Consider the following 55,905-nt stretch of genomic DNA (forward strand, 5'->3'; position numbering starts at 1 on the left):
GCTGGAAGGACGTGCTCGGCCTGGACCGGAACACCTGGGTCAGGTCCGGGTACGGCGACTGGGGCCCGTTCTCCTATGTGAAGGACGACCCGAGCTTCTCCACCTCCGGGTTCGCCGCCACGATCGCCACCTACTATTCGGCGGCGGGAAAGACACAGGGACTCACGACGCAGGACATCGACGCGAACAAGAAAGTCGACGACTTCGTCCGGAAAGTCGAAGCGAACGTGTCCTACTACCCGCCCGACATCATGAATTTCCTAGGTGAGATGGGCGGTCCGGGCGAGAAGAGAAAATTCAGCGCGGTGGTCATGCAGGAAATGCTCGCCTACCTGCACAACCAGGGAAATCCTGACGGCAGGCCCCGCCCGGCCGGTTCGAAGCCGTCTGACCCGCAGCTGGTGGCGATCCACCCGGCTGACGGAACACTCATGCTCGACCACCCTTACGTCATCCTGCCCGGCGTCGAGGAGGACGAGCGGGAGGCGGCCGAGGCCTTCATGGAATTCCTGCTGGAGCCGACCCGGCGCGCCGAGTTCACCGCCCTCGGCTTCCGGTACGGCGACGGACTTCCAACGCCGAATCTCGCCAGTTCACTGGGCTTTTCCGAGGGGCAGAAATCCACCTTGATGGCCGTGCCGGGACCGGAGGTCATCACCAGAATCCGCGAGCGCTGGCAGGAGCTCAGCAAGCGGGCCAGCCTCCTCATCCTGGTCGACCGGTCCGGCTCCATGGCAGAAGACTCGACCACCCCCGGAAAGGACCGGATGGAAGCGGCCAAGGAAGCGCTGACGAACAACGCCACCTTCCTGAACACCAAGGACCAGGTGGAGATCTGGGGATTCGCCTCCGATCCGAATGCCCTGCATCCGGACGTACTCGCGAAGAGCGAGTTCGGCGACGGGGTCGCATTCGGCGGAGCGGTCGGCAAACTTGCGACAGCGACCGGACAGTACGATGACACGGCGTTGTGCGTCACCGTCCGCGACGCGCACAAGCACATGTTGGAAAACCTTGACCGATCGAGAATAAATGCGATCGTCATACTCACCGATGGAAAGAACGACTACCACGACGACCCGTGTTCCATGAGGACTCTGGGCGCGAAACTCGCCGAGGACGACCCGAACGGTGACGTCAAGATGTTCGGCATCGGAATCGGCTCCGAGAAAGAGGGGGCGAACATCCCCGCGCTGCGCGGTATGACCAGACGCACCGGCATCACCTTCGACGCCGTCAAGGACCCGGAGAAGCTTGACACCGCGTTCGCCGACATCTTCAGGACGGTGTCCCCCGGACAGGGGTTGTGAATCGCCCCGGCCTTCGTCCCGCGGAGCGGGAACGTCGACGAGCGGTGGTTCTCGGATCGGAGGAGCCCGGTCACGGGTGTGACCGGGCTCCTGTCGTGGATCAGCGGATGTTCCGGGTCAGCGGACGGTGAGGGGCCGGTAGGCCCGGAACTGGGTGCCGGTGGTGAGGCCGTGCTTGACGACGCGGTGGTCGGTGCCGTAGCCGGAGCGCTGCTGGTAGGCCCAGTAGGAGGTGCGCTTGGCGTCGGCCCAGCGGTCGAAGACGACGACCTGTCGTGCGGTGTTGCCACCGACCGGGTCGATGACCAGGTCTCCTTGGAGGAGTTCGGTCATCTTGATCGGGCGGGTGTGGGCGCCGGTGGCCAGGACGGTGGTGATGGGTCCGGGCTTGGCCAGTCCTAGAGTCATGGAGACGTATCCCGAGCCGTCGGCCCGGTAGCCGCCGTACTGTTTGGTCTGGCTGTAGGGGACGCGTTGCGCGGTGGCGGGCTTCCAGGTCTTGGCCCGGGCGATCACCTGGGCGCGGGGCACGCCGTCGGCGGGCCACAGCGCCGAGACGATCATCTGTCCGTCCGCCGCCTGCGGCTGGTACCGCTCCGGGTACTTCGACACCTGCACGCGCTGGCAGACGTCACCCACCACCGCCGTCCGCCAGGACCCGTCGGGATACTTGCGGAGCATCTTGTCCAGGAACGCACTGGTCGCCCAGGCCACGTCCAGCCGCTGGGCGGGGCTGCCCCAGGTGGCCCGCTGCTGGAAAACCCCCAGGCTGTCGTGGTCCACCTCCCGGTTGATGTTCCGCACGCCCGTCTCGACGATGGCCGTGGTGATCGCGACCACCGCGGCCTCCCGGGGGAGCCCGCGAGCGCGGACCGCCGCGACCACCGTCCGGGCGCAGGAGACGCGGTAGCCGTCCAGGTAACCGCGCATCTTCATCGTGAGCAGGCCGTTGAGCGTGACGGCCAGCTCCGTGTCGCCCGCCGTCACACCCCCGTCGCCGCAGGGAGCCGTCGGCAGGGGGGCGGCCACGGCCGCGGGGGTGCCGAGGAGGCTCATCCCCATGGCCGTCGCGAGAAGCAGCGCTCCCGCGATCCTGCTCGATCCGCTCAGACCGCTCGATCCGCTCAGACCGCTCGGGCTGGTTAGACCAGTCAGAACGGTCAGACCGATCAGGCTGCCCGGGCCGTTCAGACTGTCCGGGCCGCTCAGTCCGTCCGGGCCGGCTGGACCGCTCGATCCGTCAGGAGCGATCGGGCCGCTCAGTCCGTCCGGGCCGTCTGGAACCCCGGGACCCCCGGGGCCCTCCGGACCGTCCGGGCCTGACCGTCCGCCGCGGGATCGTGGCCGGTGCACTAGCGAATCCTCACCGGACGGTAGGCCCGGAACTGGGTGCCGGTGGTGAGGCCGTGCTTGACGACGCGGTGGTCGGTGCCGTAGCCGGAGCGCTGCTGGTAGGCCCAGTAGGAGGTGCGCTTGGCGTCGGCCCAGCGGTCGAAGATGACGACCTGTCGTGCGGTGTTGCCACCGACCGGGTCGATGACCAGGTCACCCTGGAGCAGTTCGGTCATCTTGATGGGCTTGGTGTGGGTTTTGGTGGCCAGGGCGGTGGTGATGGGTCCGGGCTTGGCGAGACCGAGGGTCATGGAGACGTATCCCGAGCCGTCGGCCCGGTAGCCGCCGTACTGCTTGGTCTGGCTGTAGGGGACGCGTTGCGCGGTGGCGGGCTTCCAGGTCTTGGCCCGTGCGATCACCTGGGCGCGGGTGACCGTGGTGGGCGCCGGTGGCGCGTCCTCGCGGATGTTCAGCGCCCGGTACGCCTTGTACTCGCTCTTCGCCGCGAGTCCGTAGTTGCGCGTCCGGTGGTCCGTCCCGTAGCCGCCGCGCTGCTCGTAGGCCCAGTACGAGGTACGCGCGGAGTTGGCCCACCGTTCGAAGATGACGACGTGCCGGGTGGTGTTGCTGCCGATGGCGTCGATGACCAGATCGCCCTTGAGCAGCTGGGACATCTTGATGGGACGGCTGAAGGCGCTCTTGGCCAGCCCGACGGTGATCTGTCCGGGCTTGCCGAGGCCGAGTGCCATGGAGGCGTAACCGGAGCAGTCGGTCCGGTAGCCGCCGTGCTGCTTGGTCTGGCTGTAGGGGATGCGCTGCGCGGTGCCGGGCTTCCAGGTCTTGGCCCGGGCGATCATCTGCGAGCGGGTGACCGGTGCCGCGGCGGCCAGCGTCTGCGCCTGCTCCTCGTCCGGTTCCGGGGACGTCTCGGTCTCGTCCTCCTGCGCGGGCGGCGGCGTCGTGGAAGTGGGCGTAGGGGTGGGGGTGGGGGTGGGTGCCGGCGTCGTGGTCGCCTGCGCCAGCGGGTCGGTGTGAGTGCTCGCAGCCTGTGCGGACGCCGTCGGCGCCAGGCCGCCTCCGCAGGCGAGCACCGTGATGAGTGCCAGGTTTCCCGCCGTGATCCAGGAGCTTCGGTTCGAGGTCATGTGCTCTCCTTGTCCCTGCCGTTGATCGTTCGGTTGGCGGGACACACGCTGGCAGGAAATTCCTGAAACACATCGTGAAATTGGGGAAGTTGGGACAATAGTTCCCAGTGTGACGATATGACCTGCGATGACTCAGGCCGCTGAGACAAGGTTGGGACGAATCACCGTGGTGAATGGGATCGAGAACACGAGCCGGAGCCGACGACAGCGCCCGCTGCCCGACGATCTGCCCGAGCCGACCCGCGTTCTCCTGCGGGAGCTGAGGGCTCTCAAGGAACGGGCGGGGCTCGATCTGCGAGCACTGGAACAGGCCACCCACGCGAGCCGGTCGTCCTGGGGGCGATGGCTCGCCGGGGACACCTGGATTCCCCTCGACGCCGTGGAAGGGCTCGCCCGGCTGTGCCGGGAGGACGAGAACCGGTTCCGCGAGCTGTGGGAGGCGGCCGAGCAGGCGCGGCGGATGGCAGGCTTCCCGGAGCCGGGTGAACGTATCCGGGAGGTGCCCGCCGAGGTCTCCGAGAGGGAGACGACCGTGGGGATCTCGGGAGGACTCTCGAAGGGGGAGGGGAGCCTTTCGGAGGAAGAGGGGAACCTCTCAAGGGGAGAGGGGAACAGGGGCGGGGACGAGCCCGGGGGCGAGGGCGAGCCCGGCGCGCACGTGCCGCGCCGGTTGACGAGCCGACTGACGAACCGGTTGACGAGCCGCCCGCGGAGGCGGTTCCTGATCGGGACCGCGCTGGGCCTGTCCGTCGGCGTGGCCGCCGGTGTCGTGCTCGGCGGATCGGCTCTCGAAAGCCGGGCGGGCGAGGGCGCCGGACCGGCGGCGACGGTCTCCGGCGGTGTCACGAGCGGTGCCACCGGGGCGGCGAAACCGGCGGTCGACCGGGCCGGGATGATCGGCCGTGCCAGGAGCTGGCATCCGGCCACCGCGCGGCGCGTGCCCTACAGCCAGTTCAAGACGTACGGCGGCTACCGGACAGACGGCTCCGGCTACGTCTCCATGACGCTCGGACTCCCGAAGCCGGGTCCCAACACGATCAACCTCGCCTCACCGAACTTCAGCAGGCGTATCGAGATGACCGAGCTGCTCCAGGGGGATCTCGTCATCGACCCGGTGGGCGGCAACACCGCCCGCGCTGTGGTCATCTTCGACCGCTGGGCCGACGCCGGGCGCACCTCGTACTGGGCCTACCAGCAGCGCTCCGGCTACGGCACCGACCACCGCGTCGTCGAACACGGCCTGAAGCCGGGCGACCAGTTCCGGGCCCACCGGCCGGTCAACCTCAAGAACGGCGTTCCCGCCTCGGACACCCCCGCTTCGGACACCCCCGCGTCGGACTGACCGGTCGGCGCGTCGTCCCCGGGGCGGAGCACATCGCCGGTCCGGGGTCCGGGGTCCGGGGTCCGGGGTCCGGGGTCCGGGTTCTTCCCCGTCGCGCTCCGGGAGCGCGGTGCGAGGGGTATCGGCCCCCGGTGAGGCGTGGTCCGGAGCGGCGCGGACAGGCGTGCCGCACACCGGCCGCACATCGGCCGAACTCCGCCGATTCGGCGATCATGGAGAGAGCGCTCCCCGGCAAGGGGTGATTGCGTTCACGTTTCCTGTCGACGTCGGATCCGGTTCAGCCCGCCGACGGACCCGGCGAAGCCGGGAAAGCGCTTCCTCCACGACGCTCCGATTCGGCCAGGTCAGCGGCGATTGGCACGGTGCAAAAGGCGGTAAGGGAGCGTTCCCCAAGATGCACCGGTGTCCGTCCCCGATGTGCGAGCTGTTTCGGTCAGGTTAAACAGCCTCTTGACAAGGATTGTCGAGCAAGAGCAATCTCGGGTTGGGAGAGCGCTCCCTCAGCTTTTTCCGGCGTCCCCCTCCAGAGGCGCCGGACCACCGTCCCGAGACCTTTGACCACCGGTCCACCCCCCACAGAGACCTGGAGTCCTTCCCATGGCCTCGCTCCGCCGATGGTTACCACCCCTCACCGCTCTCCTCACCCTCACCGCCCTCCTGTATCCGCTCCCGGCCACCGCCACCGCCACAACCACGGCGAAAGCCGCCACCGTGGCCGCCCCGCCCGTCGATCCCACCAAGTTCCAGCAGGTCACGCTGGCCAAGGGGGTCGCCGAGGTGGGAGAGCCGATGACGATGGCGGTGCTGCCCGACCGCTCCGTCCTGCACACCGCCCGTGACGGCACGGTCCGGATCACCGACGCCGCCGGGAACACCAAGGTGTCGGGCAAGCTCTCCGTCTACTTCAACGACGAGGAGGGCATGCAGGGCGTCGGTATCGACCCCGGCTTCGCCACCAACCGGTTCGTCTACCTCTACTACGCGCCGCCGCTGTCCACGCCCCCGGGCAACGCCCCGCTCGACGGCACCGCGGCCGACATCGCCCGCTTCGACGGCGTCAACCGGCTGTCGCGCTTCCGGCTGAACACCGACGGCACGCTCGACATCGCGAGCGAGAAGGCCGTCCTGGACGTGAGAACGAGCCGGGGCTTCTGCTGCCACGTCGGCGGCGACATCGACTTCGACGCCGCGGGCAACCTCTACCTCACCACCGGTGACGACTCCGAGCCCGGTTTCAACGACGGCTACGCCCCCCTCGACGACCGGGCGGGCCGCAACCCCGCGCTCGACGCGCAGCGGGGCGCCGCCAACACCAACGACCTGCGCGGCAAGGTCCTGCGTATCAAGGTCAACGCCGACGGGTCGTACTCGATCCCGGCCGGGAACATGTTCCCGCCGGGGACGGCGAACACCCGCCCGGAGATCTACGCGATGGGCTTCCGCAACCCGTTCCGGATGAGCGTCGACAAGGCCACCGGCGTGGTCTACCTCGGCGACTACGGCCCCGACGCGGGCACCGCGGGCCCCCGCGGGCCGGGCGGCCAGGTCGAGTTCGACCGGATCACCGGTCCCGGCTTCTACGGGTGGCCGTACTGCACGGGCAACAACACCCCCGCCGAGACGTACGCCCGCTACAACTACGCCACCGCGACGGTCGGCGCGAAGTACGACTGCGCGGGCGGGGCGGAGAACACCTCCCGCAACAACACGGGCCAGGTCAAGCTGCCCCCGGCCAAGCCCGCCTGGATCACCTACGACGGCTGCAACTTCCAGCCGTTCGGCTGCGGCGCGGAGTCGCCGATGGGCGGCGTCGTCTACCGCTACTCCGCCGCGCTGAACTCACCGGTCAAGTTCCCGCAGTCGCTCGACGGGCACTTCCTCGCCGGTGAGCTCCAGCGTCAGTGGATCAAGGACATCGAGGTGAACGCCGACGGCAGCCGGGGCACCATCCAGCCCTTCCCCTGGACGGGCAAGCTCGTGATGGACATGGCGTTCGGCCCCGACGGCGCCCTCTACGTGCTCGACTACGGCACCGGCTGGTTCAACGGCAACCAGGACTCGGCGCTGTACCGCATCGAGCACATCGGCACCGGCGGGCGGGCGCCCATCGCGAAGGCGGCCGCCGACAAGGTCTCCGGGAAGGCGCCGCTGACCGTGGCGTTCTCCTCGGCGGGCACCTCCGACCCGGACGGCGACGCGCTCACCTACTCCTGGGCGTTCGGCGACGGCGGCACGTCCACGGCGGCCAACCCCACCCACACCTACACCACCGACGGCAGGCGGGTCGTCACGCTGACCGTCAGGGACAGCACCGGCAACACCGCGACGGCGAACGTCGAGATCAACGTCGGCAACACCGCGCCCGTCGTGCGGATCGACCTCCCGCTCAACGGGCAGGTGTTCAGTTTCAGCGACGCCGTGCCCTACCGCATCACGGTCACCGACGCGGAGGACACGACGATCGACTGCGCGAGGGTGAAGATGAACTACATCCTCGGGCACGACACCCACGGGCACCCGATGGCCACCGCCAACGGCTGCTCGGGCACCATCCAGACGCCCGGCAACGGTGAGCACGACGGGGCCGCCAACCTGTTCGGGGTCTGGGACGCCGAGTACACCGACGCGGGCGGGCTCACCACGCACACCCAGCACGTCACCCAGCCGAGGAACCGGCAGGCAGAGCACTACACCACCTCCCAGGGGGTGGCCCAGTACGACAAGCCGACCGCGCACGGGGCGAAGACCGTGGGCAGCATCGAGAACGGCGACTGGATCTCCTTCGACCCCTACGTCCTGAGCGGCGCCACCAGGCTCACCGCCCGGGTCTCCTCGGGAGGAGTCGGCGGGACGATCCAGGTCAGGGCGGGCTCGGCGACCGGGACCCTGCTGGGTACCGCCACCGTGGCACCGACCGGCGGGTGGGAGACGTTCGTCGACGTCTCCGCGACCCTGACGAACGCCCCGGTCGGGACCACCAAGCTCTTCCTGGTCTTCGCCGGAGGAGCGGGCTCGCTGTTCGACGTGGACGACTTCACCCTCACCACCGGAACGGGCCCGCCGCCCACCGGCACGCTGCTGTCGGCGGGGCGCCCGGTCACCGCGTCCTCGGCGGAGAACGCCGCCTCGGCGGGGTCCAACGCGGTGGACGGCAACCTCGGTACGCGCTGGTCGTCGACGTTCTCCGACCCGCAGTGGATCTCGGTCGACCTGGGCTCCGCCCGCCAGGTGAACCGGGTGAAGCTGCAGTGGGAGGCCGCCTACGGCACGGCGTACCGGATCGAGACCTCGACCAACGGCACGACCTGGTCGCAGGTACACGCCACGACCGCCGGTGACGGCGGCGTGGACGACGTGAGCTTCACCGCGACGAGCGCCCGCTACGTGCGGGTGTACGGCACACAACGTGCCACTCAGTACGGCTACTCCCTGTGGGAAATGGAGGTCTACGGTGCGTAATGTCATCGCGGTCGTCACCGCGTTCTTCGTCGTCATGATTGGTCTGGTGGCTCCGGCCATGGCCGCGGATCCGGCGTACAAGGTCCTGGTCTTCTCCAAGACGGCCGGGTTCCGGCACGACGCCATCCCCGCGGGCATCACCGCGCTGCGCGGGCTGGCGACCGAGAACGGCTTCACCGTCGACGCCACCGAGGACGCCGGTGCCTTCACCACGGCCAATCTGGCCCAGTACCGGGCGGTCGTCTTCCTGCTGACCACCGGTGACGTGCTCAACGCCGCGCAGCAGACGGCGTTCGAGTCCTACATCGGGACCGGCGGCGGATACGTGGGCGTCCACGCCGCCGCCGACACCGAGTACGACTGGCCCTGGTACGGCAACCTCGTCGGCGCCTACTTCGCCTCCCACCCGGCCATCCAGCAGGTGACCGTACGGGTGGAGGACCGCACGCACCCCTCGACGACCCACCTCCCGGCGGCCTGGGTGCGCACCGACGAGCTGTACAACTACCGCACCAACCCCCGCTCCACCGCCCGCGTGCTCGCCACGCTGGACGAGTCGACCTACTCCGGCGGGTCGATGGGGGCCGACCACCCGATCTCCTGGTGCAAGGCGTACTCGGGCGGCCGTTCCTGGTACACCGGCCTCGGCCACACCATCGCCTCCTACACCGAGGCCAACTTCCGGGCGCACCTGTACGGCGGTCTCCGCTACGCGGCCGGGGTCGTCGCGGGCAACTGCGGGACCACCCCGAACCCGACGCCCACCCCGACGCCCACTCCCACCCCGAGCCCGGGCGTCGTGCTGCTGTCGTCCGGACGTCCGGTGACGACCTCCTCCACGGAGAACGGCGCCTTCGTCGGGAGCAACGCGGTGGACGGCAACGGCGGCACCCGCTGGTCCTCGGCGTTCTCCGACCCGCAGTGGATCTCGGTGGACCTGGGTTCGGCCAAGCAGGTCAGCCGGGTCCGGCTGAACTGGGAGGCCGCGTACGGCAGGGCGTACCGGATCGAGACCTCGGCCAACGGCACGACCTGGACGCAGGCGTACGCCACGACCACCGGTGACGGCGGCGTGGACGACGTGAGCTTCACCGCGACGAGCGCCCGCTACGTGCGGGTGTACGGCACCCAGCGGGCGACCCCGTACGGCTACTCGCTGTGGGAGCTGGAGGTCTACGGCAGGTAGGCCACCGGGGCCGCGACGGCTGGCCCCGGAGGTTCGGCGGTTCTCAGTGACGAGAATCCCGGTCCGGTTCGCCGGGCCGGGATTCTCGGCGTTTCCGAGCGGCCGCCGCCGGAGCGCGGCCCGGGGTTTTCCGGTGCGCCGCCGGAGCGCGGCCTGGAGTTTTCCGGTGCGTCGCCAACCGGCCGGGGATCGGGCACGGGCAGCGCCCTCGGCGGGGCCGGTCACGCCGGCGGTGGCACCGGATCTCTCATGACGGGCCCGCGAACACGTCGCCGGCGTCGCGCAGGGCTTCGCCGGCGTCACGCAGAAGGGGCGGGCCGTGGCCGAGGCCGGCGATCCGCGGATCGAGCGCGGCGAGCCGCCTCAGCGCCCTTCGGGCCCGATCCCTGTCGACGTTGAACGGTCCCAGGGTGGTTCGCCCACCGGGGCCGCTGATCGCGACATCGCCGGTCAGCACCGCCGCGCAGTGCGGCAGATGCAGGGCGACGCTGCCCCGGGTGTGCCCCGCGACAGCATGAACGATCATGGATTCCCCGGCGTCGACGGCGTCGCCGTGTTCAAGCTCCACCGAGACCTCGCACCGGGGTGGCCTCATGTTCTCCGGATGGGCGGCGGCGATGCTCTCGTAGACCGGCCGTTCCGCCGCGGTGAGGTCCGGCGACGGCGCGGGGCTTTCGCCACGCAGCACGGCCGCGTCGCGAAAGCCGGCACACACCTGAGCGCCCGTCGCCGCGGCGAGCGCGGACGCGGCGCCGGCGTGGTCGCTGTGGAAATGCGTGAGCACGATGAACTCCACATCGTGAGCCGTGCCGCCGAGCTCGGCGATCGCGCCAAGAACCGTCGTCTCGTCGCCGTACAGCCCCGGATCGACGACGACGAGGCTGCCGGTGGCCGTGCGCCACAGGTACGCGTTGCTGGCCGAGGTGGGCAGATACCAAAGGTCACGGGCGATCGCCCGCGCGCCGGTCACGCTCTGTTCCCTTCGATGGTGCCGGCGGTCCCGGGCCGGCTACCGGCGGGAAGGAAGTCGGGGAGGGTGATCTTGTCGGCCGGCGGGGAGATCATCTTGTCTGCCAGGGCGAATCGCTGGGCCAGCGGACTGCCCGCCGCCTTCGCGAGGGTACGCAGGGTCCTGATCCCGGCCCGGGTCCGGGGATGGGCGATGCCCGGCGTGCCCGGCGGAAGTTTTTGCGCACCGGCGACATAGGGCCGCATCCTTCGCTCGAAGCGGTCGAAAGCCTGTGCGTGGTCCGGCGCCGTCGCCAGTTCTGCGGCGAGCACGTAAGCGCCGACCAGGGCGAGGCTTGTTCCCATGCCGCTCAGGGGGGCCGCGCAGTAGGCGGCGTCGCCGACCAGCCCGATACGGCCCCTGCTCCAGCGGGGGATCCGGATCTGCCCGACGGTGTCGAAGTAGTAGGGCGCGTCGTCGAGGCCGTCGAGAATGCGCGGGGCCGCCCAGCCGGCGTCGGCGAAGGTCTTGCGCAGAATGGCGGTTTGGTCCCGTTGATCGAGATCCTCAAGGCCGCGGACGTTCGACATGAAGGCCAGGGTGGCTCGGATCGTGCCGAAGTTGTCCGGCCGGACGGTCACGGAGCGCCGGCCGGGCAGGTTGCACCAGCGCCACCAGTCGCTGTCCTCGGCGGTCCGGGGGATCGTCAGATACGCCAGGTAGAGGTCCAGGTGGCTGATGCGCGCGTCGGGCATGACCAGGGAGCGCGTCCGTGACGTCAGGCCTTCGGCGATGACGACGATGTCGAAGGAGCGCGGCGCGGCGTGCCGGAAGGTCACCTCGACGCGGTCGCCCCGGTCGTCGAGTCCGGTGATCTGGTCACCGAAGACGTACTCCGTGGCGGGCAGCGTGCTCTCGCAGATCACGCGGGAGAGTTCGCCGCGCAGGATTTCGAGTTCGGCGGTGGCGCCGTCGACGGCGGTGGCGTTTTTCGGGAAGGACGCGACGGTTCGCCCTCGGTCGTCGACGATCTCGGTGCCCTCCTCACCGGTGGCGGTGGCGAACAGGGCGTCCTCGATGCCCATGCGGCGCACGACCTCGCGTGACGCTCCTCGAATGTCGATGTTCTGGCCGGCGTCGCGCGGACCGTCGAAACGCTCGACGACGGTCGTGCTCCAACCGGCCGCGTTGAGCCAGTAGGCCAGGGCGGGGCCCGAGATGCTGGCTCCGGAGATGAGGATGCTGGGTGTGGGCATCGTCGGATACACGTCCTTTGGGCGGTTGGGGGGTCACCGGGGACGGAGTTTCCCCGGTGACCACACTTGACGGAGGGGCGGGTGACACTCGACCCACAATATATAGTTTTATCTAGTAACTAGACATTGGAGAGTAAAAGTTCATGGGCGACCAGCACCAGGAGCTGCCGGAACTCACGGAGGCCACGATCGCGGTACAACACCTGATCGGCGCCGCGCGCGAACTCTCGGCCCGCGCCGCACGCGAACTCGGCGTCAACGCCACCGACATGGGCGCCCTGTCACTGCTGGAGCAGCATGGGCCGATGGGGCCCGCCGAACTCGCGTCGCGACTCGGGATCCGGTCGGCGTCGGTGACCGTGCTGATCGACCGCCTCGAACGTGCCGGCCACGTAGAGCGCTCCAGCCATCCCCGCGATCGCCGCCGCGTCACCGTCGCCGCCACCCCGTCGGCACACCGGGCCACCCTTGAGTTCCTGCGCCCCGCGATCATGGCCATCGACGGCATCAGCAGGACGCTCGACGCCGACGCCCAGCACACCGTCACCGATTACCTCAAGCGGGCGACACGTGCCATGCGGCCGTGAACGACCCCGCCGTGACCCCGCCGTGATCTCGGCATGACAGTCGGTGACCGCCGATCGCGCCCCGCGTGTCCTTCGTGATCCCGGAGGATCTGGGACTCGTTCTGACCACATCAGGTCAGAACGAAAAGCTGGCGAGGATTGACGTTGACTCAGGTCCGGCTATCGCCCAGATTTCGGGCATTCCAGTTTTTCGGGGGATGTACGGAGGTTGCAATGAAACGTGCGAGATTAGCTATTCTCGCAGTCGCGGTTCTGCTCCTGGGCCTGGTCGTGAGCACGCCCGCGTCGGCGGTCCCCGATCCACCCGCCGGCGACGACGGGGTACGCGTCTACGTCGGCGAGCTCACCCCGCAGCAGCTCGAAACGCTGCTGAAGTCGGGCGTCGACCGCGAGGAGCTGCGGTTCACCAAGTCCGCGGACGGCAAGAAGGTCAGCGTCGAGGCGATCCTCGGCGCGGTCCAGGCGGAGCAGCTCGGCAAGGCGGGCCTCGGCCTGAAGGTCCAGCGGTCCGCGGCGGCGAGCAGGCAGGCGGCCAAGGGGGACGGCGTCTTCAAGCCGTACAGCGGCGCCGGAGGCATCCGCGAGCAGATCGTCACCGCGGCGAACGCCAAGCCGAACATCGCCAAGGTCGTCGACCTCGGCACCACGGTCAAGGGCCAGCCGCTCACCGCGATCAAGGTGACCAAGAACGCGCGGCAGCTCAAGGACGGGGCACGCAAGGCCGTGCTCTACATGTCCGCCCAGCACGCCCGTGAGTGGATCACCCCGGAGATGAACCGGAGGCTCCTGCTCCACTATCTGAACGGCTACGGCACCAACCCCGAGATCACCCAGCTGATCGACAACGTCGAGCTCTGGTTCATCCCGGTCTCCAACCCCGACGGCTACGACCACACCTTCACCGGCAACAACCGCCTCTGGCGCAAGAACCTCCGCGACAACAACGGTGACGGCCGGCTCACCAGCGCCGACGGTGTCGACCTGAACCGTAACTTCGACTACAAGTGGGGCTACGACAACGAGGGTTCCTCCGACAACCCGGCCAGCCAGACCTACCGGGGCCCGAGGGCGCAGTCCGAGCCGGAGACCATGGCCGTCGACACCCTCGCCAAGAAGGTCGACTTCACCTACATCCTCAACTACCACTCGGCCGCCCAGCTGCTGCTGTACGGCATCGGCTGGCAGCAGGCGACGCCCTCTCCCGACGACCTCATCTTCGAGGCGCTGCTCGGCGACGACGCGACGCCCGCCGTGCCCGGCTACGACCCCGACATCGGCGCCGAGCTCTACACGACCAACGGCGAGACCGACGGTCACATGACCAACAAGCGCGACGCGCTGACGATCACGCCGGAGATGACCACCTGCGAGGTGGCGGTCGAGAGCGTGCCGGACGACGAGTGGACGCTCGCCGACTGCGCGGGCGGCTCGGGCTTCACCTTCCCCGACAGCGAGGCCCTGATCCAGGCGGAGTTCGCGAAGAACGTCCCGCTCGCGGTCGACCTCGCCAAGTCCGTGAACAACCCCGACAGCCCGGTCTCCCCGGTGAACCGCACGGTCCCGGACTTCCGCCCCGACAGCTTCACCGTCTCGTACGGCGACCCGCAGCCGGTGGCCGTGACCATGCGGCGCTCCCTGACGGCCAAGCAGTTGCACTTCCGGATCGACGGCGGCCCCGTGCGCGTGCGCGACCTCAAGGAATGGGACGGCGGCGAGCGGTACGGCGACGAGAACGACCTGTACTTCGCCGAGTACCGCGCCAAGGTCGAGGGCGCCACACCGGGGGACAACGTAGAAGTCTGGTTCAGCGGCCACAAACCCGGCACCGGGACCGTGGAGAGCCAGCACTTCACGTACAAGCTGGAGAAGAAGCCCAACGCCAAGGTGCTCGTCGTGGCGAACGAGGACTACACCGGCTTCAACCCCGACTACCCGGCGTCGGTGACCGCGCCGAAGTACGCGGCGCAGTACAGGCAGGCGCTGCAGACGGCCGGATACTCCTCGGAGACGTGGGACGTCGACGCCCAGGGCGTGCCGCACCACCTCGGCGTGCTCAGCCACTTCAAGGCGGTGGCCTGGTACCTCGGTGACGACCGGCTCGCGATGGACGCCCAGGACGTGGCGACCCAGACCCCGTTCGGCCCGCTCCCCGACATGGACGTCAAGCGGCAGCAGCAGGACCTGACCATCTCCGTCCGCGACTACCTCAACGAGGGAGGCAAACTGCTCTACACCGGGGAGACCGCCGGATACTTCGGTTTCTTCGGCACCAGCCTCGGCGGCATCTACTACGGCCTGGACGGCGCGCCGGACTCCGACTGCGTCATCACCAGCCAGGACGGCTTCTTCGAGGAGTGCCTCATCCTCGCCGACGACTTCGCCCAGTACTACCTCGGCGTCTACGGCCGCACCCCGCGCGTCGGGCCGACCGGGTTCGTCGGCAGCGATGCCGCGATGAACGGCACGAGCGGCACCTTCGGCGGCCAGGCGCTCGCCGACAACCCGCTGGACGAGGCGGGCACCCTGCAGGTGACCAGCGACACGCTGCCACCCGCGCAGTTCCCGCAGTTCAGGAGCGAGGCCGTAGCCGAGTACGCCGGGGCGACCGGTCCGTTCGACCCGGTCGAGGGCGACTGGTACGTGGCGGGCCCGCACACCGACGACGCGTACAAGAGGCTGACGCGCACGGTCGACCTGGCGGCCGTCCCCGCCGCGCAGCAGCCCAAGCTCCAGTTCCAGCTCTCGTACGACACCGAGGAGGGCTACGACAACGTCATCGTCGAGGCGCACACGGTCGGCCAGGACAACTGGACGACCCTGCCCGACCTCAACGGCGGCACCTCGACCGCCGTCCCGGCCGAGTGCGAGGCCGGGTTCCTGCTGGACGAGCACCCGTGGCTGCTGCGTTACCTGACCCCGGGCAACCCCTGCGCGCCGACAGGGACCAGCGGCTCCTGGAACGCCTTCACCGGCAGCTCCGGCGGCTGGCAGCAGGTGGCCTTCGACCTGTCCGCGTACGCGGGCCAGCAGGTCGAGGTGTCGATCAGCTACGTGACCGACCCCGGCACCGGCGGCGTCGGCGCGTTCGTGGACGACACCAGGATCACCACCACCGGCGGCCAGCTCGCCGCCGAGGGCTTCGAGTCCGGTCTCGGCGCCTGGGCGATCCCCGGACCGCCCCCGGGCAGCCCGACGAACGCCGGCGACTTCGCCAGGGCCCAGGCCGACAACACGGCGGCCGTCTCGACGAAGGACACCGTCTTCCTCGGCTTCGGCCTGGAGCAGGTGGCCAGCCCCGCCGAACGCGCCGCCACCATCAAGAAGATCATGCAATACCTGGTCGGCTAACCGGGTTCTCCCACCGGTAACCGGACCGTGAGGCCGGGCGTCACGCGAGTGGCGCCCGGCCTCCGCGCGTCCCCCTGACGTCGCTCACACAGCCGCTTTCGGTTTCGCGGGTCGTCCCAGTAGTCCTTGAGCATCTCGCCGGGCCAACCGGGCTCGCGTACCTCGCCGCGCGGACCCATCTCCTTGAAATACGGCGCCAGGTCGTAGACGGGGCTGCCGTCGATCGCGTCCAGGTCGGTCACGTGCAGGTCCAGACCGTCGACCTTCAGCAGCCGTGGGAAGGACTGCGCGAGCTGGTTGGGCGGCGGTGGTTGCGATGGACGAACGTGCCCGTGGCCGGCCAGGCGGGGTTGTTACGCGGGCTGCGGGCGTGCAGAGCGACATCCTCGGGCGAGGCCCGGTGGAAGTGCCAGACGACCAGCAGGTGGGAGAACTCCTCAAGGCCCTGGACGACCTCGACGGGAAAGTCCGCGTTCAGGCGGATGATCGCCGTGCCGCTCCAGCGGTCGTCGGTGGGTTCGGTGCGCCCGCCGACAACTGTGCCAATGGGCTTGATCTCCAGCGACTTCGTCATGCGCCTGTCCTCATCCGTCGTTCTGACGTGGTCGATTCACGTAGATTCGACTCATCTACTTCCCGGACAGGTCGAGTATCAGGGCGTCGCTGGCTCTGGCGTCGGGGGCGGACCGTACGGCGCCCACCGGCCGCCACCCCCAGCGTTGGTACATGGCGTGGGCGGGAGCGTCCGGATTGGCCAGCAGCGTCGCGTACGGCGCGTCCTGTTGGGCCAGCAGCGTCTCCAGGAGCCGCCGACCGATGCCACGCTGCCGGTAGTCCTTGCGGACGTCCAACTCGATCACCGCGAACCTCGGGGAGCCTGCCAGTTCGGCGGGAGCGGGAGTGGCCTCCCCTCCCCACCACCGATCCGTCCCGAACGCGAGGCCGAAGGAGAATCCCACAAGCTCCGACCCGTCTCGGGCCGACACCAGGGCGAAGCTGTCATTCTTCAGCTGTCGGCCTGTGCGCTCAAGAAACCGCTCACGGCTGTAGAGCGGTCCGGACAGATAAGGGGGTTCGGCGTAATTCTCCGTGTACAGGTGGACGTACTCGTCACTGAGTACTTCGGCGGCACCCTCGCCGGTCAGGTACTGATATTCGATATCGGTCACGTGTCCCTCTCCGCTGCCGTCAGTGCGAGGTGTTCCCGGTACTCCGTAATGGCTCGTTGTGCCGTGTGTCCCGCAGGCGCGGCGTCGGCCACACCGTGAGCGACATGCAGCACAAATCGCGTCATATTCTCAGACCCGAGCCCCTCCAAGATCGAGGCAGCGGTTTGGAGCCCGTCGTCAACGGCTCCGGCGCGGACCGCTGAAGCCGCCTGGTGCAGGCGGATCTGCGCTCTCTGCCGTGCGCGGCTGGGTGGATAGGAATCGAGTGCCTCCTGCTGGGCGGAGGCCGCGGCTGGGTTGCCTGTCATGGTCTGTACGAGAGATCGGGTGTGCAACAGCCGAGACTCCGACCATCCCTCGGTGCTCATTCTGTCGCGAGTCACGGTGTCGGGAAGTGCGGTGAAAACATCAGCCTGTCGCTCCATGCTGTCGCGCGCACCGGCGTGGTCACCCATGAGAGCCAGCGCGTAGGCACGGGCACCCAGGGCTTCGGCTGCGGCGCATCCCGGCTGCTTGGCGGTGAGGGCGAGAGCGGTATCTGTACGCGACAGCACCAAGGACAGAGGCCGACCTTCGTACAGGGCTTGAACGGCTTCCCACGCGTTCGCAGCGGCGATGAGCTCGTTGTCGCCGGTCTGGGCTGCGGCCCGACGGGCTGCGGCCCACCAGTCTCTCGGCTGACGGGTGTTACCGGCCAGCCCGAGTGTGTGGGCTAGAAGGAACGTCAGCCGGGCGTTCACCCGCGCCCACCCCGCCGCGTCGCGGCCGGACGCGGCCGGCAGCGTCCGCTGCAGGTTCAGGAGGTCCATCGACAGGTCACGGATCACCTCGGCCAGAGGCCGTGAGATGACCGCGTGAGCGTGCTCCCACGCGATTTCTTCCCACTCGTCCAGATCCGGCCCGCCGAGTTGTGTGTCCACGATGGTGCGCAGCTGTTCCAGTCCCGGTAGTAGGGCGGATGCACTTGCTGTCGCGGCACCGAGTAGGAGCCTTCTCCGTACTTCGTCCATAACGACAGGATCAGGCAGGTCCGACGATCCCGCCAGCGGCGCCACCGCGGTTCTGGTCGCGTGGACGAGCGCGTGCAGAGAGATCAGGGCGCCGTCGGCGCGGTAAAGCCTGTCGAGGCTTTCGACGGCCTCGATAGGCGCGAGGCGCTCGCCACGCTCCCAACGGCCAAGAACCGACCAATCGGTATTGATCTGCGCCGCGACGCCTTTGAGAGAGCCTCCGTGGAACTCTCGCCAATGCCTTAGGGACGCACCGAAAAGGGCAGTCGGTGACTTTGATGGATCAACCGTGTCAGGCCGACGGGGCATGACGACCTCCCGCTGTATTGGCCAATCTGGCTGCTCCTATTAGCCAAAACAGATCTCTGGATGAGCTTTGGGTTTCCCTCCACTATGACACGTAAGGCAATGCCGAACGTACCTCTTACGTTCAACCGGTGCCGCATTTGTCTTTTTGTCTTTTCCGTACTAAAGGCAGCGACAACGAACTACTGGAGGCCCACGATGGCTGGTGAAACTGAGGGAGCCCGCCTGCCCGCCGCACATGCGTCGAGAACAGTGGTCGAGGAGTGCGGCGACGCAACGGCGGAGAGGCACGACAGGGCGTTGGCCGTCGTGCAGCGGTTGCTGAAGGTCCACGGGGTTCGCTCGTACGCCGTTCACACCGTCGGCCTGAAGTTGTCCGGTGACGAAGGCCGGCCGATCCCGCTGGGGAAGCCCAAACTGTACGCCCCCGAGCTGGTCGTTCACGGCAACGCCGGACGGGTGGCCACGGTGACCCTGGGGACGCGTTCCGGCTGCTACCTGGTGTCCCTGCGAGGGGACCCCGACCCGCAGACGGTACGAGAGCCGCAGCAGGTCGCGGACCTGATCCTCGCCGCTCGACCAGGAGGCGCGCCATGACAACCGTCGTGCCGACACAGCTGCGTGTCCCCTACGTCATCGCCCACGCGGACGAGGTCGCACCGCAACCCCTGCGGTTCGTGCGCCGCCCGCTCGGCGGGATGCGGCTCACCTACGAAGATCCGCGCCGGGGCGATGCGGTGCGCGGGGTGTTACGCGTTCGCGTAATGACCACCCGCCGAGGGGCGCCGCAGTGGCGGAAGCTCAACACGTTGCGTCAGTGGCGTTGCATGGAGAAAGTGCGGTGCCAGGTCTGCGGGAAAGCGGCGACCGACCCCGTTACAAGCCGCGTCCCGTGGATCCTGACCGATACCGCGTTCCGCGAGATCTCCGGCGATTCTACCGGCGGGCTCACCAGCGCGCCCCCGACCTGCTGGGCCTGTATCCCGGAGGCGCTGGCCACCTGTCCCCAGCTTCGTGTCTCCTCGACGGTCTGCACCGTCGCCCGCGCCGAGCCCGTCGCCGTACTGGCCGACATGTTCACGCCCGGTCCGGGCCGGAGAGCCATTCCCACGGGGGAGCACAACGTCGAGATCAGCCTGAAAGACGAGACGGCACTGCCCTACGCGCTGGCCACGCAACTGATCGTCCAGGTCCACGACCTTCAGCCAGCGGTTCAAGGTTGAGAGACATGATTATCGAAGCGTTCAGGGAGACCACCGACGCCGCAACCGTGACCATCCCGCTCACGATCGTCGCGTCAACGCCGCCCGCATCAACACCTGGCGTGGCCGCCACTGGCTCCGCCGGGCCAGCCGCCGTTGCCTGATGACGTACTCCATCACTGAGAGAAGGTGATCACCACTCTCCCTTGATACGACTCGATACGACGTCCTTCGTACGCCCGGTGAGTCGGCCTCCGGCAGGCTCACCGGTCCACAGAACCCGAGAAAGGGATCACTGTGAGGCGTCCGCTCATCATCGACACCCACGCCAGCTCCTGCTACTTCCGGACCTCCGTCGAAGGGAACGAGCGCAAAGCACTTGTTCAGATCACCGAACGCTGCAATCTGCACTGCGTGCACTGTTTCGTCTCCTCGGGCGACTGGGGGGATCACATGCGGCTGGAGGACCTCACCGACACGGTGTTCCCACGGCTGCGCCGTGCCCGGGTCGAGCGCCTGACCCTGACCGGCGGCGAGCCGTTCGTCCACCCGAACATCAGGGAGATCTGCCGCGCTGTCGCCGACATGGGGCTGCCCCTGGGCATCTGCACCAACGCCACACAGACCACACCCGAGCAGATCACCGCGCTGGCCGCCCTCGGTAACGTCCACATCAATGTGAGCTTCGATGGGTTCCGGCCCGAAAGTCACGGCAAGTTCCGCGGCTCTGTCGCCTCCTTCGCCACCACCCTGGCCACCACCCGTGCCCTCGCCGAGGCAGGGCTGCTGCAAGGACTGCTGTCCACCCCGAACGCGCTCACCCACGTGGAGGAGTTCACCGCACTGTGCGAGTTTGCCGTCGAAGTCGGCGCCGAGTACGTGCTGATGAATCCGCTGTCGTCGTTCGGACGCGGCGTCAGAAGTCAGGACCGTCTCGCGGCCAACGATGACAAGATGCGCTCGATCCGGGAAGTGACCGAGCAATTCCGCGAGCGCGACATCGACGTGGTGCACATCCGGTTTCCCAACGACACCAAGCCGCTGGCCGGACCGGCGACGGGTACCGCTACGACTACTTCCATGTCGGCCCTGCCCTGGCCGCTCTCGTTCGCTCGTGCGCCTACCTGCACGAAACCCGTGAGACGAACCTGACTGATCACGCGGCAGTCCAGCTAGCCGTAGACGTGAAAGCGGCCGGCCTGCTGTGCGGTGACCCGACCGAGTCCGACGACCTGCCCCTGTTCTAGGCCGGAGCCAGTGCGGCGCGCACCAGCGAGTCGTAGGTGTCTGTTGTGCGCTTCAAGGCGACACCGAGCGACTGTGCGAAGCCGTCGAGCTCCTCCTGAACGGCGATGCCGGACTCCTGCTCGTGCACGGTGCGCTCGATCTCGACGAAGGCTCCGGCGTGTTCCACCTCATCGACGCAGATCGTCATGTCCCTCAGCGTCGCGGTGCGCCGGGTCTTCACGATGCGGACCGTGGGATGGAACCCCATGAGCGTGATGGCGTGGTGCATCTGCTCGCGGTCGGTGACGGTCGTCTCGTGCTCCAGGCACGCCATCGCGTTGTCGACGGGCCGCTTCACGGTGAACAGGTGTCGACCCTGCTGGGTGCGCAGCCGGGCGAACGATCTGCCGACCCTGGGGTCGGCGTAGCTCCACCCGTCCTCGGCGTACGCCTGATCGTCCTGGTGCACGGGGGCCGACAGCAGAGCCCCTCGCCGAGCGAGAGCGTCCTCCAGCGCCGCCAGGTCACCTATCTGGTACTTGACCTCGATCTCCTGCACCTCGCGCGTCACGACGACCTCCCTGGTCTCTGCTGCAACTCGGGGAGCCTACCGGGAGTGCCACAGCCCCCATGCGAGGAACATCGCAACTGGCCGCGCCTTGTTGACACGTTGGGAGGTAGAACATCCGCACGGCCACCTGACTTTGAAAAGTGGCCGGCCCACCGCTCGGCAACGACACCGAGGAGGCTCTGCAACTGTTCTGAGTGCGGCAGGTCGGGCGCTGGCCAGATCACCTCCTGTCGTGACTGAAAAGGCTGCGGAGCGTCTCGTCCGAGCGGTTGTGCGGGTGGCCGCAGTGCTGGTTAAAGTACAGATCCATCGCGACTACCTTCGCGTCGATATGTCGGGCTGCAGCTCACCGTAGAAGCGCGCGCCACGCGACTGCGCCCATCCGGGTCTGGACCTGTGGAATGACCTGGGCATCGATAGCCTCTCGCTGCTGGAGCTGATTCGAGACCTCGAAAAGCGGTTCCAGGTGACCATCCCGGATGAGGACACCGGCCAGGCCAACACGGTCGGCGACCTCATCAGGATCATTCAGCGCCTCGCGGGCTCCGACCCGCTCGCGGGCCCGACCAGATAAGGCACATGATGACGGCACGACTCATCGAACCTCGCGGGCGCGGGTTCCTGCTGTTCGACTCCCACCCCGCCGGATGCGAGAAGATCGTCGGCGACATGTGGGACCGCGTCGCTCCCGCGATCCCGGACACGAAGGCCGAGCGCCGTCCGGTCGCCCTGGTCATCGGCTCCAGTGCCGGATACGGGATGGCGACCACGATCGCCGGGATCCGCCGTTACGGCCTCGACGGTGTCGGCCTGTGCTTCGAGCGCCCGCCCACCGAGCGGCGTACGGCCACCGCGGGCTGGTACCGCACCATCGCGACCGCCGAACTCGCGGCCAAGGCCGGTCGCGACTGGTCGTTCGTCAACGGCGACGCCTTCGCCGACGACACCAAGGTCCAGGTGCTCGACCTGCTCGCCGAACGGTTCGGCGGCATCGACTACCTGATCTACAGTGTCGCCGCGCCTCGGCGAGTCGATCCCGTCACCGGGCAGACGCACCAGTCGGTGATCCAGCCGCTCGGGGCGGGGTACAGCACCAAGACCCTCGACGTCAGCGGAGACGAACCGGCGCTGAAGGAGATCTGGGTCGAACCGGGTAGCGATACCGAGCGGGCCGACACCATCAAGGTCATGGGGGGCGAGGACTGGGCCCTGTGGGTCGACGCCCTGACCGACCGTGGTCTGCCGCGTCCGGGGTTCACCACCGTGGCCCTGTCCTACATCGGCTCGCACCTGACCGGGCCGATCTACCGGGAAGGAACGATCGGCGCCGCCAAGGCCCACCTGGAGGAGACCGCGCTCACGCTGAACGGCGACCTGGCCGGGGTCGGCGGGCGGGCCATGACGTCGGTCAACGGCGCCGCCGTCACCCAGGCCTCCACCGCGATCCCCGGCATCGCCCTGTACGTCAGCCTCCTGCGCGGCGTCCTCGGCGAGGCCATGCGGTCCCCGCTTCAGCAGTCCGTCGAGCTGTGGGACCGGCTCACCGGCGCCCAGGCGCTCGACCTCGACGACCAGGGGCGTATTCGCCTTGACAGGTGGGAGTTGGACCCGCTCATCCAGCAGAAGGTAACCGAGCGGTGGGGGGCCGTCGCCCCCGACACCATCGGCGGCCTGGCTGACATCGGCTGGTTCACCGCCGAGGTGCACCGCCTGTACGGCTTCGACGTGCCCGGCGCGAACTATGGCGCGCCGAGTGAGCCTGACCTGCCCTGGCCCACCCCCGCCGAGTAGCGATCGACCGACCGGAGGAGACGTGACGACCGCAGGCGACCGCATCCGGCAGTGTAAGGAGTACATCCACCGGCCGCGCACCCCGTACAGAGCGTGCAAGTCTCGCTATGACGCGGCAGCCGCCGCGAGCCTTCGACTGGTTCGCCTGCCTGGAGGTCCTGGAGCACCTGCGCGACCCCGGTCGCCTGGTTGGGGCGCTCCAGGACAACGCCACCCGCGGTGTCGTCATCACCACCCCGAACCCCGAGGTTTGGGACGTCCTGGCCATGGACCCCACCCACCTCACCCCCATCAGCCAGGGCATGCTGAGGGAGTGGGGTTTCCGAACCACTTTGCACACCTTCTACGGCAAGTACCAAGACGGCATCACCGGCTTGTGGACCGGAGCCGGGTAAGTCGATGCCGAGGGTTACTGGAGTGGATTTCGCGCGACCGAACGAGAGGAAGCCGCCCCGGCATTAACGTGACCAGCCGAAAGGCCGGCCAATCCTCAGAGGGGAGCACCATGACGACGCGGTACCGGACGGTTGTGGACGCGATGCTGATCCTGGTCCGTGACGGGAAGGTGCTCCTGGCTCAGCGTCAGAACACCGGCTATGCCGACGGCCGGTGGAACGAGCGCCCGCTGATCGGCTCAGTTGGTCGTCACAATCGTGCTCGCTACTCCTTCCGTCATCGCGTCAGCCGGAAGAACAGGGACCGGCCAGGAGGGATCGGCCCGCCAGTGGGGCCAGTCGTCGCCGAACACCCCGCTGCGGCTCTCGATCATCGCTACCACCTCGGCGCGAGCCTCCTGCACGCCGTGGTGTTCGGCATCGGTGACGATGCCCATTCTTCGGCCATGGTCGTATTCGTCCTCGTCCTTCCAGCTCCACCGCGACAGGTCGGGTTTCACGACCAGATCGACGAACAGGTCGAAGGTGTCGATGCCGTTGAGGGTGCGCCGGTAGGGGCGTTGGAAGTTGATGTACCAGCGGTCCAGGCGGTGATCTTGAGTGAAGAACAGGTTCACGCTGAAGAACGCGTGCTCGTCGACGATGCTGAGCCAGATGGTGTCCCGCCACGTCCAGTGACCCAGTTCCCATCGCCGTGCGGCGAGGTTGGTGGTCGACGCGTCGCGTGACGCGGTGTCGCCGGTTCGCAGCCAGTCGATCCACGTGGTCGGGGCGAGACTCCGGATGCCGGGCCAGTAGGCCAGGGCGAGTTCGTGGCCGGTGTCGTGGATGACCCGGTGGGGTGAGGCCGTCCACACCCTGTCGTCGTAGGTGTCGCGCCGGATCGCTATGGCGCCGTCGGGGAACCGGGTCGCTGGGGGGAGCGTCATGGGCGCATGGTGCCATGCCGGCAGGTGCCGTCGAGTACCGAAGAGAACGCGAGCCTTCGGAGCCCGGTAGATCTTTTGGCCTGCGGTGATGTCGTGAACGAGACCCGGAAGTCAGCGGACAGCCCGGTGGACGCTGAGCGCCGAGGGCTTCGAGCCTGGTGTCGGCGCCTGGGCGGCCCGGGTGAGGTCGGAGGTGAAGACGGCCGCCAGGTCGTCCTCGCGTCGTCGCTCGCCCAGTTCCCCGGCCAGGTGCCGTCCCCGCTCGGACAGGCGGCCGGGCAGCCATCCGGTGGCGATCCCCCGGTCGTTGTCCTCGCTCCACGAATGCGTCTCGAACACGATCTCTGTCGGCATGACGTCACGCTAACGCCGCTTCTGACGCATCTCCTGGCTTTTCTTCCACCCCGCCTGGGACACCGGTGCCGACAGCGTTTTCGAGGTCCTGCCGGAGCCCGATACTGGGGCGATGCGCAAGGACACAGACCTGCACGGCGACGTGCCGCTGTCCGGCGGGCGGATGACCGACGGGGTCGTCCGGCGTGGTCACGAGGTGCGGCGGCCGATGGGGCCGTGGTCGCCGGCGGTGCACGAGCTGTTGCGGCATCTGGAGGCAGTCGGGTTCGGCGGGGCGCCGCGGGTGCTGGGCACCGAGGGGGACACCGAGGTGCTGAGTTTCCTGGAGGGGGAGGTGGCCTCCGATCCGGAGTGGGAGCCGGGCCGTGGCGCCCGGCTCCCCTCCTGCGCCCGAAGTGAGGAGGGTTTGGAGGCGGTCGGCCGGTTGCTGGCCCGCTTGCACCGTGCCGTCGGTGGGTTCGTCCCGTCCGAGACCGGCTACCGGTTCCGGCCGCACCCGCCCGGCCGGAAGCAGATCGTCTCGCACGGCGACCTGGGCCCGTGGAACACCGTCTACCGCGGCGGTCTGCCGGTGGCGTTCATCGACTGGGACGCGGCCGGGCCGGCGGAGCCGGTCACCGAGCTGGCCGCGGCGGCCTGGGCGTTCCTGCCGATCGCCCGTCCGGGGCAGCTGCGTGAGTCGGGGTTCGATCCACTGCCGGACCTGGCGTCCCGGCTGCGGATCCTGGTCGACGCCTACGGCCTGACGGACCGCCTGGCGATCCTGCCGGCGCTGCGTAGGGCGAAACTGGAGCAGGCCGGGCAGGTGGCCGACTGGCCCATCGGCCCGGCGGACTCCGCCGTGTCGCTGGAGTTCTTCGCGACCGAGCTGCGGTTTCTGGAGGAACTGCTGCCGGGGTTCGAGCGGGCGTTGTAGAGGCACGGACGAGAGCGGTCGTCGTCCTCGTCCCACGGGCTTCCTTCAAGGCGACCGCGAGACCAGGTGACCGACAGCCCGCAATTCATCCTCGTGCATTCGTACGCTCCGACCGCCGTGTGATTTCACCAGGGCGCGGGCGACAAGACGGAGGCCGTCTCGGCGAAGGACACCGTGTGCCCCGGCCTGGAGCAGGTAGCCACCCCCGCCGGGCGCGCCACGGCCTTCCACCTGGGGCGCCCGCAACACTTAGCCCTTGCGCTAAGTGTTGCGGGCGGGCAATACTTAGCCGCATGGCACAGTATTCGGCCGAGCTCGACGGTGTGTTCGTCGCCCTCGCCGACCCGACGCGGCGCGGCGTCATCCGGCGCCTCGGCCGCGGCCCGACGAGCGTGGGCGATCTCGCCCGCGAGTTCCCGATGACCCTTCCCTCCTTCATGAAGCACGTGCGGACGCTTGAGACGAACGGCCTGATCCGTACGGTCAAGCTCGGCCGGGTGCGCACCTGCGTGCTCAACCGCGACCGTCTCGATCTCCTCGACGACTGGCTCGCGGAGCAGCGCCAGGTCTGGGAAGAGCGCACCGACCGGCTCGAACACCTCCTCACCGACCCGAAAGAGAACCACCCATGAACCCCGACCTCGACCTGACCCTGCGGCGGGTCATCCGAGCGCCCCGCGCCGCCGTGTGGAGCGCGTGGACCGACCCGTCCCTCTTCGGGCAGTGGTGGGTCCCGGCACCGACCGTGTGCCGCGTCGACCACCTCGACGTCCGGCCGGGCGGCGCGCTCGTGACGCGGCTGAGCGACGACGGGGTGGACTTCGTCCCGCACATGGACGCGAGCTTCCTCGCCGTCGACGAGCTCGAACGGATCGTGTTCACGAACGCGATCGACAGCGCCTGGCGTCCCGCGGATCCCGCGCCGGTGCGCATGACGGCCGAGATCACGCTGAGCGACCATCCGGACGGCACGGACTACCGGATCGTCGTCCGGCACGGCGATCCCGCCGCCCGCGCCCACCACGAGGAACTCGGCTTCCTCGACGGCTGGGGCTCGGTCACCAAGCAGCTCGCCGTGTTCGTGGAGAACCGGGTCGCACGATGAAGATCACTCTCACCGAGTTCGTCACCCTCGACGGGGTCAGCCAGGGGCCCGGCTCGCCGGACGAGGACACGAGCGACGGTTTCACCTGGGGCGGCTGGCTCGTGCCCCACCTGGACGAGCTCTTCGTACGGCGTACCTCCGGCTGGCTCGACCTCGCCGACGGCCTGCTGTTCGGGCGGCGTACCTACGAGGCGTTCGCCCGGGACTGGCCGCGGATCACCGACCCGGACGACCCGTACACCACGCGGATGAACTCACTGCCGAAGTACGTGGTGACCAACACCCTCACCGAGGGGAGCTGGCATCCGACGACCGTGCTGCGCGGTGACCCGATCCGGACCGTCGGGGAACTCAAGGCGCGGCCGGGACGGGAACTCCAGATCCACGGGAGCGCGCGGCTCGGCAACGCCCTGCTGGCGGCGGGCCTCGTCGACGCGCTCCGGCTCGTCGTCGCCCCGGCCGTGATCGGCTCCGGGCGGCGGCTGCTCGACCACCCGGGCGGCCCCGCCGGCCTCCGGCTCGTCCACCACGAGGTGACGGCGAACGGCCTGCTGCTGCTTGAGTACGAGACCGTCGGCGCCGCCCCGGTGGCGGAGTACGAGGGCGTCACGGCCTTCGTCTAGCGCGCCGGCCGAAACGCGCTGGCCGAAACGCGCGGGCCGAAACCGGACGCGTCAGAGGAACGGCGGCTCCAGGGTCAGGTCGGGGTTGCCCGACAGGCTTCCCGTCCTGCTCCACTGTTCGAGGACGAGCGGCGAGAAAAGCCGCTCGTAGAGCAGTTCCGCGGTGCCCTGGACGCCACCGGCCTCGCCGAGCGCGGCCCTGCGGACGAGCAGGTCGCGGCTGGCCAGCGGCAGGGCCCGGGCGTAGAGGCTCTTGCGGACCGACGACAGCAGCACGTCGCCGGAGTGGGACAGGCCACCGCCGATGACCAGCTGGGAGGGGTTCAGCAGGCTGACGACGAAGGCGAGGACCTCGCCGATCTGGGCCCCGGCCAGCTGCAGGACCTCCAGCGCCTCGTTGTCGCCGTACTCGGCGGCGCGTGCCAGCGCGGCGGCGTTGAGCGGCCCGTTCTCCCGCATCGCCGTCAGCACGCCGCTGCGCCCGCTGTCGGCGATCTCCTCGGCCACCCGGGCGAGGGCGAATCCGCCGGCGACGGCCTCCAGGCAGCCGATGTTGCCGCACCGGCAGGGCCGCGTCTGGCCCGGCACCGGAAGATGACCCACGTCGCCGGCGCAGCCCCCGTCCCCGTGCTGGAGGACGCCGCCCATGATGATGCCCGAGCCGATCCCGCTGCCCAGCTTCACGTAGACCATGTTGCGGTGGCCCTTGCCGGCGCCGTAGCGGTACTCGCCGAGCGCGGTGGCGTTGGCGTCGTTGCCGAGCCAGGCGGCCAGGCCGAGCTTGTCGCCCAGCCAGTCGCGGATCGGGAACTGGTCCCAGCCGGGCATGATCGGCGGGGACACCACGATCCCGCGATCGAGGTCCACCGGGCCGGGGACGGTGACGCCGACCGCCCACGGGCGGCCGCCGACCTCGTCCAGGACCCGCTGGCACAGTTCGACGCACGTCCCCAGCACGTCGTGAGGCCCGGCCGCGATGTCGATCGGCTGTGACTGGTCGTCGATGATGGCGCCCGACAGGTCGACGGCGGCCACGGTGACCCCGCTCGCGCCCAGCGCCACCGACAGGACGTAACCCGCCCGCCTGCGCAGCGATATCACGCGTGCGCGCCGTCCTCCGGTGACGACCGAGCCCGATCCGTCCTCCACCAGGTCCAGCTGGCGCAACTGCTCCAGCCTCTGGTCCACCTGGGCGCGGGTGAGGCCGGTGTGCGCCATCAGGTCCTGTCGCGTCAGCGGACCGGCACCTCGCAGCGCTCTGACGACATGCCCGGTATCTCCACTACCCCGTTCCATCGCGGCCTTCCCCGTCAACTGCTTCGTCTGCCCCGTGTCATGAAGCTAGCCAGCAGACTTTTTCCCGTCAACCCATGACATTTGCCGACGATCTACATAAGTGGTGGCGCTGAGCGAAATACCGAAGCCGCCGAGGTGGTGGAGGATGTGCCCGCGCCGATCGAGGGGGTAAGCCACCCCTCGTACGTCCTCCGCCCTCGCCGCCGGCCGTTCATTGGAGCCGGGCGGGCCGGGTTGGCGCCCTCGATGTCCGATTTCCGCTGCTCAGCGGCCATCTTTTTTGGTTCACCTGCAAAAGTTTGAGCTTCGCAGAGAGGTTGATGTCGGACAGACTCATACTTTCATTGACGAAGTGACGTTCCGGCGTTCACAATGACTGACGGTGCAGGATATGCGGCGGTGGCCCGTCAAAAGCCCCCACTGTCGCCGGCCGGCACCGGTGGCACGCTGAAGCCTCCCGGGTACCTCATTTTTCGTTGCGACGTCGGTCAGCGCACGCGTCTTCCCCCCGAACGGATATGTGTGAATACTTTCCATGCTCTCGATGACGACCAGGTCGAAGGCGGTGCCCTCGGGCGCAAGCTGGGACTGACCCGTCGGCAGTTGTTCGCGGCGACCACGGGCATGGCCGCGGCGGCGGCCATCACCGCGCTGCCGGGCAGGGCTTCGGCCGCCGTCTCGGCCTCCGCCCTGGGCTCCCCCCTGATCCGCGACAGCAAGCGCGGCATCATCCTCTACACCGTCCGCGACGCCATCTCCCGCGACCCCAACACGACGACCCTGCCGTCGGGGTTCAAGGAGGTGCTCAAGGCGCTCAGCGAAATCGGCTACGAGCGCATCGAGTTCGCCGGTTTCTCGCAGAACGCCAACGCCGAGGGCGGGGCGAACCTCGACAACGTCGCCGGGGCGACGCTGCTGCGCTCGTGGCTGGACGAGTACGGGCTGCGGGCCGAGGGCAACCACGGGTTCATCCCGGGGTCCTGGCCGCTGACCCAGGCCGACCTCGACCGGTTCAGGACCAGCCTGGAGATCGCCAACATCCTCGGCATGGACCACATCGGCACCGGCAACGACCCCACGGGCAGCAACTACAAGGCCGACTGGGACATCGCCGCCGAGAAGTGGAACACCCTCGGGGAGATCGCCCGGAACTCCGGCTACGTCAAGCTGTACACCCACAACCACGACGCCGCCTACAACTTCCTCCTCGACAGCGGGCCGCTGGACGTCCAGGGCCGTCCGACGCGCTCCTCGGGGATCCGGAAGCTGGAGTACTTCCTAGGCATCACCGACCCCAAGTTCGTGAACCTGGAGATGGACATCTACTGGGCGCACGTCGCCCAGTACAAGCACCGGACCTACACCGCCCCCGACGGCTCCGTCCAGACCAACATCTTCAACCCGCTCGCTCTCGTCCAGGCGCAGGAGGGCCGGTACCCGCTGTTCCACGCCAAGGACGGGAGGCTCAACCCCGCGACCGCCAACGGCTACGACATGGTGCCCTTCGGTACGGGCGACATCGACTACACGACGTTCTTCCGGGGTCTGGTCAGCCAGCACCACTACCCGATGTACGAGCAGGACACCGCTCCGGGTGGTACGGCGAACCCGGGCCAGTCACTGGAGTTCGCCCGGATCAGCTACAACAACCTGTCCGCCCTCACCACGGAGTGACCCGGCGACCGGGCCCGCTTCCCGGCGGGCCCGGAATCCGCCCGGCCGGCCCGGCCCGCCCGGCCATCACGCGGACCGCCGTGAAACCGGCGAGCGTGGTGGCCGGAGACGGAGCGATGCCCCGTCCCCTTCGGAGCGGTCCCCTCCCGCGAAGAGAACCGCTCAGGCGAGGCGGTCCGCGGCCGGCCGGGCGTCCGCCGACAGGTCGGCGCGCAGGGCGAACGGCACGAAGGCGGCCAGGGTGACGAGCGCGAGCCCGGTGGCGACGGCGAACACCGTCCGCACGTCCCACACCTCGGCCCCGATACCGGCCAGCGCGGCGCCGGCCGGGATGACGCCCCAGCTGAGCACCCGCGACGCGGCGTAGACGCGGCCCAGCAGGTCCGGCGGCGTCAGGTTCTGCCGGAGGGTGGCCACCAGGATCCGCCAGACGCTCGAACCCGCGCCCGCGACCACCATGCCCGCGGACACCAGCCACGCGTTCGCGTCCAGGGCGACGGGCGCCACCAGCAGGACGGTGCCGACGGCGTCGGCGACGAGCAGCGTGGCCACCCCGAACCGGCGGCGCAGCGGCTCGACCACCATCGACGCGAGCAGCCCGCCGACGGCCATCGCCGTCATCAGCAGGCCGTACTGCGCCGCGGTGAGCCCGAGCGGGCCGGGGCTGACGGCGTGCACGACCATCAGCGCCGTCGGGACCGCCCAGACCACGTTCATCGCGGCGGTGAAGAGGGTGAGCGTCCGCACCACCGGCTGCCGCCACAGGAAGCGGAACCCGGCGACCACCTCACCGCCCCCGGCGGACCGCGTTCCCGCCGGCGTACGGGGAAGCGTCACCTCGGCCGTCTCCACCGGCGTACGGCGGGGCGTCACCTCGGCCGTCTCCATCGGCGTGCGGGGGAGCGTCATCATGGCGAGCCCGGCGACCGCCAAGGCGTAGAGGGCCGCGCCGGTGCCGGTGGCCAGGGCCAGGGTGAGCCCGGCCAGGAGGCCCGCGAGCGGCGGGCCCGCCAGCTGGTTGGTGACGTTGATGGTCGCCTCCAGCCGCGCGTTCGCCCTGTTACGGCCGGCGGGCTCGACGAGCATGGGAACGGTCGAGGTCAGCGCCGTGTCGGCGAGTGTCTCGGCCACGCCGAGCAGCACCGCGGCGACCAGGATCACCGGCAGCGAGAGCGCGCCGGCGAGGTGGCCGGCGGTGAGACCGGTCAGCACCAGCGCCCGGACGAGGTTGACACCGCCCAGCAGCAGCCGTCGGTCGGCGCGGTCCACGATCCATCCGGCGTGCAGCCCGAAGACCGGCCAGGCCAGCGTCAGCGCCGTCGTCACGGCCGCGACCCCGCCGGGTGAGGCGCCGGACGCCAGGGCGAGCAGCGGGAGCGCGAACAGGATCATGCCGTCGCCCAGGTTGGCTGTGCCGGTGCCGAACCACAGCCCGTTGAACGACCGGCCCAGCGAGACGGGGAGGACGCGCATGCCATTCTCACCTTTCAAAGCCATTTTAGTGGTCATAGCGTGCTGGACCCCGCCTCACCTGTCAACTGCTGTTGATCAGTGAGACAATGAATAGATGATCGACGTCGAACTGGTCGGCAACGCCCTGTGCCTGGACTTCGCCAACACGGTCAACAGCCGCCCGGTCGCCCGGCGCGACTGGCTGGCCACCCCCGAGGAGACGGTGACCTGGGCGCGCGCGGCCGGCCGTCCGGTCGAGCGGCGGGCGGGCCTCGCCGCCGCCCTGCCCGAGGCCCGCGACCTGCGCGAGACGGTGTTCCGGGTGTTCCGGCCGCTGACCGACGGGGACGACCCGCCGCGCGCCGATCTCGACGCCCTCACCGCCGCGTACGCCGGCGGCCTCGCCCACGCCCGGTTCGAGCACGAGGAAGGCCGCTTCCGCTTCGCGTGGCCCGCCCCGCGAACCGTCGAAACGCTGCTCAGGGAGGTCGCCGCCTCCGCCGTCGACCTGCTCGCCCACGGGCCGCTGGAGCGGATCCACGCGTGCCCGTCGTGCGAGTGGCTCTTCCTCGACACCAGCAAGAACGGCCGCCGCCGGTGGTGCAGCATGACCACCTGCGGCAGCCGCGACAAGGCCCGGCGCTACTACGTGGCCCGTACGTCGTCCTGAGACCCCCGCCGCGCTCCGGCGCCGTACGACAGGCGCGTGAGTTGACCTCAACCGTGCTTGAGGCCGCAGGCTGGGCGGCGGCGTACACAAGCGAGGCGTACGCGAGTGAGGTGTACACGTGAGCGAGGCGTACACGAGTGAAGGGGAATCCTGTGAAGGCAGCGGCTTTTTTCGAGTTCGGCGGGCCCGAGGTGTTGCGGACGGCGGACCTTCCGACGCCCGAGGCGGGCGAGGGGCAGGTGCGGGTGCGGATCAGGGCCGCGGGCGTGCAGCCGTTCGACCTGGCGATCCGGGCGGGGTGGACCCCCGAGGGGATCGACGGTGAGCTGCCGCGGGTGCCGGGCAACGAGTTCGCCGGGGTGGTCGACCAGGTGGGCGCGGGGGTGAGCGAGCTTTCCGTCGGCGCCGAGGTCCTCGGCTTCAACCTGCTGAACGCCTACGCCGAGTACGTGGTCGTGCCCGCGGAGAACGTCACGCCCAAGCCCGCGAACATGCCCTGGGACGTGGCGGGCGGTTTCAGCGCCGGGACCCAGACCGCCCACATCGCGCTGCGGCAGCTCGGGGTGGGGGAGGGGGACACGGTCCTGGTCCACGCCGCCGCGGGTTCGGTCGGCACCGCGGCGGTCCAGCTCGCCCGGCTCTGGGGGGCGGCCACGGTGATCGGCACGGCCCGCGAGGAGAACCACGACTACCTGCGCGAGCTCGGCGCGATCCCCGTCACGTACGGCGAGGGCCTGCTGGAGCGGGTCCGAGCCCTCGCCCCCGGCGGGGTGGACCTGGTCCTGGACGGCGCGGGCGGCGAGGCGCTGGAGGTCTCCCTGGAACTGGTGAAGCCCGAGCGTATCCTCACGCTCGTCGAGCACGGCAGGGTCGCCGAGCTGGGGATACAGCGGACCCAGGGGGTGCGGCTGGCCTCCCGCCTCGCCGAGCTCGCCGCCCTGTACGCCGAGGGCGGGCTCGTCTTCCCGGTGCGCCGGACCTACCCGCTGGAGCGGGCCGCGGACGCCCACCGCGAGGTCGCCACCGGGCACGGGCGGGGCAAGGTCGTGCTGGTCATGGACTGATATGGCCGTATCACTGGTCATATGACCGGAATTCTTAGTAAGGTTTCTTGTTAATAACGTGCTATCCGTCGGCTCGTTGGACAGTCCTGCCTCCCATTTATCGCTCCAGGAGGAGTCCACGTGCATCTGCGACACAAGCTGGCCACCGGTACGGCCGCCGCGATCAGCGTAGGGTCCCTGCTCGCCCTGCTGCCGTCCACCGCGGCGGTCGCCCACGGGTCCATGTCGAACCCGCCCAGCCGGGCCTATGTCTGCAAGAACGAAGGCCCGGAGACCCCCAAGTCGGAAGCGTGCAAGGCGGCCGTCGCGGCCGGAGGCACCCAGGCGTTCTACGACTGGCACGAGGTGTCCCGGCTGGAGGCCGGCGGCAACCACCGCCAGATCATCCCCGACGGCCAGCTGTGCGGCGCCGGGCGTGACAAGTATCGCGGGCTCAACCTCACCAGGAACGACTGGCCCGCCACCTCGGTCTCCCCGGGACCGCTCACGGTCACCTACCACGCGACCGCGCCACACGCGAACAGCAACTTCGAGTTCTACATCACCAAGCAGAGCTGGAACCCCAGCCAGCCGCTGCGCTGGTCGGACCTGGAGCACATCAGGACGTTCAACAACCAGAACCCCACCCAGTTCACCAACTGGACGATCAACCTCCCGCAGCGGAGCGGCCGCCAGCTCATCTTCTCGATCTGGCAGCGCATCGTGGGCAGCACGGAGGCCTTCTACACCTGTTCCGACGTGAACTTCGGCGGTGGCAACCCCAACCCCCAGCCGACCCCCACCCCGACGGTGACGCCGACGGTGAACCCGACGCCGACCCCGACGCCCACCCCGACCCCGACGAGCCAGCCGGGCGGCACCTGGAGGGCGGGCACCGCCTACGCGGTGGGCGCCACGGTGACCTACGGCGGCGCGACCTACCAGTGCCTGCAGGCGCACACCGCGCTGGCCGGCTGGGAGCCGCCGAACGTCCCGGCCCTGTGGCGACGCCTCTGACCCGGTGAGATCCGGCCGGGGTGGCCGCCGCCACCCCGGCCGGGCCCGTTGTCTCCCGAGAACCTCCCGAGAATCGAGGAGTTCGTCATGAAGCGTGCGGTTCCGGTGGTCCCGGCGGTCGCCCTGGGAATCCTCCTGCTCTCCGGCTGCGGTGCGGACAGCATCCAGGAACTCCGCGGGGGTCCGGCCGGGCATAAAGCGCACGGGGTCGCCGGCGCCCCCGTCCAGCCGACGTCCTCCGCCTCCCCCCAGAGCACCGATCACGGAGCGCACGGCGGATCGGGGCAGGATCCGGAAGAGGGTTCCGGGCAGGGTGGCCACGGTTCCGACCACTCGGCGCACGGCGCCGGCGCGGGACTGCCCAGCCCCTCGCCCGCCCCGCCGACGGGGACCGCCGCGGGGGTCGCCTTCAACCCCCCCGACGTGATGTTCCTGCAGATGATGGTGCCCCACAACACCCAGGTGGTACGGCTGGTGCGGCTGGTGCGCGAGCGGCCGGTCCGCCCCGAGGTCAAGGAACTCGCCGAGGCGATCGGCGTGACCCAGGAACGCGAGTCCGCCTCGATGTCCGGCCTGCTGACCGCCTGGGGGCAGCCCGCGACCGCGAAGGACGATGAGCACGCCGCCCACGGCGGGATGCCGGGGGTGAGCGAGGAGGAGATGGCGGCGCTGATCTCCGCCCCACCGGCCGAGTTCGAGCGGCGGTTCCTCGACATGCTGATCGCCCAGCAGGACGACGCCACCCAGATGGCCAAGGTGGAGGTCGCGACCGGGCTGCACCCCGAGGTCACGAAGATGGCGAAGCGCGTCGACGTCTCGCGTACGGCGCAGATCGCGCAGATGCTGGCCCTGCGCGGCCAGTGAGGATCGGCGCGGGCCCGCGGGGACCGGTAGGGGTCGGTGCGGACCCGTGACGAGGACCTGCGTGAACCTGCGTGAACCTGCGCGGACCAGCGAGGACCAGCGAGGACCAGCGAGGACCAGGAAGGATTTGTCCTCACACTCCCTTATGTGAGATATATTTCCTACTTGATATAAGGGGAATTAAGGGAGAGTCATGCGCAAGATCTTTGGGGTCGTGGCCGGTTTGATCCTGGCCGGAACCCTGGCCGCGTGCGGGGGGACGTCCACCGACACGGCCCAGCCCGGCGCCGCCGACACGCCGAAGGCCGACGCCCCGCTCAAGGTCGGGGTGAACCCCGTGCCCCACGGCGAGGTGCTCAAGTACGTCAAGGACAACCTCGCCGCCAAGGCCGGGCTGAACCTGGAGATCGTCGAGTTCACCGACTACGTCCAGCCCAACACCCAGCTCGACGAGGGCAACCTGGACGCGAACTACTTCCAGCACATCCCGTACCTGGAGGAGTTCTCCAAGGGCAAGGACATCAAGCTCAGCTGGGTCGTCCCGGTGCACATCGAGCCGCTCGGCCTGTACTCGAAGAAGATCAAGAACGTCTCCGAGCTCGCCCAGGGCGCCCAGGTGGCGCTGCCCAACGACGCGAGCAACCTCGGCCGCTCCCTCAAGCTCCTCGCCGACAACGGCGTGATCACCCTCAAGGAGGGCGTCGGCGTCAAGGCCACCGAGCGCGACGTCGCGGACAACCCCAAGGAGCTGGAGTTCAAGCCCCTTGAGGCGGCCCAGCTGCCCCGCTCCCTGGAGGACGTGGACGCCGCGATCGTCAACGGCAACTACGCCCTGGAGGCCGGGCTGCAGCCCGCGACCGACTCCCTGATCCTGGAGAAGGGCGAGGGCAACCCGTACGCCAACGGCCTGGTCACCGTCCCGGCCAAGGTGGACGACCCCCGCGTGAAGAAGCTCGCCGAGATCCTCACCGGCCCCGAGGTCAAGAAGTTCATCGAGGACACGTACAAGGGCGCGGTGCTGCCCGCCGAGTGACCCGTCCGGTGATCCGTTCGACGGCCCGTTCGACGGCCCGTCGGGTGATCCGCCCCGGGGCGGATCAGCACCTCCCGCGCGACGCCTCGGCCGCGCCCCCCGCACGTCTCGCGGAGGGTGCGGCCGACGGCTTTTCCCGGGCAGGCGGGCCTGCGGCGGCGGACTTTTCCCGGGTCGGCGGGCCGGTGACGACGGAAGGGAGGCCGAGGTCCGCATCTACGTCCGCCGGGTGACGTTTGAGATCCGCGTGGGGGATAGATGGGGTGCGTTGGCTCGAAGGAGGAGATCCCATGACCATCGCAGGCGGCATCGTTCTCATTATGCTCGGCGCCATTCTCACGTGGGCGGTTGAATTCGACATCGCCGGATTCGACATCAACGTCGTCGGTGTCATCCTGATGATCGGCGGTCTCGCGTGGCTCCTGTTCGCCGTGTACCGGCTCAGCCTCGCCCGCCGCGCGGTGGTGCCGGACTCCACGGCCACCACCGTGATCGAGGACCCGGTCACCCAGCGCCGCACCTACCAGGAACACCGCTACAACGACCCCCCGGCCGTGTGACCCCGCGGACCTCTCCCGCGGGAGAGCCGCGACCCCGGCGGGTACCGCCCGCCGCTCCGGATCCGTTAGGAACCGGTCCCCACGGGTAGGCGTGCCGATTCAGTGAACGCGAACGGAGGGCAGGACGTGAGCAGAGTCGTATCCCGCGGCGCGAGTGCCGTGACCGGAATGATCGGCGGTGCGATCGCCGGAGTCGTCTTCAAGCAGGTCTGGAAGTTCGCGTCCGGCGAGGACGAGGCACCCCAGGCGACGTCGGACGACTACGGCTGGGGCGAGATCCTCGTGGCGGCGGCCATCCAGGGCGCGATCTTCGGCGTGGTCAAGGCCGCGATCGACCGTTCCGCGGCCCGGAGCATCCACAGAGCCACCGGAAAGTGACCCCGCGAGGCCGCCGCCACCGGTGACCGGCCTCGCGCCGAAGGCCCCCGATCCCGTTCACGGGACGGGGGCCTCCGCGCGTCCGGAAGCCTTACCGGGGTGCGCGTCGCAGGGGTCCTCGAAAAGTCCTCGGAAGGACGGGTCTCCCGACCCGGCGCCCGGGGCGGGAGAGGGAGCCGTCAGGCTGCTCCGGGACAGGGGTGGGCGTCGGCCGCCCGTCGCGCCGGGACGCGGGAGGAGAGCACCTCCGCGTACACGGCGGACGTCTGGGCGGCGATCCGGTGCCAGTCGTAGCGTGAGCGTGCCCGCGCGGCCGCCGCCGCCCCGTAGGCCGCCAGCAGGGACGGCGCGGTGAGCAACCGGCGCAGCGCGCCGCCCAGCGCGTGCGGCTCACGCGGCGGGACCAGCAGGCCGGTGACCTCGGGGACGACGGTGTCCAGGTGCCCGCCCACCGCGGACGCCACCACCGGCACCCCGCAGGCCATCGCCTCCAGGGGCACGATGCCGAACGGTTCGTACCAGGGCATGCTGACCACGACGTCCGCCGAGCGCATCAGGGTGGGGACGCTCTCCCTTCCCACCCTGCCGAGGAACCTGACGCGGTCCGCCACGCCGCACCTGGCGGCCACGCGCGAGAGACGGCCCGCCTCCGGGTCGTCCAGGTCGCCGCCGGCGACGACCAGGGTGGCGCCGGGGATGCGGGAGAGGGCGTGGATCGTGGTGTCCACGCCCTTGCGGCGGACGGGACGGCCGATGGCGAGCAGGACGGGACCCGGGCCCAGGTCTCTCCTCGGGCCGGAAGGGGTGAAGGAGCCCACGTCGACGCCGCAGGGCACGACCCTCGTCCGGCTCCGCGGAACCCGCATCCCGCGCAGTTCCGCCACCTCGTCGGCGCAGGTCGCGACGACCGCGTCCACCTGGGAGGCGACCATCGCCTCGATCTTGAGACGCTCGGGCGGGCTGGAGTCGGCCCTGCCCTGGTGGCGGCGCTTGACCGTGCCGAGGGCGTGGAAGGTGTGCACGATGGGGACGGCGGCGTCCCTCGCGGCGGCCAGGGCGGCCAGGCCGCTCATCCAGAAGTGGCTGTGGACCATGTTGGGCGGCGCGTCGCGCCACCGCCTGGCGAGCCACCGGCCGAAGTCCGGGATCCAGGGGAGCAGGTCGTCCTTGGCCAGGGTCATGGCGGGTCCGGCGGGGACGTGGACCACGGTGACGCCGGGGGCGAAGGAGGTCTCCTCAGGCTGTGAGGGGCATTCCCTGCGGGTGTAGACGGTCACCTCGTGCCCGCGCGCGGCGAGCGCGAGGGAGAGTGCGGCGACGTGGACGTTCTGGCCCCCGGCGTCGGCTCCGCCGACGGTGGCGAGGGGACTCGCATGCTCTGACACCATTGCGATCTTCATGGACACGTCTCCACCGGGTGTACGGGGCAGGCGTGCCTGCGTCCTGGGCATACCTTCCTACCCTGCCCTGGCGGGGGTCTTTAAACGTGTTTGACCTTGGGATTCACGGGAAGGCGAGCAGTTTTGGACGGAAAGGAGTTCGACGATGGAGGCTCCCCAGTACGTCGCGGCGCGCGTGCAACGCGCGCTCGCCGAGGACGAGAGAACCACGGAACTCGGCATCCGGGTCGACATCCGGGGTGATCAGCTCTATCTGCGCGGCCAGGTCGTCGGCACCGACCGCAGCGAGGTGATCGCCGAGGTCGCGGGCGAGGCGGCCCCCGGGCTGGACGTCCACAACGAGATAGACATAGTGGACGTACGGGCACCGGTGGGGGAGGAGAGGCTGTGAAGGACGTGCGGATCGCGGCGGTCGGGGACGTACACCTGGACGAGAGCCGCAGGGGAAGCTACCGCGAGGGGCTCCACGACATCGGGGAGAAGGCCGACGTCCTGCTGCTCGCCGGGGACCTGACCCGGCACGGCACCATGGAGGAGGCCCAGGTGGTGGCGGACGAGTTCCGCGACCTGCCGATCCCGGTGGTGGCCGTGCTCGGCAACCACGACCACCACTCCGACCTGCCCGCGGAGATCGCCGCCCTGCTGCGCGACACCGGGATCGAGGTCCTGCACGACGACGCGACCGTGCTCGACGTCAACGGGGTACGGCTCGGCGTGGTCGGCGGCAAGGGCTTCGGCGGGGGGTACGCGGGCAAGTGCGCCAGCGACTTCGGCGAGCCGGAGATCAAGGCGTTCGTCGGTCACACCAAGCGGATCGCCGACCGCTGGCGGGTGGCGCTGAAGGAGCTGCAGGCCGACCGCAGGGTCGTGCTGTCCCACTACTCGCCGGTCAAGGACACCCTCGCCGGGGAGCCACTGGAGATCTATCCCTTCCTCGGCAGCTACCTGCTGGCCGAGGCGGTCGACGCCGAGGGCGCCGATCTGATCATCCACGGCCACGCCCACGCCGGTACGGAGAAGGGCGTCACCCCCGGCGGCATCCGGGTGCGCAACGTGGCGCTGCCGGTGCTGGGCCGGGCGTACGGCGTGTATCTCCTCTGACGCTCCTCTGACGCGCGGATCGCGGCGCGCCTGATCCGGTACGCGGATCCGGCGTGCGAACCCGATGAGCGAACCCGACGGCGGGAGTCCGGCGACGCGGAGTCCCGCCCGAGGAGAGAACCCCCGAAGAGAGGACCGGGGCCGGTCTCGAACCTTCTCGCACCTCTGCCTTGAACATGTCGCACACGCCTTGAACATGAAGAAGCGGGCCGGGGGGTACCCGGCCCGCGAGGCTTCTGTGGGAGTTCGGGGCGCTTACGTGCTTCTGACGGATGTTCTTCTGCTCTTCGCGAGCGTGGGGCTCGCGCCGAGAGGTGTGCCGGCCCTGTCAGGCCCGCACCGGACGGCGTACGGACATCAGGCCGCACGGAACGGTGTGCGGGTCGTGTGGCCCGCACCTGGGCGGTGTGCGAGCGCTGGGCTCGCACCGGTCATGTGCTGCGGCGAGCGCGGGGCTCGCGTCACACATTGAAGATGCTCACACCCCCGGGACCGACGAGGAAGCCGAGGACGATGAGGACGATCCCCCAGAGGAGGTCGCGACGGGCCAGGATGACGTAGATCCCGGAGATGACGAGGACGACTGCGATGATCCAAAGCAAGGTAGCCATAACCGGCCTCTGCCCTCACAATTCACTACTTAACATCTTCATCATCCTTGGTTCCGTACAGATCAACTATCGGCTGGATGAACCACAGCCAGGCGCTCAGCAGGGCCACGACCGCGGCGAACACCGCCGCGGGCCAGGCGTTGAGCACCGTTTCCGCGACGAGCGCGACCGAACTCGTCATCGCGACCGCGAGCCCGGCGAGCCCCGCGATCCCGAGAGTGTTGGAGCGGTGCAGCATCTTCTCCTTCAGCCCGGTCCTGAACAGCAGGCGGTGCTGGGCGGCGGGGGTGATGAAGCAGATGGACGCGACGCCCGCGCTCAGCAGGGCGATGAAGAACAGCCAGTGCCCCAGGGTGTCCACTTTGTTGAACCCCGCCGCGAACGGCAGGGTGAACAAGAAGGCGAACAGCACCTGCACTCCGGTGACCGCGACGCGCAGGCCCTGTAACAACTCGCCGAGTTCGCGGTCAACGCGTTCCTTGCGAGTCTCTCCGGGCTCGGGATGTTCTTTTTGTACATGTTCAGGCTGAATCATGCGCTCCGTTTACCCAAGGAAAGGTTTGGCATGCCTACCTGGGAAGCTACGGGGTACGCGTGGGCTATGGGAAGCCACAGTCACGAGGTCACCGACGCGATTCTTGAAACACTGAAGCGAGCGAGCAGCGGGCTGAAGGACGCGGACGTCAGGTTCGCGCTCGCCGGAGGCTGTGCCGCCTACGCGCGCGGAGCCGCCCCCTCGCTCCACGACGTCGACTTCGTCCTCCCCCAGGAGGACGTGCCGCTCGCGCTGGAGGCGCTGGGCAAGCTGGGATTCGAGACGTCCAGGCAGCCGCCGGAGGACTGGCTGGTCAAGGCTTTCGACGAGGGCCGGCTGGTGGATCTGATCTTCTCGATCTGCGATCACCCGGTCACCCCCGAGCTGCTGAAACGGGCGGAGCCGATGAAGGCCTCGGCGGTGATCCTGCCCGTCCTGGAGGCCACCGACCTGGTCATCTCGTGGTTGCTGCCGCTCTCCGAGCACAGCTGTGACTACGGCTCCCTGCTGCCCCAGGTCCGCGCCCTGCGCGAGCAGGTCGACTGGGACCGCGTCGCCGCCGTCGTCCAGGACTCCCCGTACGCCTCCACCTTTCTCATCCTCCTCCAGCGCCTTGACGTCATCCCCGGTCCCGTCGACTCCTCCGGCGACCCGACCTGGCCCTGAGACACGACCACCCCGCGAACGCGAAGGGGCCCCGCCATCCCCGGCGGGGCCCCTGTCGTTGTCCCTGTGTCTTGATGTGCCGGGTCAGAAGGTTCCGGGGCCGCCGCCGAAGGGGAAGCGGCCGTAGTACTCGCCGACACGGTCGCGGTAGGCGGGCTCCCTGAAGTTCGTCTCGTCGAACTCGGGGGCGTCCTTGATCTCCTGCTTGGTGCGAGCGACGTAGACCTTCTTCTCCTGCGGGTCGATCTGCGTCACCGTGCTCGCCGGCAGGAGGACCTTCTTGCCGAAGATCCACGGGCCCGTGTCGACGACGAGGTAGCTCTCGCCGACCTCGTACGTCGCCTCGTCGATGGAGCCGATCTTCCCGTCGGTGGCCTCGACGTGGTACCCGGCGACGTCGAGAGTCCTGTCCTGGTCGTAGACGTCGGCGCGGTAGTTCCAGAGCTCAGGTTGCATGGCTGAACATCTCCCTTGACTTGATACTCCGGGCTCCGGTCACGTACCCGAGCGAGGAGCCCTAAACGGCATTTCCCCAAGTCAGCGGCTATGGAACACCGTTCGTCTACCTTCGTTTCCCCAGGTCACGGCGGGGATCCGCCCACTGCTCCCCGGGTGGACCTCACCGTCCGGTGCCCTTTGGCGCCATATATCCACTCATGTACGGACCACAGTGCCAGGTCCGGTAAGCTTGTCGAAGTCAAGCGCCGCTAGCTCAGTTGGTTAGAGCAGCTGACTCTTAATCAGCGGGTCCGGGGTTCGAGTCCCTGGCGGCGCACCACAACCTGACCAGCGCATCCCTTGATTGCAGGGGGTGCGCTGTTCGCATTCAACCCGCCCTTTTCGCGCGGGTTTGTCCCCGATGTTGGCTCCATGTTTGCTCGAACGCCGCCGCCCCGGCAAAAACGATCACCCCTGCCCCGTCACAACAGCCATGATCGCCATAGAGCTTCAGCGAACCCCCGCTGATCACCATCTCCACAGGGCTTGCCTTCGGCAAGCAGAAGCTTCGGACGGTCGACACAAGACACCCTGTCTGAGCTTGCTCCGCTTTGACGGACACCGGTGGTGTGGTGTTTAGGCTGCTGCAGTGGTTTCGAAGCCACCTTCACCGCCCGGCTGATCGATGCTGGCCTGTACGTCCGCTCTTTCCCGCCCCACCACATCGTCCTGGACGAGCTGTCTCACTACGAAGACCGCAGGTCTAGCTCATGGCAGACATTACGATGACTCGCCTCGCAGTCGCGTGTGCCCATCGCGGCAGCTGAGCGCGTTTCACGGGACGAAGGCGGTTTGGTCGGCTAAAGGTCGCCCGTTCACGGCACGTCTTTTGAGAGAGTGGTCCAGTTGCCGTTGCCCAAGATTTTGTTCCACCGGGGTCTCCATGAGGGGAGGCGAACATCCGGAACGATGCGGGGGCTCGGTGTGGTGCCCCGACTAGCCAAGAGACGCACCACTTGCTTCCACGTGCCCTTACCGATGATTTCTACGGCGCACTGTTGGCACGCGCCTCGACGGGAGCATCGATTATTCACGCCGCCCGCCAACAACTGCCGCAGGTGGTTGAAAGCATCGAGCGGCGAATCCGCCTGTACGAGGTACCAGATTCCTTGACGCTCCTCAGGCTCTAGGCTGGCAGCGACATCGATCTCCTGTGGGAGGTAGAGCCGCTGTTCGTGGTAGCGGATAACGAAGATTTGGTCCAGTACATCGACTTCGTCTCCCGACGGACATTCCGACTCGAGCCAGGCGATGGCATCCTCCCGAGTACCCGGTCCCCACAGCAGATCTTGTGGGAAGGGGGTCGTCGCGTATCGGGAATCGAAATAGCCTAGCTCCGGATCGCCGACGACTGCGAGCACGACCGCGTACTGGTCCTGGTCTGGCTCAGGTGCGGTGGCTTGGAAGTGCTCAGCCAGGCCGGTTGAGCTCGAACCGCCGTCGCTGCTCCACGCGATGACGATCGGCTCGCGGCGGATGGGAGCCGGGTAGAGTCGTCCGCCCGGGGTCAGGGCGCCCCACAGCTGATTTATCGTCTCTGCCAGGTCTCTGATGGCGAGCGCAGCGTCCAAGGGCGTTGTGATGTGATCGCCCGCCTCGTGCGCAACGAAATTTCGCAGCCGTATGAACAGTGGTTCGGCATGCCGGTTGCGTTGCCCGCGGAGCAGCCTCTCGGCGCGCGCCCACGTCATGAGCGAGCTCAGCATGCCATCAAACGGGATCGTTTGTCCGTCGAGCAGTTGAAGCAACAGGGCTGGCTGACCACGGCGTCTCTTGAACTGGGCACGGACCTCTTCGAAGTTCGAGACGGAGACTCGGAGTTCGGTTCGCTCATCGTCGACGATGGTGATCTCACTGCCATAGAACTCGGTGAAGCGCTCCCGCAGGGCGAACTCGAGGGTGAGGTATGCCTGGTCGTGGGCGGCCGTATAGAGCTCGTAGTTGAGAACGCCGTAGCTGTAGGTGTCCCGCACCTGCTCGAAGCGGGTTCGAACTCGCTCGGAGACCTGGGGCGCGAGGTCGAAGCGGCCGATGTTCTCCTGCTGGAAGATCGTTGCGTCTTCGGGAGCCATCCGCCCACCGAGCCCCCAGGGTGAGAAATGAAGAGCGCGCTCGTCCGGTTGCTGCAAATCCATGAGTGTTTTCGTCTCCATGCGAGCCTCCGCGCGTTGAAAGGTAAGCCTTCCAGGCTATGCCTTTCAGGTCTGAACCATGAAGGGTTTTCGGTCGAGGCTCGTGGACGGTCTGGGAGGCGACGGTCGGTGTGATGACGGCGAAGTTCCCATCGATCCCCACGTCAGCGGAACATGTCGCCCAGCGAGTAGGACAGCCGTAGGGCTGCGGGCCGACCGGCTCGAGTACGCGACGCAGCTCTGAGAGGGCGGTGGGGTCGGAGCTGATGACGTCGCGGTGGTCGCTGAGGTAACCGGAGGATTTCATCGATCATTTGGGACGGAACGGCCTTGGTGTGCAGTAACCAGAACATCGCTGCTAGGACGTCTGTGTCCTCTTCGACGTTAATACGTTTAGTAAGAACACGTGAAAGATTATCCGCACCCCCCGTCAGAATCTCTGTTGTAGATCATTCGCCACCGAGGAGTCCGGCAGTACGCATCAGAATCGTGAGTTGTTCTTTCGCGAGCGCTGTTGATTCCGGGGCGCTCAGGGTTCCGTCCGCATGAGGGTGCAGCCCAAGCAAGGCGCCCTGGAGGGGGACAGACAGTTGTCGCAGCTCGTTGACACGCCCGAGCAGCAAATCCTCCGCTGCGGTCAGGAGCTCCATGCCCCACCGCTGGGCCGCGTGCTCGCTGGTGTCGACAGTCACGTGGTCGTCGTCGCCGGTAAGCACACCATCCTCGGCCAGCATGTCGAGGGTGCTTTCGAGGTTGGGCCTGCCATCGACCAGTCGAAGCTGGCGGGTAACCGGATCGTAGGAGGCGGTCAGGCAGTGTTCGCCTCGACGCAGCAACGACTCCTCCACTCCGCCTTCCCACGTCGACCGCTCCAACTCGACCCAGCCGGTGCCTGACAGCTCCGCCTCCAGGTAGTCCAAGACGATTTCCGAGTAGTGGTCGACGTCACCGGTGCCGTACAACCGCTGATAGGTCTCCCCCGCCCAGCCGCCATTCTGGTCGGCCACAGCGGCGATGTCGCCAGCGGTGACGATCGACGTGAGCAGCATGTCGGCTTCCGGAAATTCGGCGTTGGGGCAGCCACCGCGGTGGCACCAGTTTTCCCCCGGACACGACAAGATCACTCGCCGCACCGTGTCCACGGTGTCGGTGCCGTCGGCAGAGCGGCTCACGCACAACAGGTAACTGTGCAGGGGGCCCGGGACACCGATCAGACCTTCGGTGCCGTGTAGGGCCCCGCCGTACACGTATACGATCAACCCGCTTCGGCCCTCCCCTGCCCAGCCGGCGATGGCAGAGCGAACAGTGGCCAGCGTGCCCACATCTACGCTGGGGTCCCATGCGTCGAGCAGCCAGCGGGCGCTGTACCGCCAGTCCCCAGCACCCTCGAGGGCGATAGCTAGCGTCTCGTAGTCCTGGCGCGTGTCGTCGGTGACTGGCAGCTCTCCAAGACTCGTCGAGGTGGCCAGCAATTCGCTTGCCACTCCCGGGTCCTGCGCCGCCGACAGCGACTTTGCAGGTTCGAGAGCCCACCAGCGTAGGTCGTCGGGGATCAGCGCCTCGTTGGCCTGTGCGTCAATCGAAACAGTCACGGCGGGCCCGTGCTCGCTGGTGACACCCAGGACCGTGCACAAGGCCGCCTCCCATTCTCCGATTCCACCAGGCATCATGGTCAACTCCAGCCGGTCCTCGGCCGCGGCGGGCAACAGGACTGTCACGTCGCCGAGTTCGACAAGAGCGGTAACCGTCAGAGGTCGTTCGGAGCGATCCTCGGCATTGAACGAGTCGGCCGCTGACCCCGGTGTGGGTTTGCCGTCTCGATCCAGGCGTGGAATCCATGGTGGGCGCCGCTCCTGTCGCCGTCGGATTCGGTTCGCCTCGGCCAGTAATTCATCTTTGGTCGGATACGACCGAAGGAAGCCGCTAGCGGCGGGCCGCACCAGGGCCTCCAGATCGGCCTTGCGAAGCTCTTCCGGATGCTCGGGCACGTCGATGAAAAGCTCTGGTGCGACCATCTGAGCAAACCGCGCCCGCAGCGCAGCGGTGAACTTCGCCGCGAAGTCACCCTTGGTGGACTCGAACGCCTTCTTGGCCGGCTCCAGGTCAACACCGTCCTCGACCAGGCTTCCCATCATCGATAGCAGTATGTCGTTGTGGTTGTACGCGCTGACCATGACCATGACCATAACGGCCAGCATCGACACGGACAGGGCGATTAGTGCCAACGCGCCACTGGTTGTGGCTCCCGAGGGACCGTTGCCACTGCTTTGGACATCACGTCCGGCGTTGTCCAGTGGACGGGTGACGGTCGGGGATGTCGTGCGAATGAGGTTTTTCGCTCATCGGAGACATCAACTACTTCCGATGAGCGCAGGCTTGGTATCCCGCCCACCCGGCAAGGCCCCGGGGCTGGATCAGGCCCGTCGGCTTACGGCCACCCTGGCGCCGCGGCGCCGCCACAGCAGGCCGGAGACGGCGCCGAGGGTGATCAGGGAGCCGGTGAGCACGAGGGCCCGCCCGTCGGGGCCGCTCTCGCCGCCGCCTCCGGTGTCGGCTCCTCCGGCCGGGGTCTCGTCGATCTCGCCGTCCGTGTCCTGCGGGGTGTCGGCCGCCTCGGTGTCCTCGTCCGCCGGGGGCGGGCTGACGGGATCCGTGGCCGTGTCCGTCGGGTCGGGATCGGTCGTCTGGCCGCCGCCCGCGGTGACGGTGAGGGGATAGGTCGTCAGGGCGTCCTTGTTCAGGGACTCGCACTCGATCAGCGGGTTGGTGGGCAGGGTCCCGAAGTTGATGGCGGCGGGCTTCACCGCCGCGGTGCCCGGATTGTTCGAGGTGGTCGCGAGCGCGATCTGGGCCGCCGGCAGCGGGATGGTCTGACCCGCGCCGACCGCTTCGAGGGTGCCCACCCCGGTGGCGGAGGTCAGCCCGGGAAGGTCGCTGATGGAGGCGTACGCGTACAGGTTGGTGCCCTCGGGCAGTCCCGCGGCGGGTGCCGTCAGGCCGGTGCCGGTGTAGGTGCCGCGCCAGCCGATCGTGAACTGCTGTCCCGTGGAGGCGGTGGCCGGCACCGTCATCTCGACGTTGATCTCGATGGTCTGCTTCTCGGCCACGCCGTCGGTGGTGCACTCGTACTCCACGACGTCGGCCGCGACGGCCGAGCCCTGCCCCGCCGAGGAGGGGAGAGGGTGCCAGAGGACCAGGCCCCCGGCCAGGGCGGCGACTGAGAGAACCGAGCGGACGCGCACGTCGCCTCCTGCTTACGACAGATGGGGCACAAGGGGAGACGGTGGGGGACGGGGTTCGGTTGACACCAAAAGCCCGATCTGTACGGCGATTCCGTCTCGTGAGTGTGATGGGTGCTTGTCGGCTGAGACGAGAAAAGCACCGGATGGGGTGTTCGCCCCATCCGGTGCCCAGGTCGGCTACGAGGTCATGAGACTACGAGGCGTAGACCTCGAACTCGGAGAGCTGGCCGGCGGGCCAGCCGCTGTTGGCGGTGAAGGTCAGGCGCAGGTGGCGCCTGCTGGTGGCCGGGAAGGTGATGGTGGCCGTGTTACCGGTGGCGGGGTTGAAGGTGTAGGTCGCCGAGCCGACGACACCGGTGAAGTTCGTCCCGTCGGTGCTGCCCAGGACGGCGACCGCCTGGGTGCGGGTGGCCCAGGCCGTGGCCGGGGGCAGCTTCAGGACGACCCGGCCGACGCTCTGCGTGGAGCCGAGGTCGACCGTGACCGACTGCGGGAAGGCGTTGCTGTTCGACTCCCAGTAGCTGTTCGCGTTGCCGTCCACCACGTTGCCCGAGCCGTACACGTCGGCGTGGCTGGTCTCCGTGGTAGGCCTGCCCTGCGCCAGGTTGGTGACGGGCGCCGAGCCGCCGGTCCCGGTCAGGGCCACGGTCAGCGGCCCGTTCGGGTCGTTGCTCGCCACGCTCAGGGTGCCCGTACGGGTGCCCGTCGCGGTGGGGGTGAAGGTGACGTTGACGGTGCAGGAGGCGCCGGCGGCGAGGGTGGTGCCGCAGGTCTTGGTCTGGGCGTAGTCGCCGGTGGTGGCGACCGTGCCGAGCGTCGCCGACCCGGTGCCGGTGTTGGTGACCGTCACGGCCTGCGCCGGGCTGGTGCTGCCGACCGTCCTGGCGGCGAACGTCAGGCTCGCCGGGGAGGCCGCCAGCGACACGGTCGGCGTGGGGTTGCCGCCACCCGGGAAGATCTGGAACTCCGAGATCTGGCCCGCGGGCCAGCCGGTGTTGGCGGTGAGGTTGATCCGGACGTAGCGTACGTTCGAGCTGGTCAGCGGGATCGCGACGCTGTTGCCCGTGGCCGGGTTGAAGGTGTATCCGGCCGAGGCCTTCAGCGTGGTCCAGGTGGTGCCGTTGGTGCTGCCCTGGACCGACAGGGTCTGCGTCCTGGTCGCCCACGCGGCCGCCGGCGGCAGCTTCAGGGTGACGGAGCCGACGTTCTGCGCGGTGCCGAGGTCGGCCTGCAGCCACTGCGGGAAGGCGTTGCTGTTCGACTCCCAGTAGGTGGAGGCGTTGTCGTCGTTGGCGTTGCTCGGCGGGAAGCCGCCGTTGGAGCTGCTCGCCGTCATCGTCGCGCCGAGCGCGAGGTTGGTGGTCGAGCTCGTGCCGCTGCCGCTCAGGCCGACCGTCAGCGGGCTGTTCGGGTCGTTGCTGGCGATGGTCAGGCTGCCCGTACGGGTGCCCGAGGCGGTGGGGGTGAAGGTGACGTTGACGGTGCAGGAGGCGCCGGCGGCGAGGGTGGTGCCGCAGGTCTTGGTCTGGGCGTAGTCGCCGGTGGTGGCGACCGTGCCGAGCGTCGCCGAGGCGGTGCCGGTGTTGGTGACGGTGACGGCCTGCGCCGGGCTGGTGCTGCCGACCGCGCGCGCCCCGAAGGACAGGCTGCCGGGGGAGGCGGTCAGGGCGACGCCGTTGGTGCCGCTGCCGGAGAGGCTCACGGTCACCGGGCCGCCCTGGGCGCTGCTGGCGACGGTGAGCGTGCCGGTGCGGGTGCCCGTCGCGGTCGGGCTGAAGGTGACGTTCACCGTGCAGGTCGCGCCCGCGGCGAGGGAGCTGCCGCAGTTGTTGGTCTGGGCGTAGTCGCCGGTGACGCCCACCGAGCCGATCGGGGCCGCGGTGGCGGCTCCGTTCGTGATGGTGACGGCCTGCGCCGGGCTGGTGGTGTTGACCTGGCGCGCGGCGAAGGACAGGCTGCCCGGGGAGCCGGACAGGCCGCCGGTGTTGCCGCCGCCACCGGGGTAGATGTAGTTCGGCGTGGGCCAGGTGCCGGTGCAGGTCGTGCTGCTGGGGCTCCAGCCGGTGTTGCCGGTGCCGAAGACGGGCGTGAAGGCCGCGCCGACGCAGTTGTGAATGGCGACGCCCGCGCCGATGTGCGCGGCCTTGACGTTGTTGAACGTCATGTTCGCGCCCGACTGCGCCTGGATCATGTACGTGCCGGTGCCGTCGATGTTGACGTTGTTGAAGTTCACCGTGCTCGTGGTGCCCTCGATCATGTGGATCGCGGCGTACGAGCTGTCCAGGATGTCGGTGTTGGTGACGTTGATGGTGGCGTTTACCGGCTCGTTGAGCCCGCTGAACCAGATGGCTCCGACGCCGAAGTGCCAGTTGAAGTCGTTGTTGCCCGCCCGGAGCAGGGTGTTGCGGGCGACGGTGTGGGTTCCGGCGACCGCGGTGCCCTGGCCGGAGTTGACGCCCGGGTAGCGGTTGGAGATGTGGATGCCGCCGCCGTTGCTGACCGTGTCGGCCACCACGTTGTCGGTGATCTGGATGTCCCTGCCGCCGTACGTGACGATGTTGTTGGCCAGCAGCGTCACGCCCACGGTGTTGAACGTGAACTTGTTGCCGACGTTCGGGATCCGCTCCGGCCACATGGCCAGGGCGTCGTCACCGGTGTTGCGCAGGAACGTGTTCGTCACGGTCGAGTTGGTGACGCCGGTGTGGAAGTTCACGCCGTCGGCGGTCTGGTCGAGGATGCGGCTGTTCTTGATGGTGAAGTTGTTCATCGGGCCGTCCATCCAGGCACCGACCTTGGTGTGCTGCATCCACACGTTGTCCACGACCGAGTCGGTCATCGCGCCGCCCATGGCGTTGACCTGGTCGTTGTCCTCGCGCTCCATGACCTCGCCGATGATGGCGAAGTCCTTGAGCGTGACGTTGCGGCTCGGGCCGCCCGCCTCGTGGGCGCGGATCTCACCGCCGTAGCCGCCGCCCTGGACGTACTTGCCGTAGACGCCGACGGCCCGGTTGCGCTGGGTGGGGTGGCGCCCGCCGAGCACGCTGTACCAGGGGCCCGCCCCGCGCAGGGTGACCCCGTCGACGACCACGTGGTCGTAGAGGTTGTAGGTCCCCTCGGGGATGTACACCTCCTTGGCCTGGGCCTTGCCGGCGTTGACCGCGGCCTGGAAGGCGGCCGTGTTGTCCACGCCCGTGTTGTTCTTGATCGCGCCGAAGTCGTCGACCGACAGCGAGCCGGACGGGCGCCCGATCGGGGCGCCGACGACCTCGAAGTCGGCGAGGTCCACGGTGACCGGGATGCCGCCGGTGTGCTGGATCCGGACCTTGGCGCCCGCGGCGAGCGTGGACCCGAACATGGTCCGCGTCTCGTCGTAGAAGTGGTGCGGGTTGGTGTCGCCCGGGTTGTTGTTGAACGGGTAGCCGCCGTAGTACCAGCCGTACTTGGAGGTGAGGGTCAGGTCCTTCAGGTGCGTGCCGTTGAGCCGCAGGCTGGCGGTGGTGTTCTGACCGGTTCCCGATGCGTTGTCCGGCACGCTGTAGCGCAGTGACAGCGCGTTCGCCGGCCGGGTGAGCGTGAACTCCACGTACTCGCCCGAGGAGTCGAGTGTCACCGCCCTGCGGCCAGAGGCCTCCGAGGGGAGGCGGCCGTAGATCCGGTCGGGGCCGATCACCTGGCCCGAGTGGGCGGTGTCCTCGGCCTCTATCTCGAAGAAGGGCACGGTCGCGCCCCGCCCCGGGAAGTCGAACGGGGAGTCGGCTCGCACGGCCGCCGTGGCGGGGGTGACGGGTAACGAGGCCAGCCCTCCCGCCGTCAGCGCCGCGATCGTGGCGATTGTCCAGGCCTTTAGCCTGCCGGACTTCTTCATCGGCTGACCCTTCACTTTACGAAGAGCCGGACGCTTCGCGGCCGGAGCGTCGGGGGACGCCGGCCGGTGGTGCCCGGGGGGTATCCACACCTTAAAATGACGAACAGATTGCTGCAAGATTTCAGCGAATACATGCAACGTAACGACTGTGTTGCGCTGGTTCCTGTACGGAAAGTTTCATGTAACTGCTTGCGTGTGGCTGGAAGCCGCTTGCGTGACGGTGGAAGCGGCACCCGGCGCCGGTTTCGGCGCCCGGGGTCCGGTTTCCCGGAGCGATCTGGGGCGGGGGCCTGGTCGGCGGCCGTGATCCCAGGTGGAACATCCCAAATGCGGGACATGGTGAGGTTTGCCGGTTTCTCGGCAAAGGTCGATGTGCTGCCATACGATGCTTCATCGTGGCGAGCTGGCACGGAACGGCACAACGCGCCGAGACATCCTGGAGTCCGTCGTACGGCACCCCGGCGCGGGAGAACGGCGGCGGTCCCATGAGGCTGCTCGTGCTCCTCAAGAGTGTGCGTGCCCACAAGACTGTGCGTGGCCTCAAGAGTGTGCGTGCCCACAAGACTGTCCGTGCCCACAAGGCTGTGCGTGTCCATGAGGCTGTTCGAGAACGAGCGAAAGACAGCGCTGTCAAATGAGTGATCCCGGGCTGCGGTTCTCGATACTGGGGCCGGTGCGCGTCTGGCGGGACGGCGACGAGCTGGAGATCGGCTCCCCCCAGCAGCGGCTGGTCCTCGCCGTCCTCCTCCTGGCCGAGGGCAGGGCGGTCGGCCACGATCACCTGCTCGACGCCGTCTGGGGCGAGTACCGTCCGCGCACCGCCATGAGCACGTTGCGCACGTACGTCTCGCGCCTGCGCTCCGCCCTCGGCGCCGAGGTGATCACCTCGATCGGCAGCGGGTACGCCCTCGCCGGCGGGATCTGCGACCTGGTCACGATGGAGGAGCTGTCCCGCGCGGGACGGTACGGCGAGGCCCTGGCGCTCTGGCGGGGAGAGCCGCTCGCCGGGCTGGAGGGCGGCTACGCAGAGGGCCAGCGGGTGCGGCTCGGGGAGCGGCGGCTCGCCGTGCTGGAGCGCAGGCTCGCCGGGGAGGTCGAGGAGGGCAGGCACACCGAGGTCGTCGCCGAGCTGACCGCGCTCCGCGGGGAGCACCCGGCCAGGGAGCGGCTGTCCGGCCTGCTGATGCTGGCGCTGTACCGCTCGGGGCGGCAGGCCGAGGCGATCGGCGTGTTCACCGACACCCGGGAACTGCTCGCCGAGAGTCTCGGCATCGACCCCTCGCCCGAGCTGGCGGAGCTCTACCAGCGGATCATCACGGCGGACCCCGCCCTCGGGCGTGAGAAGGCGGCGAGCCCGGCCGTCAGGCAGGTGCCCCGGCAGCTCCCCGCCGACACCGCGGACTTCACCGGCAGGGAGTCCGAGGTCGACGAGATGGTGGACGCCCTGAGGACGGGGAACGCCTCGGCGCTGGTGATCTCGGCCGTGTCGGGTACGGGCGGCATGGGCAAGACCACCCTGGCCGTCCACGTGGCGCACCGGCTCGCGCCGGACTACCCCGACGGCCAGCTCTTCGTGAACCTCCGGGGCTCGGGGGCGCAGCCGCTCGCGCCCGAGACCGTGCTCGGCAGGTTCCTGCGCTCCCTCGGGGCCGAGGTCCCCGCCGACGCCGAGGATCCGGGCGAGCGCGCGGCCATGTACCGCTCCACGCTGGCGGACCGGCGGGTGCTCGTCGTCCTGGACAACGCCGCCGGTTCGGCGCAGGTACGGCCGCTGCTGCCGGGCGCCGCCGGGTGCGCGGTGATGGTGACGAGCCGCGCGAAGATGGTCGGCCTGTCCGGCGTACGCCAGGTCGACCTGGGCGTGCTGCCCCACGACGAGGCGATGGCGCTGCTGGCCAAGGTGGTCGGGGAGGCGCGGGTCGCCGCCGAGCGCGAGGCGGCGGCGGACCTGATCGGGGCGTGCGGGTACCTGCCCCTGGCGATCAGGATCGTGGCCTCGCGGCTGGCGGCGCGGCCCGCCTGGAGCGTGGCCAGGATGAGCGACCGGATGGCCGACGAGCGCAGGCGCCTGGCGGAGCTGCGGGTGGACGACCTGGCCGTCGAGGCGACGTTCGCCCTCGGCTACGACCAGCTCGACGCCGCGCACGCCTCGGCGTTCCGGCTGCTCGCCGTCCCCGACGCGGCCGACTTCTCGCTGGGCTCGGCGGCGGCCGTACTCGGCCTGGACGAGCCGGACGCGGAGGAGGTGTGCGAGGCGCTGGTGGACGTGAGCATGCTGGAATCACCCTCGCCCGGCCACTACCGCTACCACGACCTCCTCAAGATCTTCGCCCGGTCGCGGCCGGACGGCGAGGACGTGCGGCGAGCGGCGCTGGCCAGGCTGCTCGGCTACTACCTCGCCGGCATGACGGCGGCCTACTACCTGACCTACCCGGGCGCCCCGGTGCCCGGCCGGGGGGCGTCCCTCCCCGGCCCGTCCTTCTCCGGGCTCTCCTTCGCGGACGAGGAGGCCGCGGTGAACTGGGCGGAGGACGAGGAGCAAGGGGTGATCGGCTGCGTGCACCAGGTCGCGCGGACTCCGGGAAGCGTCCTCTCCGACGCGATACGGCTGCTCGACATGGCGTCCGACGTGCTGGAGACCGACGTGACCCCCGAGCGCTACGAGCGGGCGGCCGGAGCCCTCGTCGAGGCGGCGGCGGCCCGAGGGGAACGCCGCACCGAGGCGCACGCCCGGTGCGTGCGCGGCGGGTTCTGGACGAGCCGCTGGTTCCTCGACGCGGCGATCGAGGACGGCGTCGCCGCGCGGGACCTCAGCCTCGCCGAGGGCGACCTGGCGCGGTACGCGGAGAGCCTCAACCTGCTGGCCATGGTCGCCTCCAACCGCGGCGCGAAGACCGAGGCGATCGCGCTGTACGCCGAGGCTGTCGAGGTCTGGCGCGGGCTCGGCGACCGGAGCGGCGAGACCGTCGGCCTGGGCAACATGGCGCTCGCGCTCGCGTCGGTCGACAGGACCGCCGAGGCCGTGGAGGCCGTGGAACTGGCCGATCGCACCATCCGCGAGCTGGGCGGCGGGGCGGATCCCGACATCCTGTACCAGTCGGCCGTCGTACTGCGCGACGCCGGGCGCCCCGAGGAGGCGCTCTCCCGGCTCCTGGAGACGCGGAAGGCGTACCGGAGGCTCAAGCAGCGCGTCCGGGAGGGGGCGACCCTGCTGCGGATGGCCGAGACCCACCTCGCCCTGGGGCAGCCGGACCGCGCCGTCGACTGCGCCGAGGACTCGCTGGGCCTCATGGCGGAGGCGGGCGACGAATGGATCCAGGGCAAGGCACTCGTCGCGCTCGGCCAGGCGTTCTCCCGGCTCGGCCAGCCGGGCCGGGCCGGGGCGTGCCTCACCGAGGCGCTTGAGATCTTCGTACGACGGGACATGCCCGAGGCCGGCGAGGTACGGGCCCTGCTGGACCGGCACGGGGCCTCGCGGCCGAACGCCGAGCCGAGGGCAACCGCCCTCACCGGCTGAGACCCCGCTCCACGGGTGTGCTCGACCTGCCGCCTTCCGCGTCGCTCGGCGCGCGGTGAACCCGTACGTACCTCCCGCTCACGTACCTCCCGCTCACGTACCTCCCGCTCACGTACCTCCCGCTCACGTGGCGCGGCCCGGGGGAACTTTTCGTGCCCGCCCGGCCCGCGTGGTGAACCCGTGCGTGCCTTCCGCGTGTGCCCGGCCCGCGTGGTGAACCCGTGCGCGCCTTCCACGCGTGCCGGGTCCGCGTGGTGAATCCTTGCGTTCGTGGGCACACCACGCGTGGTGTGCCCACGAACGACTTCCACGTCCGCCCGGCCCACGCGGTGAGATTCGCACCCGTGCGTGGAACGGAGTGAAACGCCTGCTCGCGGGGTGGAACGGCGTGCCGTCCGGCGGTGTGGTGCGTGTGACCTGCGGGTCGGAGGGGAACGGTGGAACATCGCGTTCGGGCCCGGAACTGTCGGTGCCGGCTGGCATTATTAGAGGTGTGGATCTGCACTACTACGACACGTCTCCCCGCCCCGGCCGTCGCGACGGCCAGGTCGGCGAGGTCGTGGTGTCCTCCTCCAAGGGGAGCGAGGAGGACGGTGGCGGTGCGGTTCTCCATGTGCCGCCAACCCGGGGTGGCCCGCCACAGGAGGAGGCACTCTTTCCCTGAAGTCCTACGGGCAGGGATGTCGAGAACGCATCCGTGGCTCCGATCCTCTGTGATCGGCAGAACGAGACGGACGACGATTTTCGAGGAGGAACGACCATGCAGCCCACGAAGACGAACACCCTGAAGGTGCCCGGCGCGACCCTTCACTACGAGATCTGCGGCTCGGGCCCGACTC

The 55,905-nt window shown here is 69.0% G+C and carries 47 protein-coding genes, 1 tRNA gene and 4 pseudogenes (1 of these 52 running past the window's edge); 32 read left to right on the top strand and 20 right to left on the bottom strand.

Annotation, left to right across the window (positions count from 1 at the left end; genetic code table 11):
- Positions 1-1,310, top strand: the 3' portion of a protein-coding gene (locus ACSC1Q_RS20045; protein WP_436760217.1) for a vWA domain-containing protein. It extends 511 nt beyond the left edge of the window; the window shows 1,310 of its 1,821 coding nt (coding positions 512-1,821); its start codon lies off the left edge, out of view; it ends in the stop codon at positions 1,308-1,310.
- Between the two features lie 117 nt (positions 1,311-1,427).
- On the opposite strand, the gene ACSC1Q_RS20050 is transcribed toward ACSC1Q_RS20045, so the two are convergent.
- Positions 1,428-2,372 (bottom strand): hypothetical protein, encoded by a 945-nt coding sequence (locus ACSC1Q_RS20050; RefSeq protein WP_436760218.1) that lies wholly within the window; start codon positions 2,370-2,372, stop codon positions 1,428-1,430.
- Between the two features lie 290 nt (positions 2,373-2,662).
- The gene (locus ACSC1Q_RS20055; RefSeq protein WP_436760219.1) at positions 2,663-3,787 is read right to left on the bottom strand and encodes an NlpC/P60 family protein; all 1,125 of its coding nucleotides are present in this window, start codon (positions 3,785-3,787) and stop codon (positions 2,663-2,665) included.
- Positions 3,788-3,953: 166 nt separating this feature from the next.
- On the opposite strand from ACSC1Q_RS20055, the gene ACSC1Q_RS20060 reads away from it, so the two are divergent.
- From ACSC1Q_RS20060 to ACSC1Q_RS20070, 3 genes are all read left to right on the top strand, one after another.
- A complete protein-coding gene (locus ACSC1Q_RS20060) occupies positions 3,954-5,129 on the top strand; it encodes a helix-turn-helix domain-containing protein (RefSeq protein WP_436760220.1) in 1,176 nt (391 codons plus the stop codon).
- A gap of 597 nt (positions 5,130-5,726) precedes the next feature.
- Complete coding sequence (locus ACSC1Q_RS20065) at positions 5,727-8,588, top strand: PQQ-dependent sugar dehydrogenase (protein ID WP_436760221.1); 2,862 nt, start codon at positions 5,727-5,729, stop codon at positions 8,586-8,588.
- The gene (locus ACSC1Q_RS20070; protein WP_436760222.1) at positions 8,581-9,774 is read left to right on the top strand and encodes a ThuA domain-containing protein; all 1,194 of its coding nucleotides are present in this window, start codon (positions 8,581-8,583) and stop codon (positions 9,772-9,774) included. Before ACSC1Q_RS20065 ends, ACSC1Q_RS20070 begins: the two co-directional genes overlap by 8 nt.
- A gap of 247 nt (positions 9,775-10,021) precedes the next feature.
- Here the strand turns inward: ACSC1Q_RS20070 and ACSC1Q_RS20075 are convergent, their stop codons facing one another.
- Both ACSC1Q_RS20075 and ACSC1Q_RS20080 read right to left on the bottom strand, forming a co-directional pair.
- The gene (locus tag ACSC1Q_RS20075) at positions 10,022-10,744 is read right to left on the bottom strand and encodes an MBL fold metallo-hydrolase (RefSeq protein ID WP_436760223.1); all 723 of its coding nucleotides are present in this window, start codon (positions 10,742-10,744) and stop codon (positions 10,022-10,024) included.
- The gene (locus ACSC1Q_RS20080) at positions 10,741-11,979 is read right to left on the bottom strand and encodes an FAD-dependent monooxygenase (protein WP_436760224.1); all 1,239 of its coding nucleotides are present in this window, start codon (positions 11,977-11,979) and stop codon (positions 10,741-10,743) included. Before ACSC1Q_RS20080 ends, ACSC1Q_RS20075 begins: the two co-directional genes overlap by 4 nt.
- 143 nt (positions 11,980-12,122) lie before the next feature.
- On the opposite strand from ACSC1Q_RS20080, the gene ACSC1Q_RS20085 reads away from it, so the two are divergent.
- Both ACSC1Q_RS20085 and ACSC1Q_RS20090 read left to right on the top strand, forming a co-directional pair.
- Positions 12,123-12,566 (top strand): MarR family winged helix-turn-helix transcriptional regulator, encoded by a 444-nt coding sequence (locus ACSC1Q_RS20085; RefSeq protein ID WP_436760225.1) that lies wholly within the window; start codon positions 12,123-12,125, stop codon positions 12,564-12,566.
- Between the two features lie 213 nt (positions 12,567-12,779).
- The gene (locus ACSC1Q_RS20090; RefSeq protein ID WP_436760226.1) at positions 12,780-15,914 is read left to right on the top strand and encodes a M14 family metallopeptidase; all 3,135 of its coding nucleotides are present in this window, start codon (positions 12,780-12,782) and stop codon (positions 15,912-15,914) included.
- On the opposite strand, the pseudogene ACSC1Q_RS20095 reads toward ACSC1Q_RS20090, so the two are convergent.
- The 3 genes and pseudogenes from ACSC1Q_RS20095 to ACSC1Q_RS20105 all read right to left on the bottom strand — a co-directional run bounded on the left by ACSC1Q_RS20095 (position 15,911) and on the right by ACSC1Q_RS20105 (position 18,402).
- Positions 15,911-16,488 (bottom strand): annotated as a pseudogene (locus ACSC1Q_RS20095) (SAM-dependent methyltransferase). The gene ACSC1Q_RS20090 and the pseudogene ACSC1Q_RS20095 overlap by 4 nt on opposite strands.
- Positions 16,489-16,543: 55 nt before the next feature.
- A complete protein-coding gene (locus ACSC1Q_RS20100; protein WP_436760227.1) occupies positions 16,544-17,083 on the bottom strand; it encodes a GNAT family N-acetyltransferase in 540 nt (179 codons plus the stop codon).
- A complete protein-coding gene (locus tag ACSC1Q_RS20105; protein ID WP_436760228.1) occupies positions 17,080-18,402 on the bottom strand; it encodes a helix-turn-helix domain-containing protein in 1,323 nt (440 codons plus the stop codon). Before ACSC1Q_RS20105 ends, ACSC1Q_RS20100 begins: the two co-directional genes overlap by 4 nt.
- Before the next feature lie 195 nt (positions 18,403-18,597).
- Between ACSC1Q_RS20105 and ACSC1Q_RS20110 the strand changes: the two genes are divergently transcribed.
- The 4 genes from ACSC1Q_RS20110 to ACSC1Q_RS20125 all read left to right on the top strand — a co-directional run bounded on the left by ACSC1Q_RS20110 (position 18,598) and on the right by ACSC1Q_RS20125 (position 20,753).
- Entirely contained in the window at positions 18,598-18,996 is a 399-nt protein-coding gene (locus ACSC1Q_RS20110) for a hypothetical protein (RefSeq protein ID WP_436760229.1), read from the top strand.
- Entirely contained in the window at positions 18,993-19,622 is a 630-nt protein-coding gene (locus ACSC1Q_RS20115) for a hypothetical protein (RefSeq protein WP_436760230.1), read from the top strand. The genes ACSC1Q_RS20110 and ACSC1Q_RS20115 overlap by 4 nt, the downstream gene beginning before the upstream one ends.
- A 5-nt stretch (positions 19,623-19,627) precedes the next feature.
- The gene (locus ACSC1Q_RS20120; protein ID WP_436760231.1) at positions 19,628-19,765 is read left to right on the top strand and encodes a hypothetical protein; all 138 of its coding nucleotides are present in this window, start codon (positions 19,628-19,630) and stop codon (positions 19,763-19,765) included.
- 133 nt (positions 19,766-19,898) lie between these two features.
- Positions 19,899-20,753 (top strand): radical SAM protein, encoded by an 855-nt coding sequence (locus tag ACSC1Q_RS20125; RefSeq protein WP_436760232.1) that lies wholly within the window; start codon positions 19,899-19,901, stop codon positions 20,751-20,753.
- Positions 20,754-20,844: 91 nt separating this feature from the next.
- Here ACSC1Q_RS20125 and cyaB read toward each other — a convergent pair whose 3' ends face one another.
- Positions 20,845-21,399, bottom strand: coding sequence for a class IV adenylate cyclase (gene cyaB, locus ACSC1Q_RS20130; protein WP_436760233.1), 555 nt, complete (start codon positions 21,397-21,399; stop codon positions 20,845-20,847).
- A gap of 412 nt (positions 21,400-21,811) precedes the next feature.
- Here cyaB and ACSC1Q_RS20135 point away from each other — a divergent pair, with 412 nt between their 5' ends.
- From ACSC1Q_RS20135 to ACSC1Q_RS20145, 3 genes are all read left to right on the top strand, one after another.
- A complete protein-coding gene (locus ACSC1Q_RS20135; protein WP_436760272.1) occupies positions 21,812-21,973 on the top strand; it encodes a phosphopantetheine-binding protein in 162 nt (53 codons plus the stop codon).
- 8 nt (positions 21,974-21,981) lie between these two features.
- Complete coding sequence (gene fabV / locus ACSC1Q_RS20140; RefSeq protein WP_436760234.1) at positions 21,982-23,190, top strand: enoyl-[acyl-carrier-protein] reductase FabV; 1,209 nt, start codon at positions 21,982-21,984, stop codon at positions 23,188-23,190.
- A 107-nt stretch (positions 23,191-23,297) separates the two neighbouring features.
- On the top strand, positions 23,298-23,585 hold the full coding sequence (locus ACSC1Q_RS20145; RefSeq protein ID WP_436760235.1) for a class I SAM-dependent methyltransferase: 288 nt from the start codon (positions 23,298-23,300) through the stop codon (positions 23,583-23,585).
- Between the two features lie 239 nt (positions 23,586-23,824).
- Here the strand turns inward: ACSC1Q_RS20145 and ACSC1Q_RS20150 are convergent, their stop codons facing one another.
- Both ACSC1Q_RS20150 and ACSC1Q_RS20155 read right to left on the bottom strand, forming a co-directional pair.
- On the bottom strand, positions 23,825-24,514 hold the full coding sequence (locus ACSC1Q_RS20150; protein WP_436760236.1) for a ribonuclease FAU-1 family protein: 690 nt from the start codon (positions 24,512-24,514) through the stop codon (positions 23,825-23,827).
- Positions 24,515-24,625: 111 nt separating this feature from the next.
- Positions 24,626-24,868 (bottom strand): histidine phosphatase family protein, encoded by a 243-nt coding sequence (locus tag ACSC1Q_RS20155; protein WP_436760237.1) that lies wholly within the window; start codon positions 24,866-24,868, stop codon positions 24,626-24,628.
- A 112-nt stretch (positions 24,869-24,980) separates the two neighbouring features.
- Between ACSC1Q_RS20155 and ACSC1Q_RS20160 the strand changes: the two genes are divergently transcribed.
- From ACSC1Q_RS20160 to ACSC1Q_RS20175, 4 genes are all read left to right on the top strand, one after another.
- Entirely contained in the window at positions 24,981-25,784 is an 804-nt protein-coding gene (locus ACSC1Q_RS20160) for a phosphotransferase (RefSeq protein WP_436760238.1), read from the top strand.
- A 293-nt stretch (positions 25,785-26,077) separates the two neighbouring features.
- Positions 26,078-26,416, top strand: coding sequence for an ArsR/SmtB family transcription factor (locus ACSC1Q_RS20165; RefSeq protein ID WP_436760239.1), 339 nt, complete (start codon positions 26,078-26,080; stop codon positions 26,414-26,416).
- Positions 26,413-26,889, top strand: a complete 477-nt coding sequence (locus tag ACSC1Q_RS20170; protein WP_436760240.1) for an SRPBCC domain-containing protein — start codon at positions 26,413-26,415, stop codon at positions 26,887-26,889. Before ACSC1Q_RS20165 ends, ACSC1Q_RS20170 begins: the two co-directional genes overlap by 4 nt.
- On the top strand, positions 26,886-27,512 hold the full coding sequence (locus ACSC1Q_RS20175) for a dihydrofolate reductase family protein (RefSeq protein WP_436760241.1): 627 nt from the start codon (positions 26,886-26,888) through the stop codon (positions 27,510-27,512). The genes ACSC1Q_RS20170 and ACSC1Q_RS20175 overlap by 4 nt, the downstream gene beginning before the upstream one ends.
- A gap of 51 nt (positions 27,513-27,563) precedes the next feature.
- Here the strand turns inward: ACSC1Q_RS20175 and ACSC1Q_RS20180 are convergent, their stop codons facing one another.
- Positions 27,564-28,808 (bottom strand): ROK family protein, encoded by a 1,245-nt coding sequence (locus ACSC1Q_RS20180; RefSeq protein WP_436760242.1) that lies wholly within the window; start codon positions 28,806-28,808, stop codon positions 27,564-27,566.
- Positions 28,809-29,330: 522 nt separating this feature from the next.
- Between ACSC1Q_RS20180 and ACSC1Q_RS20185 the strand changes: the two genes are divergently transcribed.
- On the top strand, positions 29,331-30,482 hold the full coding sequence (locus ACSC1Q_RS20185; RefSeq protein WP_436760243.1) for a sugar phosphate isomerase/epimerase family protein: 1,152 nt from the start codon (positions 29,331-29,333) through the stop codon (positions 30,480-30,482).
- A 162-nt stretch (positions 30,483-30,644) separates the two neighbouring features.
- On the opposite strand, the gene ACSC1Q_RS20190 is transcribed toward ACSC1Q_RS20185, so the two are convergent.
- Positions 30,645-31,955, bottom strand: coding sequence for an MFS transporter (locus ACSC1Q_RS20190; protein ID WP_436760244.1), 1,311 nt, complete (start codon positions 31,953-31,955; stop codon positions 30,645-30,647).
- A 94-nt stretch (positions 31,956-32,049) separates the two neighbouring features.
- Here ACSC1Q_RS20190 and ACSC1Q_RS20195 point away from each other — a divergent pair, with 94 nt between their 5' ends.
- The 7 genes from ACSC1Q_RS20195 (at position 32,050) to ACSC1Q_RS20225 (ending at position 37,499) form a co-directional block, all read left to right on the top strand.
- A complete protein-coding gene (locus ACSC1Q_RS20195; protein WP_436760245.1) occupies positions 32,050-32,604 on the top strand; it encodes a CGNR zinc finger domain-containing protein in 555 nt (184 codons plus the stop codon).
- Between the two features lie 152 nt (positions 32,605-32,756).
- Positions 32,757-33,668, top strand: coding sequence for an NADP-dependent oxidoreductase (locus tag ACSC1Q_RS20200; RefSeq protein WP_436760246.1), 912 nt, complete (start codon positions 32,757-32,759; stop codon positions 33,666-33,668).
- A gap of 120 nt (positions 33,669-33,788) precedes the next feature.
- Positions 33,789-34,664, top strand: a complete 876-nt coding sequence (locus ACSC1Q_RS20205) for a lytic polysaccharide monooxygenase auxiliary activity family 9 protein (RefSeq protein ID WP_436760247.1) — start codon at positions 33,789-33,791, stop codon at positions 34,662-34,664.
- Between the two features lie 87 nt (positions 34,665-34,751).
- Entirely contained in the window at positions 34,752-35,528 is a 777-nt protein-coding gene (locus tag ACSC1Q_RS20210) for a DUF305 domain-containing protein (RefSeq protein ID WP_436760248.1), read from the top strand.
- 193 nt (positions 35,529-35,721) lie between these two features.
- Entirely contained in the window at positions 35,722-36,561 is an 840-nt protein-coding gene (locus tag ACSC1Q_RS20215) for a MetQ/NlpA family ABC transporter substrate-binding protein (protein WP_436760249.1), read from the top strand.
- Between the two features lie 290 nt (positions 36,562-36,851).
- A complete protein-coding gene (locus ACSC1Q_RS20220) occupies positions 36,852-37,121 on the top strand; it encodes a DUF6458 family protein (protein WP_436760250.1) in 270 nt (89 codons plus the stop codon).
- A gap of 126 nt (positions 37,122-37,247) precedes the next feature.
- Positions 37,248-37,499, top strand: coding sequence for a DUF4235 domain-containing protein (locus ACSC1Q_RS20225; RefSeq protein WP_436760251.1), 252 nt, complete (start codon positions 37,248-37,250; stop codon positions 37,497-37,499).
- Between the two features lie 179 nt (positions 37,500-37,678).
- Here the strand turns inward: ACSC1Q_RS20225 and ACSC1Q_RS20230 are convergent, their stop codons facing one another.
- Entirely contained in the window at positions 37,679-38,899 is a 1,221-nt protein-coding gene (locus ACSC1Q_RS20230; RefSeq protein ID WP_436760252.1) for a glycosyltransferase, read from the bottom strand.
- 145 nt (positions 38,900-39,044) lie between these two features.
- On the opposite strand from ACSC1Q_RS20230, the gene ACSC1Q_RS20235 reads away from it, so the two are divergent.
- Together ACSC1Q_RS20235 and ACSC1Q_RS20240 are read left to right on the top strand one after the other, a co-directional pair.
- Positions 39,045-39,290 (top strand): BON domain-containing protein, encoded by a 246-nt coding sequence (locus ACSC1Q_RS20235; RefSeq protein WP_436760253.1) that lies wholly within the window; start codon positions 39,045-39,047, stop codon positions 39,288-39,290.
- Positions 39,287-40,000: a metallophosphoesterase family protein gene (locus ACSC1Q_RS20240; RefSeq protein WP_436760254.1), complete on the top strand. Its 714-nt coding sequence runs from the start codon at positions 39,287-39,289 to the stop codon at positions 39,998-40,000. Before ACSC1Q_RS20235 ends, ACSC1Q_RS20240 begins: the two co-directional genes overlap by 4 nt.
- 461 nt (positions 40,001-40,461) lie before the next feature.
- Here ACSC1Q_RS20240 and ACSC1Q_RS20245 read toward each other — a convergent pair whose 3' ends face one another.
- Together ACSC1Q_RS20245 and ACSC1Q_RS20250 are read right to left on the bottom strand one after the other, a co-directional pair.
- Entirely contained in the window at positions 40,462-40,611 is a 150-nt protein-coding gene (locus ACSC1Q_RS20245) for a GPGG-motif small membrane protein (protein WP_184719841.1), read from the bottom strand.
- 25 nt (positions 40,612-40,636) lie between these two features.
- Positions 40,637-41,146, bottom strand: coding sequence for a DUF6328 family protein (locus ACSC1Q_RS20250; protein WP_436760255.1), 510 nt, complete (start codon positions 41,144-41,146; stop codon positions 40,637-40,639).
- 66 nt (positions 41,147-41,212) lie between these two features.
- Between ACSC1Q_RS20250 and ACSC1Q_RS20255 the strand changes: the two genes are divergently transcribed.
- On the top strand, positions 41,213-41,812 hold the full coding sequence (locus tag ACSC1Q_RS20255; RefSeq protein ID WP_436760256.1) for a nucleotidyltransferase family protein: 600 nt from the start codon (positions 41,213-41,215) through the stop codon (positions 41,810-41,812).
- 84 nt (positions 41,813-41,896) lie between these two features.
- Here ACSC1Q_RS20255 and ACSC1Q_RS20260 read toward each other — a convergent pair whose 3' ends face one another.
- A complete protein-coding gene (locus ACSC1Q_RS20260; RefSeq protein WP_436760257.1) occupies positions 41,897-42,268 on the bottom strand; it encodes a PRC-barrel domain containing protein in 372 nt (123 codons plus the stop codon).
- 245 nt (positions 42,269-42,513) lie between these two features.
- Between ACSC1Q_RS20260 and ACSC1Q_RS20265 the strand changes: the two genes are divergently transcribed.
- Positions 42,514-42,590: transfer RNA gene (locus ACSC1Q_RS20265), tRNA-Lys, on the top strand.
- 535 nt (positions 42,591-43,125) lie between these two features.
- Here the strand turns inward: ACSC1Q_RS20265 and ACSC1Q_RS20270 are convergent.
- The 4 genes from ACSC1Q_RS20270 to ACSC1Q_RS20285 all read right to left on the bottom strand — a co-directional run bounded on the left by ACSC1Q_RS20270 (position 43,126) and on the right by ACSC1Q_RS20285 (position 51,549).
- On the bottom strand, positions 43,126-44,463 hold the full coding sequence (locus ACSC1Q_RS20270) for a hypothetical protein (protein WP_436760258.1): 1,338 nt from the start codon (positions 44,461-44,463) through the stop codon (positions 43,126-43,128).
- A 428-nt stretch (positions 44,464-44,891) separates the two neighbouring features.
- Positions 44,892-46,646, bottom strand: a complete 1,755-nt coding sequence (locus ACSC1Q_RS20275) for a hypothetical protein (RefSeq protein ID WP_436760259.1) — start codon at positions 46,644-46,646, stop codon at positions 44,892-44,894.
- Between the two features lie 210 nt (positions 46,647-46,856).
- A complete protein-coding gene (locus ACSC1Q_RS20280) occupies positions 46,857-47,684 on the bottom strand; it encodes a hypothetical protein (RefSeq protein WP_436760260.1) in 828 nt (275 codons plus the stop codon).
- A gap of 193 nt (positions 47,685-47,877) precedes the next feature.
- A complete protein-coding gene (locus tag ACSC1Q_RS20285) occupies positions 47,878-51,549 on the bottom strand; it encodes a choice-of-anchor D domain-containing protein (protein WP_436760261.1) in 3,672 nt (1,223 codons plus the stop codon).
- A 634-nt stretch (positions 51,550-52,183) separates the two neighbouring features.
- On the opposite strand from ACSC1Q_RS20285, the pseudogene ACSC1Q_RS20290 reads away from it, so the two are divergent.
- The 3 pseudogenes from ACSC1Q_RS20290 to ACSC1Q_RS20300 form a co-directional block, all read left to right on the top strand.
- Positions 52,184-52,849, top strand: a pseudogene (locus tag ACSC1Q_RS20290) (AfsR/SARP family transcriptional regulator); the annotation flags it as partial.
- A 126-nt stretch (positions 52,850-52,975) separates the two neighbouring features.
- Positions 52,976-53,455: pseudogene (locus ACSC1Q_RS20295) on the top strand (NB-ARC domain-containing protein); the annotation flags it as partial.
- Positions 53,456-54,403: 948 nt separating this feature from the next.
- Positions 54,404-55,066 (top strand): annotated as a pseudogene (locus tag ACSC1Q_RS20300) (tetratricopeptide repeat protein); the annotation flags it as partial.
- Between the last annotated feature and the right edge of the window lie 839 nt (positions 55,067-55,905).

Source organism: Streptosporangium heterodermiicola, from assembly GCF_051390675.1.
Taxonomy (GTDB): Bacteria; Actinomycetota; Actinomycetes; order Streptosporangiales; family Streptosporangiaceae; genus Streptosporangium.

Bases quoted from the DNA above. Each gene is read 5' to 3' on its own strand.
- ACSC1Q_RS20160 (WP_436760238.1), top strand. From the start codon at position 24,981: ATGCGCAAGGACACAGACCTGCACGGCGACGTGCCGCTGTCCGGCGGG.
- ACSC1Q_RS20285 (WP_436760261.1), bottom strand. From the start codon at position 51,549: ATGAAGAAGTCCGGCAGGCTAAAGGCCTGGACAATCGCCACGATCGCG.
- ACSC1Q_RS20150 (WP_436760236.1), bottom strand. From the start codon at position 24,514: ATGACGCTCCCCCCAGCGACCCGGTTCCCCGACGGCGCCATAGCGATC.
- ACSC1Q_RS20215 (WP_436760249.1), top strand. From the start codon at position 35,722: ATGCGCAAGATCTTTGGGGTCGTGGCCGGTTTGATCCTGGCCGGAACC.
- ACSC1Q_RS20250 (WP_436760255.1), bottom strand. From the start codon at position 41,146: ATGATTCAGCCTGAACATGTACAAAAAGAACATCCCGAGCCCGGAGAG.
- ACSC1Q_RS20235 (WP_436760253.1), top strand. From the start codon at position 39,045: ATGGAGGCTCCCCAGTACGTCGCGGCGCGCGTGCAACGCGCGCTCGCC.
- ACSC1Q_RS20050 (WP_436760218.1), bottom strand. From the start codon at position 2,372: ATGGGGATGAGCCTCCTCGGCACCCCCGCGGCCGTGGCCGCCCCCCTG.
- ACSC1Q_RS20195 (WP_436760245.1), top strand. From the start codon at position 32,050: ATGATCGACGTCGAACTGGTCGGCAACGCCCTGTGCCTGGACTTCGCC.
- fabV (WP_436760234.1), top strand. From the start codon at position 21,982: ATGACGGCACGACTCATCGAACCTCGCGGGCGCGGGTTCCTGCTGTTC.
- ACSC1Q_RS20085 (WP_436760225.1), top strand. From the start codon at position 12,123: ATGGGCGACCAGCACCAGGAGCTGCCGGAACTCACGGAGGCCACGATC.
- ACSC1Q_RS20165 (WP_436760239.1), top strand. From the start codon at position 26,078: ATGGCACAGTATTCGGCCGAGCTCGACGGTGTGTTCGTCGCCCTCGCC.
- ACSC1Q_RS20090 (WP_436760226.1), top strand. From the start codon at position 12,780: ATGAAACGTGCGAGATTAGCTATTCTCGCAGTCGCGGTTCTGCTCCTG.
- ACSC1Q_RS20145 (WP_436760235.1), top strand. From the start codon at position 23,298: ATGACGCGGCAGCCGCCGCGAGCCTTCGACTGGTTCGCCTGCCTGGAG.
- ACSC1Q_RS20120 (WP_436760231.1), top strand. From the start codon at position 19,628: ATGATTATCGAAGCGTTCAGGGAGACCACCGACGCCGCAACCGTGACC.
- ACSC1Q_RS20190 (WP_436760244.1), bottom strand. From the start codon at position 31,955: ATGCGCGTCCTCCCCGTCTCGCTGGGCCGGTCGTTCAACGGGCTGTGG.
- ACSC1Q_RS20155 (WP_436760237.1), bottom strand. From the start codon at position 24,868: ATGCCGACAGAGATCGTGTTCGAGACGCATTCGTGGAGCGAGGACAAC.
- ACSC1Q_RS20105 (WP_436760228.1), bottom strand. From the start codon at position 18,402: ATGCCCCGTCGGCCTGACACGGTTGATCCATCAAAGTCACCGACTGCC.
- ACSC1Q_RS20230 (WP_436760252.1), bottom strand. From the start codon at position 38,899: ATGAAGATCGCAATGGTGTCAGAGCATGCGAGTCCCCTCGCCACCGTC.
- ACSC1Q_RS20175 (WP_436760241.1), top strand. From the start codon at position 26,886: ATGAAGATCACTCTCACCGAGTTCGTCACCCTCGACGGGGTCAGCCAG.
- ACSC1Q_RS20210 (WP_436760248.1), top strand. From the start codon at position 34,752: ATGAAGCGTGCGGTTCCGGTGGTCCCGGCGGTCGCCCTGGGAATCCTC.
- ACSC1Q_RS20080 (WP_436760224.1), bottom strand. From the start codon at position 11,979: ATGCCCACACCCAGCATCCTCATCTCCGGAGCCAGCATCTCGGGCCCC.
- ACSC1Q_RS20115 (WP_436760230.1), top strand. From the start codon at position 18,993: ATGACAACCGTCGTGCCGACACAGCTGCGTGTCCCCTACGTCATCGCC.
- ACSC1Q_RS20065 (WP_436760221.1), top strand. From the start codon at position 5,727: ATGGCCTCGCTCCGCCGATGGTTACCACCCCTCACCGCTCTCCTCACC.
- ACSC1Q_RS20055 (WP_436760219.1), bottom strand. From the start codon at position 3,787: ATGACCTCGAACCGAAGCTCCTGGATCACGGCGGGAAACCTGGCACTC.
- ACSC1Q_RS20110 (WP_436760229.1), top strand. From the start codon at position 18,598: ATGGCTGGTGAAACTGAGGGAGCCCGCCTGCCCGCCGCACATGCGTCG.
- ACSC1Q_RS20220 (WP_436760250.1), top strand. From the start codon at position 36,852: ATGACCATCGCAGGCGGCATCGTTCTCATTATGCTCGGCGCCATTCTC.
- ACSC1Q_RS20245 (WP_184719841.1), bottom strand. From the start codon at position 40,611: ATGGCTACCTTGCTTTGGATCATCGCAGTCGTCCTCGTCATCTCCGGG.
- ACSC1Q_RS20170 (WP_436760240.1), top strand. From the start codon at position 26,413: ATGAACCCCGACCTCGACCTGACCCTGCGGCGGGTCATCCGAGCGCCC.
- ACSC1Q_RS20255 (WP_436760256.1), top strand. From the start codon at position 41,213: ATGGGAAGCCACAGTCACGAGGTCACCGACGCGATTCTTGAAACACTG.
- ACSC1Q_RS20270 (WP_436760258.1), bottom strand. From the start codon at position 44,463: ATGGAGACGAAAACACTCATGGATTTGCAGCAACCGGACGAGCGCGCT.
- ACSC1Q_RS20260 (WP_436760257.1), bottom strand. From the start codon at position 42,268: ATGCAACCTGAGCTCTGGAACTACCGCGCCGACGTCTACGACCAGGAC.
- ACSC1Q_RS20180 (WP_436760242.1), bottom strand. From the start codon at position 28,808: ATGGAACGGGGTAGTGGAGATACCGGGCATGTCGTCAGAGCGCTGCGA.